This is a genomic window from Streptomyces lavendofoliae, assembly GCF_014649735.1.
Lineage (GTDB): Bacteria > Actinomycetota > Actinomycetes > Streptomycetales > Streptomycetaceae > Streptomyces > Streptomyces lavendofoliae.
The window spans coordinates 339,738-396,919 of the sequence record NZ_BMTP01000006.1 but is presented as its reverse complement, the minus strand read 5'-3'; the positions used below and the strand labels follow the sequence as shown (position 1 = coordinate 396,919).

At 75.0% G+C, this 57,182-nt stretch carries 49 protein-coding genes (2 of these 49 cut by a window edge); 26 read left to right on the top strand and 23 right to left on the bottom strand.

Annotated elements, in window-relative coordinates:
- A protein-coding gene (locus tag IE109_RS14615) for a class I SAM-dependent methyltransferase (protein WP_189551268.1) crosses the window boundary here: on the top strand, positions 1-436 show its 3' portion. It extends 290 nt beyond the left edge of the window; the window shows 436 of its 726 coding nt (coding positions 291-726); its start codon lies off the left edge, out of view; its stop codon occupies positions 434-436.
- On the opposite strand, the gene IE109_RS14610 is transcribed toward IE109_RS14615, so the two are convergent.
- The 4 genes from IE109_RS14610 to IE109_RS14595 all read right to left on the bottom strand — a co-directional run bounded on the left by IE109_RS14610 (position 409) and on the right by IE109_RS14595 (position 6,320).
- On the bottom strand, positions 409-2,640 hold the full coding sequence (locus IE109_RS14610) for an MMPL family transporter (RefSeq protein ID WP_189551267.1): 2,232 nt from the start codon (positions 2,638-2,640) through the stop codon (positions 409-411). The two genes, IE109_RS14615 and IE109_RS14610, sit on opposite strands and share 28 nt — an antisense overlap.
- Positions 2,641-2,775: 135 nt before the next feature.
- Entirely contained in the window at positions 2,776-4,314 is a 1,539-nt protein-coding gene (locus IE109_RS14605; protein WP_189551266.1) for a glycosyltransferase family 2 protein, read from the bottom strand.
- 1 nt (position 4,315) lies between these two features.
- Positions 4,316-5,137 (bottom strand): glycosyltransferase family 2 protein, encoded by an 822-nt coding sequence (locus IE109_RS14600; protein WP_229891030.1) that lies wholly within the window; start codon positions 5,135-5,137, stop codon positions 4,316-4,318.
- 40 nt (positions 5,138-5,177) lie between these two features.
- Positions 5,178-6,320 (bottom strand): glycosyltransferase family 2 protein, encoded by a 1,143-nt coding sequence (locus IE109_RS14595; RefSeq protein WP_189551265.1) that lies wholly within the window; start codon positions 6,318-6,320, stop codon positions 5,178-5,180.
- 403 nt (positions 6,321-6,723) lie between these two features.
- On the opposite strand from IE109_RS14595, the gene IE109_RS14590 reads away from it, so the two are divergent.
- From IE109_RS14590 to IE109_RS14575, 4 genes are all read left to right on the top strand, one after another.
- On the top strand, positions 6,724-7,335 hold the full coding sequence (locus IE109_RS14590; protein WP_229891028.1) for an ATP-binding cassette domain-containing protein: 612 nt from the start codon (positions 6,724-6,726) through the stop codon (positions 7,333-7,335).
- The gene (locus IE109_RS14585; protein WP_229891026.1) at positions 7,332-8,021 is read left to right on the top strand and encodes a hypothetical protein; all 690 of its coding nucleotides are present in this window, start codon (positions 7,332-7,334) and stop codon (positions 8,019-8,021) included. The genes IE109_RS14590 and IE109_RS14585 overlap by 4 nt, the downstream gene beginning before the upstream one ends.
- A gap of 251 nt (positions 8,022-8,272) precedes the next feature.
- A complete protein-coding gene (locus IE109_RS14580; protein ID WP_189551263.1) occupies positions 8,273-9,085 on the top strand; it encodes a beta/alpha barrel domain-containing protein in 813 nt (270 codons plus the stop codon).
- Complete coding sequence (locus tag IE109_RS14575) at positions 9,082-9,942, top strand: class 1 isoprenoid biosynthesis enzyme (RefSeq protein ID WP_229891049.1); 861 nt, start codon at positions 9,082-9,084, stop codon at positions 9,940-9,942. The genes IE109_RS14580 and IE109_RS14575 overlap by 4 nt, the downstream gene beginning before the upstream one ends.
- A gap of 157 nt (positions 9,943-10,099) precedes the next feature.
- On the opposite strand, the gene IE109_RS14570 is transcribed toward IE109_RS14575, so the two are convergent.
- From IE109_RS14570 to IE109_RS14540, 7 genes are read right to left on the bottom strand one after another with little or no spacing between them, the layout of a single operon-like run.
- Positions 10,100-11,686: a carbamoyltransferase C-terminal domain-containing protein gene (locus IE109_RS14570; protein WP_189551262.1), complete on the bottom strand. Its 1,587-nt coding sequence runs from the start codon at positions 11,684-11,686 to the stop codon at positions 10,100-10,102.
- Complete coding sequence (locus IE109_RS14565; protein WP_229891024.1) at positions 11,683-12,915, bottom strand: glycosyltransferase family protein; 1,233 nt, start codon at positions 12,913-12,915, stop codon at positions 11,683-11,685. Before IE109_RS14565 ends, IE109_RS14570 begins: the two co-directional genes overlap by 4 nt.
- On the bottom strand, positions 12,905-14,437 hold the full coding sequence (locus tag IE109_RS14560; RefSeq protein ID WP_189551261.1) for a B12-binding domain-containing radical SAM protein: 1,533 nt from the start codon (positions 14,435-14,437) through the stop codon (positions 12,905-12,907). The genes IE109_RS14565 and IE109_RS14560 overlap by 11 nt, the downstream gene beginning before the upstream one ends.
- A gap of 34 nt (positions 14,438-14,471) precedes the next feature.
- The gene (locus IE109_RS14555) at positions 14,472-15,989 is read right to left on the bottom strand and encodes an asparagine synthase-related protein (protein WP_189551260.1); all 1,518 of its coding nucleotides are present in this window, start codon (positions 15,987-15,989) and stop codon (positions 14,472-14,474) included.
- Positions 15,986-17,203, bottom strand: a complete 1,218-nt coding sequence (locus IE109_RS14550; protein WP_189551259.1) for a glycosyltransferase family protein — start codon at positions 17,201-17,203, stop codon at positions 15,986-15,988. The genes IE109_RS14555 and IE109_RS14550 overlap by 4 nt, the downstream gene beginning before the upstream one ends.
- Positions 17,193-19,142, bottom strand: a complete 1,950-nt coding sequence (gene asnB / locus IE109_RS14545) for an asparagine synthase (glutamine-hydrolyzing) (RefSeq protein ID WP_229891022.1) — start codon at positions 19,140-19,142, stop codon at positions 17,193-17,195. The genes IE109_RS14550 and asnB overlap by 11 nt, the downstream gene beginning before the upstream one ends.
- Positions 19,143-19,158: 16 nt before the next feature.
- Entirely contained in the window at positions 19,159-20,244 is a 1,086-nt protein-coding gene (locus IE109_RS14540) for an NAD-dependent epimerase/dehydratase family protein (protein ID WP_189551257.1), read from the bottom strand.
- Positions 20,245-20,533: 289 nt separating this feature from the next.
- Here IE109_RS14540 and IE109_RS14535 point away from each other — a divergent pair, with 289 nt between their 5' ends.
- Entirely contained in the window at positions 20,534-22,297 is a 1,764-nt protein-coding gene (locus IE109_RS14535) for an ABC transporter ATP-binding protein (protein ID WP_189551256.1), read from the top strand.
- Positions 22,297-24,087, top strand: coding sequence for an ATP-binding cassette domain-containing protein (locus IE109_RS14530; RefSeq protein ID WP_189551255.1), 1,791 nt, complete (start codon positions 22,297-22,299; stop codon positions 24,085-24,087). The genes IE109_RS14535 and IE109_RS14530 overlap by 1 nt, the downstream gene beginning before the upstream one ends.
- A 200-nt stretch (positions 24,088-24,287) precedes the next feature.
- Here the strand turns inward: IE109_RS14530 and hemA are convergent, their stop codons facing one another.
- A complete protein-coding gene (gene hemA, locus IE109_RS14525; protein ID WP_189551254.1) occupies positions 24,288-25,502 on the bottom strand; it encodes a 5-aminolevulinate synthase in 1,215 nt (404 codons plus the stop codon).
- 247 nt (positions 25,503-25,749) lie between these two features.
- Between hemA and IE109_RS14520 the strand changes: the two genes are divergently transcribed.
- The 3 genes from IE109_RS14520 to IE109_RS14510 all read left to right on the top strand — a co-directional run bounded on the left by IE109_RS14520 (position 25,750) and on the right by IE109_RS14510 (position 29,589).
- A complete protein-coding gene (locus IE109_RS14520) occupies positions 25,750-27,309 on the top strand; it encodes a long-chain-fatty-acid--CoA ligase (protein WP_189551253.1) in 1,560 nt (519 codons plus the stop codon).
- 253 nt (positions 27,310-27,562) lie between these two features.
- Entirely contained in the window at positions 27,563-28,339 is a 777-nt protein-coding gene (locus IE109_RS14515; RefSeq protein ID WP_189551252.1) for an alpha/beta fold hydrolase, read from the top strand.
- A complete protein-coding gene (locus IE109_RS14510; protein WP_189551251.1) occupies positions 28,336-29,589 on the top strand; it encodes a cytochrome P450 in 1,254 nt (417 codons plus the stop codon). The genes IE109_RS14515 and IE109_RS14510 overlap by 4 nt, the downstream gene beginning before the upstream one ends.
- Here the strand turns inward: IE109_RS14510 and IE109_RS14505 are convergent.
- The 5 genes from IE109_RS14505 to IE109_RS33150 all read right to left on the bottom strand — a co-directional run bounded on the left by IE109_RS14505 (position 29,563) and on the right by IE109_RS33150 (position 35,499).
- Entirely contained in the window at positions 29,563-30,306 is a 744-nt protein-coding gene (locus IE109_RS14505) for a class E sortase (RefSeq protein ID WP_189551250.1), read from the bottom strand. The two genes, IE109_RS14510 and IE109_RS14505, sit on opposite strands and share 27 nt — an antisense overlap.
- 375 nt (positions 30,307-30,681) lie before the next feature.
- Positions 30,682-30,942, bottom strand: a complete 261-nt coding sequence (locus IE109_RS14500) for a WhiB family transcriptional regulator (RefSeq protein ID WP_189551249.1) — start codon at positions 30,940-30,942, stop codon at positions 30,682-30,684.
- An 84-nt stretch (positions 30,943-31,026) separates the two neighbouring features.
- Complete coding sequence (locus IE109_RS14495) at positions 31,027-32,199, bottom strand: anhydro-N-acetylmuramic acid kinase (protein ID WP_189551248.1); 1,173 nt, start codon at positions 32,197-32,199, stop codon at positions 31,027-31,029.
- A 14-nt stretch (positions 32,200-32,213) separates the two neighbouring features.
- Entirely contained in the window at positions 32,214-33,578 is a 1,365-nt protein-coding gene (locus tag IE109_RS14490; protein WP_189551247.1) for an MFS transporter, read from the bottom strand.
- Between the two features lie 325 nt (positions 33,579-33,903).
- Positions 33,904-35,499: a hypothetical protein gene (locus tag IE109_RS33150; RefSeq protein WP_229891019.1), complete on the bottom strand. Its 1,596-nt coding sequence runs from the start codon at positions 35,497-35,499 to the stop codon at positions 33,904-33,906.
- Between the two features lie 277 nt (positions 35,500-35,776).
- Between IE109_RS33150 and IE109_RS14480 the strand changes: the two genes are divergently transcribed.
- The 7 genes from IE109_RS14480 to IE109_RS14450 all read left to right on the top strand — a co-directional run bounded on the left by IE109_RS14480 (position 35,777) and on the right by IE109_RS14450 (position 40,886).
- Positions 35,777-35,965, top strand: a complete 189-nt coding sequence (locus IE109_RS14480; protein ID WP_189551246.1) for a hypothetical protein — start codon at positions 35,777-35,779, stop codon at positions 35,963-35,965.
- Between the two features lie 278 nt (positions 35,966-36,243).
- Positions 36,244-36,432 (top strand): hypothetical protein, encoded by a 189-nt coding sequence (locus IE109_RS14475; RefSeq protein ID WP_189551245.1) that lies wholly within the window; start codon positions 36,244-36,246, stop codon positions 36,430-36,432.
- Between the two features lie 12 nt (positions 36,433-36,444).
- On the top strand, positions 36,445-37,197 hold the full coding sequence (locus IE109_RS14470; RefSeq protein ID WP_189551244.1) for a hypothetical protein: 753 nt from the start codon (positions 36,445-36,447) through the stop codon (positions 37,195-37,197).
- The gene (locus tag IE109_RS14465; RefSeq protein ID WP_189551243.1) at positions 37,194-38,156 is read left to right on the top strand and encodes a DUF6895 family protein; all 963 of its coding nucleotides are present in this window, start codon (positions 37,194-37,196) and stop codon (positions 38,154-38,156) included. The genes IE109_RS14470 and IE109_RS14465 overlap by 4 nt, the downstream gene beginning before the upstream one ends.
- Positions 38,153-39,082, top strand: coding sequence for a DUF6895 family protein (locus tag IE109_RS14460; RefSeq protein WP_189551242.1), 930 nt, complete (start codon positions 38,153-38,155; stop codon positions 39,080-39,082). The genes IE109_RS14465 and IE109_RS14460 overlap by 4 nt, the downstream gene beginning before the upstream one ends.
- Positions 39,079-40,095: a serine hydrolase domain-containing protein gene (locus IE109_RS14455; RefSeq protein WP_189551241.1), complete on the top strand. Its 1,017-nt coding sequence runs from the start codon at positions 39,079-39,081 to the stop codon at positions 40,093-40,095. The genes IE109_RS14460 and IE109_RS14455 overlap by 4 nt, the downstream gene beginning before the upstream one ends.
- A complete protein-coding gene (locus IE109_RS14450; protein WP_189551240.1) occupies positions 40,089-40,886 on the top strand; it encodes a VOC family protein in 798 nt (265 codons plus the stop codon). The genes IE109_RS14455 and IE109_RS14450 overlap by 7 nt, the downstream gene beginning before the upstream one ends.
- Positions 40,887-41,013: 127 nt before the next feature.
- On the opposite strand, the gene IE109_RS14445 is transcribed toward IE109_RS14450, so the two are convergent.
- Positions 41,014-42,081 (bottom strand): MGDG synthase family glycosyltransferase, encoded by a 1,068-nt coding sequence (locus tag IE109_RS14445; protein WP_189551239.1) that lies wholly within the window; start codon positions 42,079-42,081, stop codon positions 41,014-41,016.
- Positions 42,082-42,265: 184 nt separating this feature from the next.
- Between IE109_RS14445 and IE109_RS14440 the strand changes: the two genes are divergently transcribed.
- From IE109_RS14440 to IE109_RS14425, 4 genes are read left to right on the top strand one after another with little or no spacing between them, the layout of a single operon-like run.
- Complete coding sequence (locus tag IE109_RS14440) at positions 42,266-43,093, top strand: SDR family NAD(P)-dependent oxidoreductase (protein ID WP_189551238.1); 828 nt, start codon at positions 42,266-42,268, stop codon at positions 43,091-43,093.
- A gap of 4 nt (positions 43,094-43,097) precedes the next feature.
- Positions 43,098-43,976 carry a DMT family transporter gene (locus IE109_RS14435; RefSeq protein WP_189551237.1) on the top strand — a complete coding sequence of 293 codons (879 nt, stop codon included), beginning with the start codon at positions 43,098-43,100 and terminating at the stop codon, positions 43,974-43,976.
- A complete protein-coding gene (locus IE109_RS14430; protein ID WP_189551236.1) occupies positions 43,973-44,686 on the top strand; it encodes a polysaccharide deacetylase family protein in 714 nt (237 codons plus the stop codon). The genes IE109_RS14435 and IE109_RS14430 overlap by 4 nt, the downstream gene beginning before the upstream one ends.
- 33 nt (positions 44,687-44,719) lie before the next feature.
- Positions 44,720-45,346 carry an alpha-ketoglutarate-dependent dioxygenase AlkB family protein gene (locus tag IE109_RS14425; protein ID WP_189551235.1) on the top strand — a complete coding sequence of 209 codons (627 nt, stop codon included), beginning with the start codon at positions 44,720-44,722 and terminating at the stop codon, positions 45,344-45,346.
- A 271-nt stretch (positions 45,347-45,617) separates the two neighbouring features.
- On the opposite strand, the gene IE109_RS14420 is transcribed toward IE109_RS14425, so the two are convergent.
- Positions 45,618-46,361: a carbonic anhydrase gene (locus tag IE109_RS14420; protein ID WP_189551315.1), complete on the bottom strand. Its 744-nt coding sequence runs from the start codon at positions 46,359-46,361 to the stop codon at positions 45,618-45,620.
- A 324-nt stretch (positions 46,362-46,685) separates the two neighbouring features.
- Here IE109_RS14420 and IE109_RS14415 point away from each other — a divergent pair, with 324 nt between their 5' ends.
- The 3 genes from IE109_RS14415 (at position 46,686) to IE109_RS14405 (ending at position 51,923) form a co-directional block, all read left to right on the top strand.
- The gene (locus tag IE109_RS14415; protein WP_373297705.1) at positions 46,686-49,358 is read left to right on the top strand and encodes a SpoIIE family protein phosphatase; all 2,673 of its coding nucleotides are present in this window, start codon (positions 46,686-46,688) and stop codon (positions 49,356-49,358) included.
- A 158-nt stretch (positions 49,359-49,516) separates the two neighbouring features.
- Positions 49,517-50,248: a class I SAM-dependent methyltransferase gene (locus IE109_RS14410; RefSeq protein WP_189551233.1), complete on the top strand. Its 732-nt coding sequence runs from the start codon at positions 49,517-49,519 to the stop codon at positions 50,246-50,248.
- 163 nt (positions 50,249-50,411) lie between these two features.
- Positions 50,412-51,923, top strand: a complete 1,512-nt coding sequence (locus tag IE109_RS14405) for a DUF6056 family protein (RefSeq protein WP_189551232.1) — start codon at positions 50,412-50,414, stop codon at positions 51,921-51,923.
- Here IE109_RS14405 and IE109_RS14400 read toward each other — a convergent pair.
- From IE109_RS14400 to IE109_RS14390, 3 genes are all read right to left on the bottom strand, one after another.
- The gene (locus IE109_RS14400; protein WP_189551231.1) at positions 51,898-52,365 is read right to left on the bottom strand and encodes a GtrA family protein; all 468 of its coding nucleotides are present in this window, start codon (positions 52,363-52,365) and stop codon (positions 51,898-51,900) included. The two genes, IE109_RS14405 and IE109_RS14400, sit on opposite strands and share 26 nt — an antisense overlap.
- Positions 52,362-53,381: a glycosyltransferase family 2 protein gene (locus tag IE109_RS14395; RefSeq protein WP_189551230.1), complete on the bottom strand. Its 1,020-nt coding sequence runs from the start codon at positions 53,379-53,381 to the stop codon at positions 52,362-52,364. Before IE109_RS14395 ends, IE109_RS14400 begins: the two co-directional genes overlap by 4 nt.
- A 290-nt stretch (positions 53,382-53,671) precedes the next feature.
- On the bottom strand, positions 53,672-53,863 hold the full coding sequence (locus IE109_RS14390; RefSeq protein WP_189551229.1) for a DUF2795 domain-containing protein: 192 nt from the start codon (positions 53,861-53,863) through the stop codon (positions 53,672-53,674).
- A gap of 282 nt (positions 53,864-54,145) precedes the next feature.
- On the opposite strand from IE109_RS14390, the gene IE109_RS14385 reads away from it, so the two are divergent.
- Positions 54,146-54,445 (top strand): DUF5133 domain-containing protein, encoded by a 300-nt coding sequence (locus tag IE109_RS14385; protein WP_373297704.1) that lies wholly within the window; start codon positions 54,146-54,148, stop codon positions 54,443-54,445.
- A gap of 280 nt (positions 54,446-54,725) precedes the next feature.
- Here the strand turns inward: IE109_RS14385 and IE109_RS14380 are convergent, their stop codons facing one another.
- A complete protein-coding gene (locus tag IE109_RS14380) occupies positions 54,726-55,658 on the bottom strand; it encodes a MurR/RpiR family transcriptional regulator (RefSeq protein ID WP_189551227.1) in 933 nt (310 codons plus the stop codon).
- Between the two features lie 194 nt (positions 55,659-55,852).
- On the opposite strand from IE109_RS14380, the gene IE109_RS14375 reads away from it, so the two are divergent.
- On the top strand, positions 55,853-57,182 hold the 5' portion of the coding sequence (locus tag IE109_RS14375; protein ID WP_189551226.1) for a SpoIIE family protein phosphatase. 1,271 nt of this gene lie beyond the right edge of the window; the window shows 1,330 of its 2,601 coding nt (coding positions 1-1,330); the start codon lies at positions 55,853-55,855; its stop codon lies off the right edge, out of view.

The window sequence follows — 57,182 nt, the reverse complement described above, 5'->3', positions numbered from 1 at the left end:
GATGCTGGACGTCGCCCGCCGGCGCGTCGAGCGGTCCGGCTGGGACAACGTGGAGACCGTCCTCGCGAGCGCCACCGACTACCGGCCCCGGGACGGACGGGCCGACGTCGTGGTGTTCTCCTACGCGCTGACGATGATGCCCGACTGGTTCGCCGCGGTCGACCACGCCCGCGCCCTCCTGCGGCCCGGCGGCACGATCGCCGTGTGCGACTTCTACGTCTCCCGCAAGCACCCCGCACGCGGCGCGCGGCACGCCGCGTGGCGCCGCCACCTGTGGCCCGCCTGGTTCAGCCACAACGACGTCTTCCTGTCCCCGGACCACCTGCCCTACCTGCGCGCCCGGTTCACCGCCGCGCGGGTGCGCGAGAGCCTCTCGCCGGTGCCGTACCTGCCGGCCCGCGTGCCGTACTACCTCTTCATCGGCACCAGGGACTGAGGGGCGGGGCGCACGGCCGGTACCCACCAGTTGGCCCGGCCGAGCAGCGCCATCAGGGCGGGCGCCAGCAGTAGCCGGATCACCGTGGCGTCCACGAACACCGCCACCGCCAGGCCCACCCCCACCACCTTCAGCAGCAGCAGCCCCGACGCCGCCAGCGCGACCATCACGACGATCACCACCAGCGCGGACGCCGTGAACAGCCCCGCCGTCCGCTGCACGGCACGCGCCACCGCCTGCCGCGTCGACGCGCCCGCCTCGTGCTCCTCCACCGTCCGGGACAGCAACAGCACCTCGTAGTCCATCGACAGCCCGAAGGCGACGCACAGCACCAGGACGGGTACGACGGTGTCGGTCACCCCCGTCACCGTGAAGCCGCCCAGCCACTCGCTCAGATGCCCCTCCTGGAACACCAGCACCATCACCCCGAACGTGGCGCTCAGGCTCAGCACGTTGAGGACCAGTGCCTTCAACGGCAGGACCACACTGCGCGTGCACCACCCCAGCAACAGCAGTGTCACCACGGCGATCAGCGACAGCGCCGGCACCGTCCCGGCCCGGATGGTGTCGCCCAGATCGGCCAGCCACGCCTGCGTACCGCCCACCAGCGCCGGGACGGGCGCCGAGACCGCCCGGACCGCCCGCGCCACCTCCGCGCCCTCCGAAGTCTCCGGACCGACGTCGGTCACGACCGCCGCCCACACACCCGCCGGGGACGCGTAACCGGACCCGGGCACCGGCGGTCCCACCCGCCGGCCCTCCCGGTACGTGCCCGTCGCCGTCTCCACCCGCGCCACGTGCTCCAGCCGGGCCAGCCGCCGCGCGTAGCCGTCCAGCGCGGCCCCGCCCGCCCGGGCGTCCAGGCCCGGCAGCGCCACCTGCACGGGATGCAGGGCGTGGTGGTCGAAGTCCCGGCGCACCGTGTCCGTGGCCTGCCGCGTCGCCGAACCGGCCGGCAGCGCCCGGTCGTCGAACGTCCCGAACCGGGCGCCCGTGAACGGCAGCACCAGCGCGGTCAGCAGCGCGCCCAGCACCAGCACCACCGGCACCGGGCGGCGCATCACCCCGTACGCGAGCCGGTACCAGCGGCCGCCGTCCCGTACGACCCACGCGCTGCGGCGACGCACCGACAGCGCGTCGACGCGCGAACCCAGCAGGAGCAGCGTGGCGGGCAGGGCGGTCACCGCGAGCAGCGCGCTCAGCGCCACCACCGCGATCCCGCCGTACGCCACGGACCGCAGCATGCCCAGCGGGAACACCAGCAGCGCGGCGAGGCTGCCGATCACCGTCAGCGCCGAGCACACCACCGTACGGCCGGTGCTGCACACCGTGGCGACCAGCGCCTGGTGCGCGGCCTCGCCCGGATCCCGCTCGTCGCGGTACCGCGCCCGCTCCTCCCGGTAGCGGGCCAGCATGAACAGGCCGAAGTCGACCGCCACCGCGAACCCCAGCGCCGTGGTCAGGTTCAGCGCGATCACCGACACCGTCGTCACATGGGACAGCCCGCTCAGGAACGCGACGGCGCCCACCACCGCGCACACCCCGACGAGCAGCGCCAGCGCCGCCGCGACGACGCCCCCGAAGACGACGACGAGCACGGCCGCCGTCAGCGGCGCGGCCAGCAGCTCCGTACGGTGCAGGTCAAGCCGGCTCTGCCGCTCGATGGCCAGGCCCACCGGTGTGGGGCCGGTGGCGGCCACCGACAGCGGACCGTGGCGGCCCGTCAGCTCCCGCAGCAGCGGCTCGACGTCCCGGTGGGCCGTCGCCTCACCGCTCGCCACCCGCAGCAGCACCAGCGCCGACCGCCCGTCACCACCGCGCAGCGCGCCGGGCCGGCCCGTCCAGTACGAGCGCACCCCCACCACCTTCGGCAGCGACCGCGCCCGCTCCGCCAGCCGCGTCCCGGCGCGCACCGCCGCCGGATCGTCCACCGACCCGCCCGCGTCCGCCGTGGCCACCAGGGTCACGGTCGGGCTCCCGCTCCGGAACGCCGTGGACAGGGTGTGTTCGGCCCGCGCCCACTCCGACCCCGGGGGCGTCGTACCGCCGTGGTGCAGCTTCCCGGTCACGCCCACCGCCGCCACCGCCGCGACCAGCAGCGCGCAGCCGGTCAGCAGCAGCGTACGGACGGGGAAGCGCAGGACCAGTTCGGCGAGGGCGCCCAGCGGGTCACCGGACAGGGGACCCGGGCGCCGCCGTTTCACGCTCCCGGACCGCACATGTGTCTCCTGACGCCCTCGCCCCGGAGCCGTGACCGGGTTCGGAATCGGACTGTCCAGCCTTCCACACGGGCCGGCGGCGCGGTCGGCGCGACCCGGCGGGTGCACCCGGACGGCCGATCAGGGGTAGAGCACGCCCTGCCGCACGCTGCCCGCGAGGAACCCCGCCAGCCGCGCCGCGTACCGGACCCAGCGCCGCCGCAGCGCCCGGGAGCGCACCAGGTCCGGCAGGCGGACCAGGAGCACCAGCCAGTTCACCGCCGCGACGGACAGGCGGCGGCGTTCGAAGCCGGCGTGCCGGTAGCGGGCGTACAGCCGGGCGCCGGACAGCCCGTAGTTCCACTTCTGGCGGGCCAGGGACGCCAGGCCGTCGCGCAGCCGGTAGTGCATCAGGGCGTCGGGGGCGTACACGAGCCGGAAACCGCACAACTGCGCCCGCCAGGACAGGTCCATGTCCTCGCCGCCGCCCCGGTACGACTCGTCCCAGCCGCCGACGGCCACCAGGACGTCCTTCCACGCGGCACAGTTGGCGCCGCGCGCGAAGGGCAGGAAGTCGCCCTGCTCGGTCAGCGGTACCGGCTGCTCGTCGGCGTACGCGGGGGAGAGCAGCCCGACGTCCAGGGCACCGCCGACGAGGTCCGCCCCGCCGGCCGCCGCCTCGACCAGGCCCGCGAGCCAGCCCGGGGCGGCCACGTCGTCGGCGTCGCAGAAGGCCACGAAGTCCCCGCGGGCGGCGGCGATCCCGGTGTTGCGGGCGTAGCCCTCGCCCGGCCGGTCGCCCGCGTCCAGCACCCGCAGTCCCGGGACCAGCGCGCGCGCCGCCGAGGCCACCTCGCGGGTACGGTCCGTCGAGCCGTTGTCGACCACCAGCACCTCCACCGCGCCGGTGTACGTCTGCTCCGCCAGGGCCCGCAGCTGCGCGGGCAGCGTCGGGGCGCCGTCGCGGACCGGGAGGACCACCGACACCAGCGCGGGGCGGGCGGGGCGGCGCCCGGACGCCGGGGGGCCGGCCGGGGACACCGCCGAAGGCCGGGCGGTCGGTCGGGGCGCGGGCCGTGCGGCGGGCGCGGGCCCGCCGCACGGCGCGTACCGCCGCACCAGCAGCCGGGGCACGGCCACGCACCGGGCCGGCCCCCGGCCGGTCACCGCCAGCAGGTCCCGCCGCACCGCGCAGGGGGCGCCGTCGCCGCCGTCCTCGCGCCCCCACCCGGCTCGGGAGCGGCCGGCGGCGAACAGCGCGCCGTCCCAGGGGGCGCCCCCGGCGGGTCCGTCCGGCTCGGGCAGCACCACACCGCCGACCACCCCGTCGGGCCGGATCCGTACGGCGCCGTACCGCACCACCCCGACCCGCCCGGTGGTCCCCGGCGCCCGGCACGCCTCCACCAGCGCCTCCAGCCAGCCCGGCAGCGCCTCGTCCCGGCCGCCCAGGCAGGCCACGAAGTCGGCCGGCGTCCGCAGCGCCTCCCGGCGGCACACCGCGGCGGCGGCGGACGGCAGGCAGTGGGCCACCCGCACCCGCGGATCCCGCCGCGGCCCGCCCGGCACCCAGGTGACCACCGTGATGGCGGCCGGCCGCACGCGCTGCGCCAGCAGGCTGCCCACCGCCGCGTCCCACTCGCCGTCCGGGGACACCACCACGACGCCCATCGACACCGCCATGTCAGGCCGGGTCGACCGGTTCGAGGCCGAAGTCGACGTCGTTCGGCGGCGCGATCAGCAGCGGCAGCAGCTCGGCCCGGGACCCGGCCCGGCGCCTGGCCTCCTCCCGCCGCCGCAGGGACTCGGTGTAGGCCCGGCGCGCCTCGGAGCCGAACCCGGTCTCCGGCGCCTGGGTCAGTGACCGGGGCCAGACGCGGTACCGGTAAAGCACCCGGCCGACGTTCCGCAGCCGGTAGAGCCGGGCCGCCCTGAGGTGGAAGTCGGTGTCGGCGCCCAGCCGGGCCGTCCCGTCGAATCCGCCGAGCCGCTGGAGCGCCTCGCGCCGCACCACCGTCGACGGGTGCAGCGCGACCGTCGACCGGCCCAGCCGCATCCACAGGTTGCCGTACCGGGGCATCCGGCGGCGCCCCGTGACCCGGCCGGAGGCGTCGATGCACTCGTAACCGCAGCCCACGAGGTCGGCGCGGCCCCGGTCGAGCAGGGCCACCTGCCGCCGGAACCGGCCGGGCAGGCTGATGTCGTCCGCGTCCTGGAAGCCGATGTACGGACCGCGTACGCCTTCCAGCACGGCGTTCTTGATGCGCAGGTGGCCCACGTTGCGGGTGGTGCGCAGCACCACCAGCCGGGGATCGTCCGCGAAGGGGCGCAGGGCGGCCCGCCAGTCGTCGCCGGGGGAGCGGTCGTCGACCACCACCAGGGTCAGGTCGCGGAAGTCCTGGCCGAGGACGGACCCGGCGGCGGCACCCAGGTAGGCCGCGCAGTCGTAGTGCGGAAGGATGACGGTCAGGGCGGTCGCCCTGGTGTTCTCAGCCGGTGGCCACACCGCGGCTCCCCTTCTCGGTCGTGAGTGGAGGCCCGGAGCGTCAGGCCCGGGCCGGTCGTACCGTGTCCGGCCTGCGGAAGCCGCCCTCGTCGCCCCACGCCACCGACCGCAGCGGACGGTGCGTCAGCCCCCGAGCCACCAGACCGGCCGCGACGGCGCAGAACCAGCCGAAGTGCACCGCCTTGACGGTCCACCGCAACGCCCCCCGCAGCGGGCCGCGGCTGCCGTCCCACGGGGCCAGTGGCCACAGGCCGTGGAACAGGACGTCCCGGAAGTACCGGCGCGCCGTCGCCCGCGGGTAGTCGGCCATGCACGTCACATGGCTGTAGAGGGAGCGGCGCAGCCGGCGCCGTGTGTCACGGGCGCCCCCGACCCGGTAGGTGCGGCAGTACGCGCCGGGCAGCACCTCCAGGTCGTGCAGCGGGTCACGGGCCGCCGGGTCGAGCAGCTCGAACAGCACGAAGCCGTCGTCGGCCAGCCGGCGGGGCGGGATCCCGCCGGCGATCACCTTCGTCTCCACCAGCATGCAGCCCGCCACCGGGCAGGCACCCGGCGGCACGGTGCACCCGGAGACCCGGTCCATGACCTGTGACGCCGGCGTCGACCTCGGCAGCGCCACCAGCCGCGCGCCGACCGCCCCGGTGCAGCCGCGCTCCCGGAACCGGGTCAGCAGCCGGGCGAGGCAGCGCGGGCCGAGCTCCACGTCGTCGTCGATCCACAGCCAGCCCGCGTAGTCCCGGTCCCGGCCGGCGCGCACCGCCGCGTTCACGGTGCGCAGCTTGCCGGGCCCCGGCAGCGCCAGCCCGGCGAACGCGAGGGCGTCCGGGCCGGCGCCCCGCCGTGCCACCGCGGCCGTCGCGCGCAGCCGGCGCAGCGCCTCCTCGTACTCGCCCGGCCCGTACTGCATCCCGACCCAGACGGTCAGCGGCACGTCCGGGTGCGCGGCGTGCGCCTCCGCCAGCGCGTCGCGCACATGGGCGACCATGGTGGCGTGGTCCCGCGCGTCGCACCGCCCCACGTACGTCGGCAGCAGGACGCCCAGTCCGCCACGGGGCAGCCGGTCCGGCCGCTCGCCGGGCGGCAGGACGAGGGTGACCGGCGGCCGGACCTCCGGCCCCGGGTCGAACCCCCGCGCCACGGCGCGCTGGAGCCGGGTACGTCCGTCGTGGCTGCCCGCGCGCATCCATGCCTCCGCCCGGCCGTTCGGTGCCCCGGAATCGCCGGGAACCGTGAAGAAATCGCAGAACAAATGGGTGGCGCCGGTCGGGGAGGCTAGCCAATTCCGCGGAATGATCACAAGACGGCCTTCGTGGACTTCCCCGGGAATGGCCGGAATTGACGTCCCGGCGTCCTTGCGCCGTTATGGCGGAAAGACGTGGCGCCGGCCGGAGGGCGTGGTAAAAAGGCGACCGTTCCACAGGTGCCGCACGGCAAGATCACCGAATGCAGAGCGCCCCACCCCCGTGACCGTCCGGCGGACCGCAGACCGACACCACCGACCGAGGGGTGACGCACCCATGGTGTATCCCGCGAGCACGCGACCGACCGAAGGGCTGGGGGAGAGCCCCGGCGACGAAGGAGCGCCCGTGCTGCTCCACGCACGGGGAATCGTCAAGAGCTACCGCCGCCGGCGCGTCCTGCACGGCGTCGACCTCGCCGTACGCGCCGGCGAGGTCGCGGCGATCGTCGGCAGCAACGGCGCCGGAAAGTCCACCCTGCTGAAGATCTGCGCCGGACTCGTGACGCCCGACGGCGGCCGGGTGACCGTCCGGGGACGCCTCGGCTACTGCCCGCAGAACGCCGGTGTCATGGGCTTCCTGACGCCCGGCGAGCACTTCACCCTCTTCGGCGCCGGCCGCGGCATGCGCCGGGGCGCCGCCGCCCGGCGCGGACGCGAACTGGCCCGCGCCCTGGACTGGACGGTGAACCGGCGCACCCTCGCCAAGGACCTCTCCGGCGGCACCCGGCAGAAGCTCAACGTGGTCCTGGCCGCGCTCGGCGACCCCGACGTCCTGCTCCTGGACGAGCCGTACCAGGGCTTCGACCGGGGCTCCTACCTCGACTTCTGGCGACACGTGTGGGACTGGCGCGAGGAGGGCAAGGCGGTCGTCGTCGTCACCCACATGCTGAACCGCCTCGACCGGGTGGACCAGGTCCTCGACCTCAGCCCCCGCACGGCGACGGGGACGACCCTGTGAATCCGACGTTCCGCACCCTGCGCATGGCGCAGATGACCCTGCTCGAACTCACCCGCAGGCGTGGCGTCCTCGGCCTGCTGCTCCTGGTGCCGCTCGTGTTCTACCTCGGCCGGCACGACGAGCCGGGCCAGGCCATCCGGTTCGCCAGCCTGGGCCTCGGCTTCGCGGTCAGCGCCGCCGCCCTCTTCTCCTCGGTCGGCGGGCGCGAGATCGAGCCACGTCTCGCCCTGGGCGGCTTCCGGCCCCGCCACCTCCACCTCGGCCGCGTCCTCGCCCTGGTCACCGCGGGCCTGGTCGTCTCCGCGCTCTACGCGCTGCTGATCGCCGTCGACCAGGACGTGCGCGACCTCGCGGCCGTGGCCCTGGAACTGGCCCTGACCACACTCGTCGCCGTGCCCCTCGGCCTGCTCCTGGGGCTGGCCGTGCCACGTGACATGGAAGGCACCCTGCTGCTCATCTCCGTCATCGGGGCGCAGATGGTCATGGACCCGGCCAAGGACTCCGCGCGCGCCCTGCCGTTCTGGTCCACCAGGGAGATCATCACCTACGCGGTCGACGGTCCGGGCGCCGCGTCCCTCGCCCCGGGCGTCACGCACGCGCTCGTGACGGCCGTGCTCCTGACGGCGGTGAGCAGCGCCGTCCAGTCGGTACGGCTGCGCCGCCGGGCGCACATGCAATTCGGCTGACGCGCCGACGTGCCGGCCCGTGTATTCGCTCCGCTGAATTTCACCCCTACCTCGGTCGAATGAACGACTGTAGAGTGAACTCCGCGTGCTCGGGGGTCGATAAAAGCTGCCGGTCGTCCGGAATGACGAATGCGATCCGCGGACGAACCGGAATTCCTGATTTCCGGTCGCTCACCGCTGCCGGAACGGCCCGCCCCAACGGTTTCCGGGCGCCCCGCCGCACGCCCATCGAGACGAGAGGGGAGCGCTCCATGGAACCGTCGCCCGACCTCGCACTTCCGTCACGGCACGTACTGGCCGGCCTCCGTGACCTGCGGCCCGGCCCGGTGCACATCATCGACCCCTTCAAGGTGCCGCCGGCCGAGGCGGTGGAGAAGGCGGTGGCCCTGGACGAACTGGGCTTCCCCTTCGTCATCCTCGCCAGCACCGACTACGAGTCGTTCGAGACGCGCATGGAACCCTACGTGGCCCGCATCAAGGCGGCCACGTCCTTACCGGTCCTGCTGCACTTCCCGCCGCGCAAGGGCGTCGGCTTCCCCCTGGTCGCCGGGGCCGACGCGGTGATCCTGCCCGCCCTCCTCGGCTCCCAGGACGACTACTTCGTCTGGAAGAGCTTCCTGGAGACCCTGCTCACCATGCCCGGCCGGATGAACCGCGAGCAGTGGCCCGAACTCCTGCTCACCGTCGCCCTCACCTTCGGCGAGGACCGCAGGACCGGCGACCTCCTCGGCACCGTTCCGGTGGGGACGGGCACCGCCCAGCTCGACCGGCACATCGACGTGGCGCTCAACTTCGGCTTCCACATGGTGTACCTCTACTCCCGCCACGCCCACGTCCCGCCCGGCGTGGTCCGCCACTTCAGGAACCGGCTGCGCCCCGACCAGATCCTCTTCGTCAGCGGCAACGTCCGCTCCCGGGACCGCGTCACCGCGTACCTCGACGCGGGCGCCGACTACGTGGGCTTCGCCGGGGCCCTGGAGCACGACGACTGGCGCACGACGCTCAGCGGCCTCGCCCCGGCCCGTCCCGGACTCGTCCCCCACATACGGGGGGCCCGGCGGTGAACGACGCCCACAGAGCCCCGCTCACCGAGGAGTACACCGCCGCCATGCTCGCCACCGAGGCGGCCAACCGTGACCGGGTGACGGCCCTCGTCGCCGCCGGCGGCGGCTCCGGCGACCTTGTCGCCCATGTCGCCGCACTCCGCCTCTACCTGCGCGTACCGCACTTCCTCACCGAGTGGATCACCGACCGGCCGGTGCGCGCCGACGTGGCCTCCGCGCTCGCCCTCGACATCGTCGCCATGAAGCTCGTCGACGACCTCATGGACGACGACAGCGGCCTGGACCGCGTCGAACTCGCCTGCCTCGCCCTCCACCTGCACCTCACCGCCCTGCGCGAACTGTGCCGCCTCAGCCACGACGCCCAGGCCGTCGCCGACCTGCTGCAACGCGACTTCACCACCATCTGCGCCGGGCAGATACGCACCAAGCGGCACCGCGCCCGCACCCTCGACGAATGGCGCGCCCACGCCCGGACGTACGGCGCGACGTTCCTCGGCTGCTACGGCTCCCTCGCCGCGCTCGCCGGCCGGCTGCCCCGCGCCCTGGCACCCGCCCGCGCCTTCGCCGAGGCGTTCGGCACCGTCATCACCATCGCCGACGACCTCACCGACTACGCCCGCGACGGCGAACGCGACGGCAACCTCGGCCACCTGCTGCGCACCCGGGCCGTCACCCCGGCACAGGTCGTCAGCCTGCTGGAACGGCTGCGCGCCCGGGCCCACGCGGCGATACGGGAACAGCCGGCCTCGCGGGCCCTCGCCCCCGTCGTCGACCTCTACACCGACGACGTCCTCGACCGGCTCGTCCCCCCGCACGTACCCCGCCCGCCCGGACCCCCACCGCCGCGGCGGCCCTAGGTCGTGTCTTCGGATCTCGCCGGGCTCGTGTGCCCCGGCACGCGCGTCCGCGGCGTTGCCGTCGGTCACCAACGCTCCGCAGTGGCTCCCTCCTCCGCCTCGCATCCGCACGCACCGGACCCCGCTCCCCGATCCGGTCTGATCCGAAAGACCCGCCCTAGCCGCGCCGCCGCGCCATCAGGTCGTCGAAGACGAACAGGTCCACCCCGCTGCCGGCGAAGTCGTCCAGCACGTCGCCGGCCGTGTGGGCGATCGCCCGGCCCGGCCCGTTGAGGGAGGTGTTGATCAGCGCGGGGACACCGCTCAGCGCCTCGAACTCGGCCAGCAGCGCGTGCAGCCGGGCCTCTCCCGGACCGAGGGTCTGCACGCGGCACGTGCCGTTCACATGGCGGGCCTCCGGAGCGACGCCCTCCGGGACGTCGTACTCGAACAGCATGTACGGCGAGCCGTACTGCCCCGGGTACAGCCGGGCGAACCGCTCCTCGCGCATCACCGCGCCCAGCGGCCGGTACCACTCGCGCTGCTTCAGCTCCTCGCTCATCCGCTTGCGCATCCCCGGCACCGCCGGACTGCCCAGCAACGAGCGGTGCCCCAGCGCCCGCGGGCCCAGCTCCGCGGCGCCCTCCAGCAGCGCGACGACCCCACCGCCGGCGAGCGTGCCCGCGACCACGCCCCGGTCGTACGGGACCGGCTCCAGCCCCGCCCCGGCCAGCGCCCGCAGCACCGCCTCCCGGGACTCGCCGCCCCCGTTCGCGTACACGCTCAGCGGCGCCACGTCCTGGCCCGCCAGGTACCGCAGGGCGTAGATCCCGGCCCCGGCCAGGTGCCCGGCGTCACCGCACGCCGGCGGCACCGCGACGTCCCGGCCGAAGCGGCGGCGCAGCACCGAGTTGGCGACGATGTTCAGCGCACAGCCGCCGCCGAGGGCGACCGGGCCGAAACCCGTTTCCGTCCGCGCCACATGACGGCTCAACAGCTCGTGGACCGTCTCGGTGAACAGCTCCTGGAACGACGCCACCACCCGCGCCATCGTCCCGAAGTCCCGGCCGAACTCGGGCCGCGCCGACAACTCCTCGCGCACCCGCTCGGCCAGCGCCAGGTCGTCCATCACCCGCCGGTCCACCGCCAGCAGCATCTCCCGCACCCGGGCGCTCGGTTCCCCGTACCCGCCCAGCGCCATCACCTTCCCCGCGACGCTCGGGCTCTTCCCGAAGCCCAGCAGGTGCCCGATCGCGGTCCACCCGAAGCCGTTGCCGTACCAGGGCAGCGGATCCTTCTCCACCCACTCCAGGCGCCCGCCCGCCACCCGGAACAGCGAGCTGCGGCTCACCTGGCCGCGCCCCTCGTTGACCAGCACCACCGTGCCGTCCTCGTGTCCCGCGTAGTGCGCCGCCAGCGCCGCGTGCGACACCTCGTGCGTGACGACCACGCAGTCGACGGTCCGCCCCAGCAGCTCGCACGTCGTCCGGTGGTGCGTCGCGCCCGCGGTGACGCGCTCCATCGCCACGTCCAGGTCCGGTATGCGCAGCAGCGCGCCGCGCACCGGGGTGGACACTGCCACCAGGTCGATCCCGCCGGCGTCCACGCCCTCCCGCTCCAGTACGTGCCGCAGCGCGACGTCCGCCCGGTGGTCGTGCTTGACGCGCGTGAGCCGCTCGGTCTCCACGGCGAACCGCAGCCGGCCGTCCTCGAAGTAGCCGACCCCCGTGTCGTGTCCGGCGGAGTGGAGTGACAGGACCTTCATCGGCTCTCCTCGAATGCGGGTGACGGGTTGCGGACGGCCGAATAGGGGGCCCACCGGACCTCGCGCAGCGGGCGGCGCAGCAACCCGCGCACGTACAGCTCCGCGCCCACCCCGCAGAACCAGCAGAAGTACAGCCACTTGATCGCGGCCACGGCGGCACCGTGGCGCACGCCCCGTGCGCGGTCGAAACCGGTCAGCGGCCACATGCCGCCGAACAGGACGTGACGGAAGTAGTAGCGGGCGACCGGCAGCGGCCAGTCGGCCAGGTCGATGAGGTGGTTGAGCAGCAGCCGGCGGATCCGGCGGCGGGTCTCGCCGGCCGGACCGGCCACCACGTAGTGGCAGCGGGCCTCCGGCACCAGCCGCAGGTACCGCAGCGGATCGGGCAGCCCCGGGTCCAGCAGCCGGAAGCACACGTAACCGTCGTCCGACACATACCGGTCCGGCATGCCGCCGGCCACCACGTCGGTGGCCACCAGGACGCAGCAGCCGTGCGGGTAGCAGGTGGCGGGCGCGGCCACCGCCTTGGCCCGCGCGAGGGCTCGGGAGGTGGCGTACGCGGCCGTGTGCGGGACCTTCGTCGCGCCCACCGCGCCCCGGCAGCCGTCCGTCACGAAGGCCCGCACCAGGTGCGCCAGGCAGCCGGGCTCCAGCGTCACGTCGTCGTCCAGCCACCCGACCCCGGCGCAGCCCAGCGTCCGTGCCACCGCGAAGGCCGCGTTGAGGGTCCTGGGCTTGCCCGGACCCCGCAGTGACAGGCCGCACGCGCGGACGCCCGGCGCCCGGGCCGCCGCCCTCCGCACCAGTGCCGCCAGCCGCCGCAGCGCCTCCTTCTCCTCCGCCGCGTCCCGCCACTGCATGCCCACGAACAGCAGGACGCCGACGTCCGGGTGCGCGTCCGCCGCCTCCACGACCCGCTCCAGCAGGGCGTCCAGCCGCTCCTCCTGCTCGGCGAGGGTGCCCCGTCCCACGTACGTCGGCGCGACCAGCGCCACGGCCGTCCCGGTGGCCGGGGCCGGGCGCAGCGCGTCGGCCGCCTCCCGCGCGCCGCGCGGCTCGGGCCGGCCGTCCAGCACGTACCGGACCGGTGTCGACCAGGTCGTGCCGGGGCGGTATCCGCGCGAGACGGTGGCGCGCAGGTGCCCGAGCGGGAACGGCTCCCGGACGGGCGGGCGCCCGGGGCGCACCGGCTCGTTCAGCCGCACCGGCCCCGCCCCGTCAGAAGTCACGGTCGGTGTTGGACGTGGACCGGGCCAGGCTGCGCAGACCGTCCAGCGTGTTGCGCCACTGCCCGGTCTGGGCCATGTGCGTCAGCAGCGGCCTGGCCATCTCGCGGCGCAGGAAGAACTTCCGGTACGCGATCTGGGCGCGCTGTTGCGCGTCCGGCACCAGATAGCCGATCCGCTGGTCGAACTCGCCCCGCACGAACCGGTCCCAGTAGTCGGCCGGGACGCGCCCGGCGGCCACCGACTCGGTGTGCAGCGGGGTGCCGGGCAGCGGCGTCGCGGTGTAGAAGCTCGCGTAGTCCAGCGGGATCCGGCAGGCCAGGTCCAGGGTCCGGCGGAACTGCTCGCGCGTCTCGTCCAGCCAGCCCACGATGAAGTACCCGAAGCCCTTGATGCCGGCCTCGTGCGCGTCGGTGACGGCCCGTTCGATCTTCTCGATGTCGCTCTCCTTGCGCATCCGCCTCAGGATCTCCGGATCGCCGTGCTCGATGCCGAACCGCAGCCGTACGCATCCGGCGCCGGCCATCGCCTCCAGCAGCTTCACCGGCACCAGGTCCACCCGGGTGGGCGCCTCCCAGCGGAGCTTCAGGCCGGTGGAGCCGATGAGTTCGCAGATCTCCCGCACCCGGCCCCGGTGCAGGGTGAACACGTCGTCGTAGAACATGATCTCCTTGACGCCGTAGCGCTTCTGGAGCTCCGCCATCTCACCGACGACGTCCTCCGGCGTGCGGTACATCGACTTCTTGTCCACCGCCTGCTTGAAGCAGAAGCTGCACTTGAAGGGGCAGCCGCGACTGGAGATCATGGTGGCGAACGGCCGGGGCGCCATGATCGAGAAGTAGTTGCGCATGGGCAGCCCCTCACGCTCCGGCCAGCCCACGTCCTCCAGGTTCACCATGGGCGCGGCCCCGCCGTCCCAGTCGCGGCTCACCAGGCCCCGGATCCCGGTGGGTTCCTCGCCCTGCTCCAGGGCCTCCGCCAGCTCGGGCATGATCGTGACGCCCTCGCCCACCCCGACGTAGTCGATGCTCTCGTGGAAGAGGTTCTCCCGGGCGTACACCTCGGTGTGCGGGCCGCCGAGGATCACCTTCGCGCCGGTGCTCTTGGCCGCCCGGCACGCCTCGACGGCGCCCGGCAGTCCGGGCGTGGTGGTGCTCACGCCCACCAGGTCCGGGCGGAAGTCGGCGAGCAGCGCGCGCAGCCCCTCGCTGTCCAGGCCGAGGGCGGGCGTGTCGATCTGGACGACGTCGTGGAACCCGGCCGTCTTCAGCGCCGTGTGGATGTAGCCGAGCCCCAGGTGGGGCAGCACCCCGGCACGCTTCTGCACCTGGGTGATCTGCCGGGTGTTCAGGCACAGGTCGTGGTGGCGCACGAGCGCGATCCGCAGCTTCCGCTTCCGCCAGCGCGGCAGGGCGGGGCGGGCGCCCGCCGCGGCGGGCGCGCCGGCGGGCGCGGCGGACGAGCAGCCGCCCCCGCCGCCCCCCGGCGGCTCGCCCGTGCTGATCAGGGGCAGTGACTTGCGCATGGTTCCCCCTCGATTGGTGGGTGTGGGACCGGAGTCACCGCGGCCCGGCGGTGTCCCGCCGTCCGGTCAGCGCCTCCAGCTGGAGCAGATAGACCGCGATCGGCAGCAGGCGGCTGACCCGCCGCCCGGCGCCCTCGCCCCGGGTGGCCGCCAGCAGACGCCCCAGCACCCCGTCCCCACCCCGCCGCCAGTCCCGCTCGGCCCACGCCGCGTGGCCCAGCAGGCGCAGCAGGTAGCCCAGCCGGTGCCGCACCAGGACCGGCGTGGGCGGTGGCGGGGCGGCGCTGGCGAACCCCAGCCCGGCGTGCTCGGGGTACGCCCGGCGCAGCGCCTCGTCGTGGAACGTCCCGTCGATCAGCAGGCTTTCGGGCACCGAGGAGAGGTGGTCGAACAGCGCGTGGTCCACGTACGGGGCGTGCAGTACCGGGCCGTCGCGCAGCAGACCGTAGGGCGTCATCGCGATGGCCCGCCGGGTGCGGTTCCAGAAGTAGAACGAGGCATGGGGGAACGCCGCCCCGGTGTGCCGTTCCAGCTCGGCGACGAGGCGCCCGAGCGCCCGCTCCCGGCTCCACAGCCCGGCCAGCCGGGGGCTGAGCAGGTGCTCCACGTGCGGGCCGGTCCGCCCCGCAAGCAGCATCCGGTCGGCGACGCCCGGCAGGTCCGACGCGTCGAAGGGGTTGGCGCGGATGAGCTCCATGCTCGGGTTCTGGGCCAGCTCGCCGCCCCCGATGCCGTCGAAGGACACCGGGGTGCGGGCGCGCAGGTACGCCAGGACGGGCAGCGCCCACGCCCCCTCCACGGTGCACATGCTCTGCGCGGGGTTCGCCGCCAGTTCGGCCCGGAACTGCGAACGGCGCGGGCGCAGGACCCGGTGCTCGACGCCCAGCCGGGCGGCCAGCACCGCGGCGACCTTCGCGTCCGCGCCCGGGTCGGGCGGGAACTTGGCGCCGCTGACGCACAACCGGGGCGGGGCGCCCTGCCGGTGCAGCTCCAGCAGGATGTGCCGGGAGTCCCGGCCGCCGCTGAGCGGCAGGACGTACGGCTCGTCCGGCAGGCGGCGGGCGACGGCGTCGCGGAACAGCTCGACGAACCCGTCGACGGCCGCCCTCCGGGTCGTCGCCGCGGGTCCGGCGGGCGCCACGCGGGCGGAGGCGAGCCGCAGCCGCCCGGCCGACCAGGTGAGCGTCGCGGCCGGCGGCAGCGCCCGTACCCCGGCGAACGGCGTGTCCTCGGCGAGGAAGAACCCCAGCCGCAGGAACACGGCCAGCGCGTCGTGGTCCGGCTCGGCCGGGCCGCCCAGCTCCAGCAGGACCCGCACGTCCGGCGACACCGTGAGGGCGGCCCCCTCCTGCCGGTAGAACAGCGGCCACATGCCGTACCGGTCGTTGCGCACCAGCAGCCGCTCCCCGTCCCACCGCCACCGGGCGAACACCCCCTGCCCGTCGGCCGATTCGTGGCCGAAGGCGGCCTCGGCGCGGCCCCGGACGCGCACCCCTGCGGACCGCTGCTCCAGGCGCAGGTACGGCGCCGCCGTGCCGTGGTCCGCGCTCACCGGGCCTCCAGCACGGTCCGTACCGCCTCGCCGATGCGGCGGGCCACGGCCTCCTGGTCGAGCACGGTACGGGCGAAGACCCGCACATCCCGTTTGTGCCGTTCGATCGTGGCCGGGTCCGCCAGCCAGTCGTCCAGGACGCGGGTCAGCTCCGCCGGGGTGTCGCACGCCCGGCCCAGGCCGTGCCCGGCGATCAGGCCCGGCACCCACGCCTCCATCGGCAGCCCCGACTCCAGCATGAGCACCGGGATACCGAAGTAGGCGGCCTCCAGGGTGGTGTTGGGCCCCGCCTTGGAGACCAGCAGGCCGTAGGGGGACTTCGCCGCCTGGTCGATGTAGTCGAAGTACTCGGCCTGGGTCAGCCGGCTGTGGAACCGCCAGTGCGTGACGCGCGACGCGGCCGCGGACGCCGCGGCCCGGCGGGCCAGCTCGGCGTCGTCGTACCCGACGAACACCAGGTCGATGTGCGGGTGCCGCTCGGCGAGGTGCTCCAGCAGCCGCAGGTAGGTGTCGCCGCCCCGGTTGCAGAACACGATCAGCCGGGGCACCGCGCGGTCACCGCCCCAGGGGCCGGACGCGGCCGGCGCGCCCCCGCGCCCGCCCGTCATGAAGTCGCGCAGGTCGTGCTGGGCGACCAGCGGCCCCACCACCCGTATGCGGTCCGGGTCCCCGCCCTCCTCGGCGAGCAGCCGCTCCTTGGCGCGCTCCAGGCCCACCAGCGTCAGGTCGGGGTGCCGGCTGCGGTGCAGGGGCAAATCCATCAGACCCGGGTTCGTCACATGGCTCACCACCCGGGTCCGCAGCCCCGCCAGCCGCACCGCCGCCACGCACAGCCGGGCCACGAACCCCTTGGTGCCCACGACGACGTCCGGCGTCGTCTCCCGCAGGTGCTTCACCAGCCCCGACAGGGCCTCCGCCTGCCGCAGTCCCGGGTCCACCTCGAACCCGGCCGGGAAACGCTCCTGGAGCCGGGACATCAGCGCCATGTACCGCTCGGTGCGGGTCACCGCGTCCGGGCTCTCCAGCGAGATCGCGCGGATCTCCGCCCCGGCGTCACCGAGCCACGGCACGATCGGCTCGGCCTCCAGCAGCGTCACCTCCGCGTCGACCGCCCCGCGCAGCACCCGCGAGAAACTGGTCGCCGCCAGGTAGTTGCCGAACTCCCCCCACGTACGGGGGGACAGCACCTGGATACGGCTGTGGTCAGACGGCACGGCGCATCTCCTCGGTCAGGGCCACGGGGGCGGGCGGGGCGGGGGCACGGCAGGCGGCGGGCAGTCCGTCGGACCAGAGCTGGTAGCACAGCAGCGCCCACAGCCCCCGCGACGTGTCCCGCCGACCGCTCAGGTGGTCGTCCAGCAGGACCCGCACCGCACGGGGGTCGAACAGGCCGCCGCGGTCCAGCGCGGCCGGTGCGAGGGTGTCCCGCAGCAGCGTCCGCAGCTCCCCCCGCAGCAACGCCGCCACCGGGGCGCGGAAGCCCAGCTTCGTACGCCGGACGGTGTCGCGCGGCAGCCACGGGGCGGCGGCCCGGCGCAGCAGGTACTTGCCGGTGAAGCCGCGCAGCTTCAGCCCCGGCGGCAGCGCGTCGACGTACTCCACCAGGTCCACGTCGAGGAACGGCGACCGCAGCTCCAGCGCGCTGCGCATACCGCCCCGGTCGGTCTTGGTGAGGATCACGTCCCGCAGGAAGTGGCAGACGACGGCGAGCCGGCTGCGCTCCAGGGGCGACAGACCGGCGCGGCCCTCCAGCAGCCGCGCCACCTCGGCGAACGGGTCGTGGTCCGTCAGCGCCCCGGCCGCCTCCGGGCGGAACAGCGCGGGCAGCCGGGCCGGTGCGAACGGCGCCGTGGCCAGGTAGAAGCGGTGCTCGGGCGCGGCCCGCACCCCCCGGGCCAACTGGGCGAGCGCGGCCCGCGCCGGCAGGTTCCCCGACCGCTGCGGAAGTCTCCGCGCGACGGCGCCCGCCAGGGCCTCCACCCGGTCCGCCGGCATGACCCGCAACAGCGCCTCCAGCGCCCGCTCGGCCTGGAAGAACCGGTACCCCAGCAGCAGTTCGTCCGCCCCGTCGCCGGTCAGCACCCCGCGCACGCGCCGCCGCGCCGCCCGGCACACGATCCGGGTCGGCAGCAGCGACGGATCGGCGAGCGGCTCGTCGGCCCGCCCGTACTCCGACTCGACCACCTCCGCCAGGTCCCGCCCGCCGATCCGCACCACATGGTGCTCGGTGCCCAGGTGCCGGGCCACCAGCAGCGCGTGGGCCGACTCGTCGAAGTCCGTGTCGGAGAACCCGGCGCTGAACGTGGGCACCGGCCCGTGCGGCGACACGTCCTGTGCGACGGCCGCCACCGCGCTGGAGTCCAGCCCCCCGCTCAGCAGCACGCCCAGCGGCCGTCCGGTGCTCAGCACCCGGCGCTCCACGGCCGACCGGAACAGCGCCGTGAACCGCGCCTCGGCCTCCCGGACCCCGGTGCGCGCCGCCACGCCCGGCGACGCCGGACGCCAGTGCTCCACCTCGGTCAGCACACCGTCCTCGTGGCGCACGAAGCACCCCGGGCGCACCTTGCGCACCCCGGAGACGGCGGAACCCGGCGCGGGGAAGGCCCGGAGGACCAGGTAGTCGGCGACGGCCCGCGGGTCGGGCGTCCGGGGGACGTCCGGGTGGTGCAGCAGTGCCGCCAGTTCGGAGGCGAAGGCCACCCCCCGCGGGACGCGCGCGTAGTACAGCGGCTTCTTGCCCATCGGGTCGCGGGCCAGCACCGTCGTGCCGGTGCGGGCGTCGTGCAGCGCGAAGGCGTACATGCCGCGCAACCGCCCCAGCATCCGCATGCCGTGCCGCTCGTACAGCTCCACCAGCACCTCGGTGTCGCTCTCCGTGCGCAGCGCGGCGCCCGAGGCGCGCAACTCCCGCCGCAGCGCGGCATGGTTGTAGATCTCGCCGTTGAACACCACGGAGACGTGGCCCGATCCGGACAGGAACGGCTGCCGGGCGCGGTCCGGGTCGACGAACGTCAGCGCGCAGTGCGCCAGGGTGATGCCCCGGTGGTGGCACCAGCCGGAGCCGTCCGTGCCCCGGTGCGCCACGGCGGCCAGCATCCGTCCGGCGGTGGCGCGCGAGGCGTCGCCGCCCCCGTCGGGGTCGCTGAAGCCCACGAAGCCGCACACGCCGTTACGCCCGCCGGCCCGTCGCCGTGCCGCCGAGCGCCCGATCGGGCCGGTGGGCGGGGTCCAGCCGCCGTCGGGTCCACTCGATCTGGGCGGCCAGGCCGGTGCGCAGGTCCGTGGCGGGGCGGAAGCCGAGCCGTTCGCGCGTCCGACCCGGGTCGGCGGTGGTCGCGCCCACGTCGCCGACGCGGGTGGGGCCGTAGCGGGCGTCCGGCCGGAGCCCGGTCAGCTCGGCGGTCAGCTCCAGGAGCCGGTTCAGCGACACGGAGGAGCCGGTGCCCACGTTCAGCACCTCGGCCCGGTCGTCGTCGGCGGGATCGCCCACGGCTTGGTCGCCCACGGTGCGGTGGTCCGTGGCGCTGTCGCCCCGTGGCCGGCCGGGCGCCGCGGCCAGCAGCAGGGCGCGGACGACGTCCTCGACGTACACGAAGTCCCTGATCTGCGTGCCGTCCCCGTACACCTCGACGGGCCGGCCGAGCAGCACCGCCCTGATCATCCGGGAGATGAACATGTCCGGCCGCTGACCGGGCCCGTAGACGGTGAAGAAGCGCAGCGCGGCCACCGACAGCGCGGTGTCCCGGCGGGCGGCGAACGCCAGGGCCAGCCGCTCGGCGGCCAGTTTCGTCACCCCGTACGGCGAGCTGGGGCGCGGGAGCATCTCCTCGTGCATGGCGCCCTCGGCACCGCCGTACACGCTCGACGAGGACGCCATCACCACCCGCCCGACGCCCGCCTGCACACAGGCGTCCAGCAGCCGCTGGGTGGCCAGCACGTTGCAGTGCAGGTACTCGGGGAATTCCGTCCAGGAAGGCCGTACGCCGGGTAAGGCGGCCAGGTGGAACACCAGGTCCACGCCTTTCAGGCAGGAACCGAGATCCATGGTCGCGAGATCACCGGTCCGCGCCTGGAAGGCCCCTTCGCCCGGCGCCGGTCCCGATTCGGTGTGGACGCTCATGTCCCGGCGGTCCACCCCCGTGACGTTCCGGCCGCTGTGGCGCAATGCCGACACCAGGTGCGACCCGATGAAACCCGCTGCACCGGTCACCACGACATCACCGGCGATGGCCGGAAGGTATGCGTCGCTTGGCATGAAGTCCCCCTTGTTCCGTTGCGCGTACGGCTGTTCAAGGCGGTGCGACGTGCTGGTATTCGGCCCCGGACAGGCGGACAAAGGGACCTGAAAAGACGCGCCGGAGTCTAACAGCGCGTTCTTTCCGCGAGCAATGGGCCCGGGAGTGACGGGCGAAAACAGGAAACGCGAATAAGCGGACGGCGGGAAGGATTCCGCAACCGGCGAATACCGGCCAGCCCATTCCCAACCGCATGACGCCTCTTTATGCTGTCGGGTCCCGGCGTTGTGACGGACGGAGGGGGCCGCGTTGGCTGACAGCCCATGGCGCCGGCTGCGCGGACTCGGCCGGCACCTGAGCGGCGAGCGCGGACCGCTGGCCCTCCTCGCGCTGGTCGTTCCCCTGGGCGTCGGACTCCAGCTGGTCGCGCCCGAGATGCTGCGCCGGTTCGTCGACGGCGCGCTGTCCGGCTCGCCCGACGGCCTGCTGCTCACCGTCGCCGCCTGGTACTGCGCGGCGGCGCTCGGCCAGACGGCCCTCTCCACCGGCGGCGACCACCTCGCGGCCCGCCTCGCCTGGCGCACCACCAACCGGCTGCGCGCCGAGCTGGTGGACCACTGCCTGCGCCGCCCGGCGCCGTTCTACCAGCGCCACCCGCCCGGTGAGCTCGTCGACCGCGTCGACGGCGACGTGACCCGCCTGGCCGGCGTGATGTCCTCCCTCCTGCTCGAAGTGGCCGCGCAGGCCCTGCTCGTCGTCGGGATCCTCGTCGCGCTGTTCCGGCTCGACCAGGTGCTGGCCCTCGTCTTCGCCCCGTTCACCGTGTGCACCCTGCTGCTCCTGCGGCGCCTGGTCGGCCGGGCGGTCCCGTTCGTCACCGCCCGGCAGACCTCGGTGGCCGACCTCCTGGGCTTCCTGGAGGAGCGGCTCGCCTGCGCCGAGGACCTCACGGCCAACGGGGCGGCGCCCGCCACCATGCGGGCACTGGAGGACCGGCTCGGCACGCTGTACGAACGGGCCCGGCGCGCGGCGCGGGTGTCCGTGCGGTGGCCGGCCACCGTGCAGGGCCTGTCGGCGGCGAGCGTGGTGCTCGCCCTGGTGGTGAGCGTCTGGCTGCACGCCCGCGGGCAGCTCACCACCGGTACGGCGTTCGCCGCGCTGTCGTACGCGATGCTGCTGCGCCGCCCGCTGCTCGCCCTCACCGCCCGCTTCCAGGAGCTGGAGAGCGCCGTCGTCAGCGTCGGCCGCCTGGCCGAACTGCTGCGCGAGCACGACGGGCACCCGCCCGGCCCGGCGGCCGGTGGGCCCCGGCCCGCCGCCGGCCCGCCCCTGCCCGCCGGACCGCTCGACGTGCGCTTCGACGCCGTCTGCTTCCACTACGAGCCCGGCGAGCCCGTCCTCACCGATGTCTCCTTCCGTCTCCGGCCCGGCGAGCGGCTCGGCGTCGTCGGCCGCACCGGGAGCGGCAAGTCCACCGTCGTACGGCTGCTGTTCGGGCTGCACCGGCCGGCCGCCGGCTCGGTCGTCCTGGGCGGCCGGGAGATCCGCACCATGGACGTCCGGGCCCTGCGCGCCAAAGTCGCCCTGATCACCCAGGAGGTCCACGTCTTCCACGCCACCCTCCGCGACAACCTCGCCTTCTTCGACCGCTCGGTCGACGACCGCCGCCTCCTCGACGCCCTCGAACAGGCCGGGCTCACCGGCTGGCTGAGGGACCTGCCGGACGGTCTCGACACGGTCCTCGGCGCCGGCGCGCGCGGCATGTCCGCGGGGGAGGAGCAACTCGTCGCCCTCGCCAGGGCGTTCCTCCGCGACCCGGCCCTCGTCCTCATGGACGAACCCACCGCGCGCCTCGACCCGCACACCGAGGAGCTCCTGGTCCCCGCCATGGAGCGCCTCCTGCACGGCCGGACCGCCGTCGTGGTCCAGCACCGGCCGCACGCGCTGCGGCACGTCGACCGGATACTGGTGCTCGACCGCGGCCGGGTGGTCGAGCACGGGGAGCGGACCGCTCTCGCCGCCGATCCGGCCTCCCGTTTCCACGGTCTCCTGCACACCGGCCGGGCGGCGTGATGGGAGCGACCCTCTCCCGCCTGCGGGCGGTGCTGCGCGGATCGTCCGGGGCCTACTGGACGCTGACCGGGCTGTGGGTGCTGCTGAGGGCCGGGACGCTGGCGGTGGGCCTGCTCTTCCAGCGGCTCTTCGACGGGATCGGGGGCGGGACGGCAGCCGGCGGGGCCGGAGCCGAAGGCGGGGCCGGGACCGGAGCCGGTGCGGGGACGGGCGGGCTGATCGCGCTGATCGCCTGGGTGGCCGCCATAGAGGGGGCCCGGCTGGTGCTCCAGTTCGGCGTGATGCTCAGCCGCCTGGAGCCCCGCCTCCAGTACGGCGCCACGGCCGGCCTGCGCCGGTCCCTGCTGGGCACGGCCCTGCGACGGCCCGACGTCACCGCCCGCGTCCCGCCGGGGGAGGCGCTCCGCGCGGTGGGCGAGGACGTGGAGGAGGTCGGCTTCTTCCTCGCGTGGGCGCCCACCAACCTCGCGCACTGGCTGTTCGTCACCGCGTCCGTCGGCATCATGCTCACCGTCGACGTCCTCGTCACCGTCGCGCTCCTCGGCCTGCTCCTGGCCGTCACCCTGGTCACGGCCCTCGTCCACGGCCGGTTCCTCGTCCACCGGCGGGCCACCCGCACCGCCTCCGCCCACGTGGCGGGGGCCCTCGGCGAAGCCGTGGGCGCGGTCAAGGCCGTGCAGGCCGCCGCCGCCGAGGACCATGTCACCGCGCACATCGGACGGCTCGACGAGGCGCGGGGCAGGGCGGCCGTACGAGAGGCGCTCTTCGCCGGCGTGCAGCGCAACGTCATCGGCAACGCCGCCCCGCTCGGTGTCGGCCTCGTCCTGCTGCTGACCGCCGGGCGGGCGCGCGACTCCTTCGGTGTCGGCGACCTGGCACTGTTCACCTTCTACCTCCAGATACTCGCCGAGGCCCTCGCCTCCATCGGCATCCTCTCCATCCGCCTGCAGCGGGTGTCGGTGGCCCTGGAGCGCGTCACCGCGTTCCGGGGCGCGGCCGCCGACACCGCCGCGCCGCCCGGGAAGCCCGCCGGGCACCGCACACCGCCACCGCGCCGTGACGTCCCCCGGCTGCTGGAGGTCCGCCACCTGACGGCCCACCACCCGGGGACCCGAAGGGGCGTCGAGGACGCCGGGCTCTCGGTGGCCGACGGCACCCTCACCGTCGTCACGGGGGGCGTGGGCGCCGGCAAGACCACGCTCCTGCGCGCCGTGCTGGGCCTCCTGCCCGCGCGGGCGGGCGGCGAGGTCCTGTGGAACGGCGAGCCGGCCGACCGGGCGGGCTTCCTCGTACCGCCGCGCTGCGGCTACGTCCCACAGGCGCCCCGGCTGTTCAGCGGCTCGGTGCGGGAGAACGTGCTGCTGGGCCGGGACGACGACCGGGCGCTCGCCGCGGCCCTGCGCACGGCCGTGCTCGAACCCGATGTCGCCGCGATGCGGGACGGGGTCGACACCGTGGTCGGCCCGCGCGGACTGCGGCTGTCCGGTGGCCAGATCCAGCGCCTGGCCATCGCCCGGATGCTGGTGCGGCGGCCGCGCCTCATGGTGGTGGACGACATCTCCAGCGCGCTCGACCCGGAGACCGAGCGCATCCTGTGGGGCCGCCTGCTCGACGGCTCCTCCGCCGTGCTCGCCGTCTCCCACCGGCCGGCCGTGCTGCGGGCGGCGGCGCAGGTGGTGGTGGTGACGGACGGACGGGTGGAGGCCACCGGAACGCTCGACGAGGTGCTCGCCGCCTCCGCCGGGATGCGCGGGCTGTGGGCCACCGCCACGGCGTCCCCCAGGGACTGACACGCACTGACACGCACGTGGACGCGGACGGACGCCGACCGGCCCGGACGGACGCCGACCGACCCGGACGGTCACCGGCTGAATCGCGCTGACACGGACGGCGCGGCCCGGCCCCGCGCGGGCGGACCGGCGCGGACCGCACGCCGGTGTCGGACCGCACGCTCGGGCGGGCCCGCCCGCTCCGTCGCGCGCGGCGCCGTTCAGGCTTGGCCGGAGCCGCCGCCCCGCGGGACGTCCAGCGCGGTCCAGATGCCGTCCAGCGCGTCCACGAAGCCCCGCACGTCGGCGGGGGAGTGCACGGCGCCCGGAGCGACCCGGAGTATCTCCTCGCCCACCCGCACGCTCGGCGCGTTGATCGCCTGGACGTACATCCCGTGCCGTTCCAGCAGCAGCGCGGAGATCCGCTTGCACAGCCCGTCCTCGCCCACCCGCACGGACACGATGTGCGACTGGTCGGACAGGAAGGGGATCCGCCGCTCCGTCAGCAGCCGGTGCATCGTCCGCGCGTTGCGCCTCAGCCGCTCCCGCTCCGCCTCCGAGCCCCGCAGATGCCGGACCGCCGCCAGTCCGCCGGCCGCGACGGACGGCGGCAGGGCGGTGGTGAAGATGAACGAGCGGGAGAACGCCCGCACCGCGTCGACGATCACCGAAGGCCCGGCGACATAACCGCCCGTGGTCCCGAACGCCTTCGCCAGCGTTCCCATGACCAGGTCGAACTCGCCCGCCAGCCCCCGCTCGGCGGCGATCCCCGCGCCCTGCGGGCCGTACATCCCCACGGCGTGCACCTCGTCGAGGAAGGTCAGCATCCCGTACCGCTTCGCGACGTCGGCGATCTCCGCGAGGGGCGCCACGTCGCCGCCCATCGAGTGGACCGACTCCGTCACCAGCAGCTTGGGACGGCGCGGATCGACGGCCGCCACCAACTCCTCCAGATGCTCCGGATCGTTGTGGCGGAAAATGCGCTTCTCCGCCCCGCTGTGCCGTAAGCCGTCGATGATGGAGGCGTGGTTCAGCTCGTCGGAGAACGCGACACAGCCGTCCATGCGGCCCGCCAGCACCGACAGCGCGCCCTCGTTGGCCGAGTAGCCGGAGGTGAAGACCAGGGCGTCCTCCTTTCCGTGCAGTTCCGCCAGCTCACGCTCCAGCAGCACGTGATAGTGGTTCGTGCCGCCGATGTTCCGCGAGCCACCGGAACCCGCCCCGTATTCGTCGATCGCCGTTTTCATCGCCCGCAGGACGAGCGGGTGTTGCCCCATACCGAGATAGTCATTGCTGCACCAGACGCTGATTTCGCCATCCTGTCGTGTGGTGGCGGCGGGGAAACGTCCGGCGATCCTGCCGATCTCCAGGAACTCCCGCTTCCGGCTCGCGGATTCCTCCGCGAGATGTGAGAAGAAATCCATGTACTGGGTCATGGTTTCCGGCTCGCTCTCTTGTCGCCTCGCGCGTGATGGAGCGGTTCATCCTAGGAGCGGCCAGGCGTCCGGAACAGTACGCGATTACCCTCTGCCGAAAGGCGGTCGGTATGCCATGCTGAGAAGCCCTCGCCGTCCCGGTACGCACCGCCGCCGTATGCCGACCGCTCCCGTGGAACCGTGAAACCGGAGTCCCGATGCCCGGATCCGATCCTTCCGTACCCGAGTCACCGGCCTGCCCCACCGCATGACCGGCGACGCGACCCCCGGCGCGGCGTGGCTCCTCGCCGACACCGCGGCACGCCGCCCCGCCCACCCGGCCCTCGTCACCGCGGCCGGCCCCGTGACCTACGGCGACCTGTGGGAGCGGGCCCGGCGGTACGCGGCCGTCCTGCGCGGGCACGGGGTGCGATCCGGTGACCGCGTGGCGCTGCTGCTCACCAACACCCCGCACTTCCCGGCCGCCTACTTCGGCGCGCTGGCGCTCGGGGCGACCGTGGTGCCGGTCAACGCCCTGCTGAAGGCCGGTGAGGCGGCCCACGTCCTCGGTGACTCCGGGGCCCGGGCGCTGGTCTGCGCCGTCCCGCTCGCCGCCGTCGGCACCGCCGCCGCGCGGGAGGCGGGCGTCGACACCGTCCTGACCGTCCAGGGGGACGGACCCGCCGGCGCCCCGGACCTCGACGCGCTCGCCACGCGGACCGCGCCGGTCGACACGTACGTCCCACGGGCCCCGGACGACCTGGCCCTGATCCTGTACACCTCGGGCACCACCGGCCGGCCCAAGGGCGCGATGATCACGCACCACAACCTGGTCATGAACGTCACCACCACCGTGGTGTCCCCCTTCGCGCTGCGCGGCGACGACGTCCTGCTCGGCTGCCTGCCGCTGTTCCACACCTTCGGCCAGGTCTGCGGCATGGCGACCTGCTTCCGGGCCGGGGCGACGATGGTGCTGATGCCCCGCTTCGAAGCGGCCGAGGCGCTGCGGCTGATGACGGCCGAGCGCTGCACCGTCTTCATGGGCGTACCGACGATGTACCTGGGGCTGCTGGAGGCGGCCCGGCTCGATCCCGGCCGCCCGCCCCTCCAGCGGGCGTACAGCGGCGGGGCGGCGCTGCCGGTGGCGGTGCTGGAGGAGTTCCGCTCCACCTTCGGCTGCGAGGTGTACGAGGGGTACGGCCTGACCGAGACGTCCCCCGTCGTGGCCTACAACCGCCCCGGCCGGCCCTGCCGCCCCGGCACTGTGGGCACGCCCGTCGAGGGCGTCCGGGTCGCGATCGCCCGGGCCGACGTGGAGAGCCGGGTGGAGCCGCTGCCGCCGGGGGAGACCGGCGAGATCGTCGTCAGCGGGCACAACGTGATGGCCGGCTACCTCGGCCGGCCCGAGGCCACCGCGGAGGTCCTGGTCGACGGCTGGTTCCGGACGGGCGACCTGGGGGTCCAGGACGAGGAGGGCCGGCTGACCGTCGTCGACCGCAAGAAGGACATGGTCGTCCGCGCCGGGTACAACGTCTACCCGCGCGAGGTGGAGGAACTCCTCGCCCGTCACCCCGCCGTGGCCGCCGTCGCGGTCATCGGCCTGCCGGACGACGTCTGCGGCGAGGAGGTGTGCGCCGTGGTCCGGCCACGCCCCGGCGCCGTCGCGGACGAGGCTCTGGCGGCCGGGATCATCGCCTGGAGCAGGGCGCGCATCGCCGCCTACAAGTACCCCCGCCGGGTGGAGTTCACGGACTCCTTCCCCCTCGGCCCGAGCGGCAAGGTCCTCAAGCGCGAGCTGGTGACCCGGTACGCCCACCGCCCCCGGTAGCCCACACCGCCCCCGGTGGCCGACAGCGCTCCCGGTAGCCCACACCGCTCCCCGCGCCGGCCGGCTCCCCCGCCCGCCCGCCCGCCTGCCGCGCCCTGCCGCTCACCACCCCGGACCCCGGCGGGGCGTGAGCGCCGGCGCCCGCGCCCACGGGGTGCGCCGGCACACCGCCCACGGGGCGGGCGGTCTTGTGGCCCGGCCGACGGCGGGCCAAGGTGAACGCGACCGGCCGTCCCTCCCGAACGGAGCGCCCGTGGCACCCTTCCTCCTGCCCCACCAGCGGATCGGCGACGGTCCCCACCACGTCTTCGCCGTCCACGGCTGGTTCGCCGATCGCACCGCCTACGCGCCCGTCCTCGCCGACCTCGACGGCGACGCCCTCGGCTACGCCGTCGTGGACCTGCGCGGCTACGGCGAGGCGAAGGGCGCTCCCGGTCCGTACACCACCACCCGGGCGGCCGAGGACCTGCTCGCCCTCGCCGACCGGCTCGGCTGGGAGCGGTTCTCCGTCGTCGGGCACTCCATGGGCGGCAGCGTCGCCCAGCGCGTCCTGGCCGCCGCGCCGGACCGGGTCCGCAGGCTCGTCGGGATCTCGCCGGTCCCGGCGGGCGGGCTGCTCATGCCGCCCGAGCAGTGGGACCTGTTCGCCGGGGCCGCCGGGGAACCCGGCAACCGCCGCGCCATCCTCGACTTCACCACCGGCGGGATCCGGCCGGACGCCTGGCTCGACCGCATGGTCCGCCGCTCCCTGGACCGCAGCGACGCCACGGCGTTCCGCGCCTGGCTCGACTCCTGGGCGCGCGAGGACTTCCACGCCGAGGTCGCCGGCCGCGACGTACCCGCCCTCGCGGTGGTCGGGGCGCTCGATCCGGCGCTCGGCGCCGAGCTGATGCGCCGCACCTGGCTGCGCTGCTACCCCGCGGGCCGGGTCACCGAGCTGCCGCGCGCCGGCCACTACGCGATGGACGAGACGCCCCTGGAACTCGTCCGGGTCGTCGAGGACTTCCTGCGCGAAGACGGTCCCCGGTGACCGACCCGCGGCCACCGGTGCCGGACGTCTTCGACCCCCGGCTGTACGCGCGCGGCATCCCGCACGACGCCTACCGCGAGCTGCGCGACCGGCACCCGGTGGCCTGGCAGGAGGAGTACGAGGTCCTGGGCTGGCCCGCCGGGCCCGGGTTCTGGGCGGTCTCCCGGCACAGCGACGTGGTCCGGGTCCTCAAGGACGCCCGCCGGTACTCCTCCTTCCTCGGCGCCACGCAGATCCGCGACCCCGACCCGGCCGACCTGCCGTTCATCCGGCGGATGATGCTCAACCAGGACCCGCCCGCCCACGGCAGGCTCCGGCGGCTGGTCGGCCGCGCGTTCACCCCGGCGCGGACCGACCGCTTCGCGGGCGCCGCCGAGGGGCGGGCCCGGGAGCTGCTCACCGCCGCCCGCGCCGCCGCCCGCGACGGGGACGGCACCGTCGACGCCGTCCGCGCGGTCACCGACGAGTACGCCCTGCTCAACCTCACCGACCTGCTGGGCGTGCCGCGGAGCGACCGGCATCTGCTGCTCGCCTGGACCGAGCGCGTCATCGCGTACCAGGACCCGGACGAGCCGCCGGTGCTCGGCCCCGACGGCACGCCCGTCAACCCGCGCTCGCCCGCCATGCTCCAGGAGATGTTCGGCTACGCGCGGGACCTCGCCGCGCACAAACGCGACCACCCCGGCGACGACGTCATCACCTCCCTCGCGCACGCGGACCTCGCCGACGGGGAGCTGGAGATGTTCTTCTTCCTGCTGACGGTCGCCGGGAACGACACCGTCCGCAGCGCCGCCCCCGGCGGGCTCCACGTGCTCGCCACCCACCCCGAGGAGCAGCGGGCGCTGCGCGCCGGCCGGTACGGCCCCGCCGGCGCCGTGGAGGAACTGCTGCGGGTCCACCCGCCGGTGCTGCACTTCCGCCGCACGGCCGCCGAGGACCACGTGCTGCGCGGACAGCGGGTGCGCCGGGGCGACAAGGTGGTCGTCCTGCACGCCTCGGCCAACCACGACGAGCGGGTGTTCACCGACCCCCACCGCCTGGACCTGGGCCGTTCGCCCAATCCGCACGTGTCGTTCGGCGACGGCCCGCACGTCTGCCTGGGCGCGCACTTCGCCCGGCTCCAGCTGCGGATCCTGCACGAGGAGGTGCTGCGCGTCTGGCCGCCCTACGAACCCGCCGCCCCGCCCCGGCGGCTGGTGTCCCATTTCATCAACGGCCTGAAGTCACTGCCCTTGCGCTTTCCGGGATGACACCAGTACGCCGATCTTGTCGATGCGGTGCTCGGGATTGCCGTTGGCGTCCCGCCAGAAGTTCCCGGCCGCGTCGTCCTCGGGCGTCGCGCAGGTGGACACCGTGATCATCGCCTTCACCGGCCGCTCGCCGGGCCTGCCCGGCACCGCGGCGCGCTGTGCGGCGAGCGAGTCCGCGGAGCGGAACGACGTCGTGCGGGTCGCGGTGATCCGGTACTGGTGCACCGTGCCGCCCGAGGTCACGAAGACCGAGTCGCCCACGTCGAGCGCCGGCAGGTCGCGCAGCGGGCCGCCGGAGGACAGGCGGTGCGCCGTCACCAGGTAGTTGCCGGTCTCGCCGGGCCCCACGCCGCCCTTCGGGCCGTACGGACTGGCCGCCACGCCGCGGTTCTGGATGAGGGTGCCCGGCCGGTCGTCCGTCGTCCCCTGGTACGGGACCACCCGCAGGTCCTCGACGCCGATCGACGGGATGGCCAGCACGGCCGCCCGGGTGTGGGCCGTCTCACCGGGCGTGGCCGTGTCCGGTGACGTGGGCCGAGGGGAGGGCGCCGGGGGAGCCGCGGGCGCGGGGCCGGCCACCACCGGCGCGGTGGACGCGCGCGGGGCCGTGGGGGCCGCGGGCCGCTCGGCGGCGCCGCTGCCCGTCGTGGCACAGCCGACCAGGGCGACGACGAGCGCGCCGGTGAGCGCGGCGGAGACGGTACGGGGGCTGGGCATGGGGCTCCGGATCGGCTGGCCGGGACGGGACGGTCATACCAACGTAGACCGGACACCTGTGCCATGGGTAGACCTGTCGACGCACCGCGACCGTTCCGCCGCGCACGGTCACGACCGCGCCCCGGCCGGGTGGTGGGTCCAGGGTCACTGCCGCGCCCCGGCCGGGTGGTGGGTCCAGGGTCACTGCCGCGCCCCGGCCGGGTGGTGGGGTCCCCGGTCCGCTCGCGGCGGCGGTCAGCGCCCGGGCCGGGCCGGACAGCGGAGTGGGCCGTACGCGGTCGGCGTACGGCCCACTCCGGGGACGCCCGTGCCGGGAGGCTCCCGGCCGGGCCCGAGGCACGCGGCGGCGCGGCTCCGCCGAGCGGCGTTTCCCGCTCAGCCGGTGCCCCGCGCGGCCCGGCGGGCGGCGCGGCGGCGCTTCAGGGCGCGCCGCTCGTCCTCGGTGGTGGCGCCCCAGACGCCCGCCTCCTGGCTGGATTCCAGCGCCCACTCCAGGCACGGCTCCCGGACAGGGCAGCGGCGGCACACGGTCTTGGCTTCCTCGGCCTGGAGGACCGCCGGACCCGTGTTCCCGATCGGGAAGAACAGGTCGGGGTCCTCGTCGCGGCAGAACGCCTGCTGGCGCCAGTCACTCATGGAACTCTCCCAATCCGTCGAACGGTTCGTCCTCTCCGGGTCGCCCCAAGTGGAGGGGTCGAAACTATTCGGCATGAATTGGCGTCAATCGGTGGTCAGTCGGAGTCGTACGGGCGCCGTCGTGGCCGGCTCCGGCAGGCGCAGCCCGCGCCGGCCGGGTGTGATCGAGCCGAGGACGCTCGGGTGCCGGGCACCGGTGCACGCGGGGAGCGTCCCGGCGAGCCCGTGGACGGTGAGGAACCCGAGCACCGCGAAGGCGTACGCCTCCTTGGCGGCCGACGGCAGGCCCAGCTCGTCGGAACGGCGCAGCGGGACGCCGCCAAGTTCCGTACGCAGCATGGCCATCAGCACCGGGTTGCGGGTGCCGCCGCCCGAGGCGAACACCTCGGTCGCCCGCACCGACCGGGCGGCGTCCGCGACCGTACGCGCCGTCAGCCGGGTGAGGGTGGCCACGACGTCCTCGGCGGGCAGCGTCTCGTGACCGGCCAGAGCGGCCCGCAGGTAGGGCAGGTGGAACCGCTCCTTGCCGGTGCTCTTCGGCGGCGGCTGCGCGTAGTACGGATCGTCCAGCAGCCGCCGCAGCAGCGCCTCGTCGGTCCGGCCGCGACCGGCCAGGGCGCCGTCCTCGTCGTACCCGCGCCGCCCGCCGGTGAGGTCGCTCACGGCCGCGTCGGTCAGGGCGTTCGCCGGCCCGGTGTCGAACGCCGCCGGGGACCCGGGTCCGGCGGCCACCGTGAGATTCGCGATGCCGCCGAGGTTCAGGGCCACCGGCACGCCCGCGCGCCCGCGCAGCCACAGCACGTCCACGAGGCTGACCAGCGGCGCGCCCTGCCCGCCGGCGGCGACGTCACGGGTGCGGAACCCCGACACGACGGGACGCCCGGTCGCCTCGGCGATCCAGGCCGGCTCGCCGAGCTGGAGGGTGCCGTGCACGGTGCCGCCCTCGGCCCAGTGGTGGACGGTCTGCCCGTGCGAGGCCACCAGGTCGGCGCGCCCGCCGCACAGCTCCGCGTCGGCCCGTACGGCGAGGGACGCGAACGCCCTGCCCAGGCGGGTGTCCAGCCGGCACACCTCCTCCATGGTGGTGGCCGCCGGCGGCAGCGCCGCGGCCAGGGCGGCGCGCAGCTCACCGGGCCAGGGCTCGCTGACCAGGCCGAGGGGCGCCAGGACGAGCGTGTCCCCGTCCAGCGACAGGTCGGCCGCCGCGGCGTCCGCGGCGTCGTACGACGTCCCCGACATCAGCCCGATGACCCGCACGGCCCCTCCCCGCCTCAGTCGCGCAGCGCGCGGCGGTGGTCGTCGCCCCGCGGGCCGGCCAGGGCGAGGGCGCTGACCGCGCAGGTGGCGGCCACGTAGTACGCGGGGACGTCCGCGTTCCCGGTCCGTTCGACGGCCGCGGTGACGATCAGGCCCGCGCAGCCGGAGAACACCGCGTTGGAGAGCGCGTACGCCAGACCGAGACCGGTGTACCGGACCCGCGTGGGGAACATCTCCGCGAGCATCGCCGGCCCCGGCCCCGCCAGCAGCCCCACGATCGCGCCGGCGGCGCACACGGCGAGGCCCTTGGCGGCCGTCGGCGCCCCCGGGTCCCGCAGCAGGTACAGCAGCGGGAACGCCGCGAGCGCGGCCACCACCGCGCCGGAGACCATCACCGCGCGCCGCCCCACCCGGTCGCTCAGCGCGCCCGCCGGGAGGATCGCCGCCGCGAAGCCCGCGTTGGCGAGAACGGTGGCGGTCAGCGCCTGCCGGAAGGAGGCGTCCAGGACGCTCTGCAGGTACGACGGCAGCACGACCAGGAAGGTGTAGCCGGCCGCCGACCAGCCCATCAGCCGGCCCACACCCAGCGCGATCGCCCGCACCGTCTCCCGCGCGTCCGCGCGCGCCGCCCCGGCCCCCGCCCGCGCCCCCGGCTCCGCCGGGTCGCCGGCCGCGCCGGGACGGCGGCGGAACGACGGGGACTCCTCCAGCCGGAGCCGCAGCCACAGCGCGCCCAGTCCCATGGGCAGCGTCAGCAGGAACGGCACCCGCCACCCCCACGCCCCGAGCTGCGCCTCGCTCAGTACGGTCGCGAGCCCCGCCGCCACCCCCGCCCCGCCGAGCAGGCCCAGGGCCACGGTGAAGGACTGCCACGCCCCGTAGAGCCCGCGCCTGCCGGGCGGGGCGAACTCCGTCATCAGGGACACGGCACCGCCGAACTCCCCGCCGGCCGACAGGCCCTGCACGATCCGCAGCAGCGTCAGCAGCCAGGGCGCCGCGGGGCCGATCGTGGCGTACGACGGCAGCAATCCGATGAGCGTGGTCGCGGCCGTCATCAGCAGCACCACCAGGATCAGGGTGGGACGCCGCCCGGCGCGGTCGCCGAGGCGGCCGAAGAGCGCAGCGCCGACCGGCCGGAAGAAGAAGGCGAGCGCGAACGACGCATAGGTCCTGACCAGGGCCTCCGCCTCACTTCCGCCCGCCGGGGTGAAGAACGTGGCGGCCATGACGGTGGCGAAGCAGCCGTAGACGCCGAACTCGTACCACTCGATGAAGTTGCCCACCGAACCCGCGACGAGCGCCCTGCGCGAGCGCGGCGGCCCGGTGGGCGGGGAGGACCCGGCGGCCTCCTCCTCGGGGCCGTGCACGGAGGTCGTCATGCGGTGCCCTTCCGGGGTGGTCGGCTACGTCATGGCTTCCCTTCCCGGCCCGCCGGGGAAACGGCCCGGCGGAGCGCCGGGACCGGTCGTGGGCAGGCCGGCGCGACCTGCTCGGGGCCATGGGCTGCCGCTCCGCGGTCCTCCACCGGGGCGCGGCCCCGCAGCGACAGCGGCCACGGCGTTGGTGACGGCGCGGGCGATGGCCGCCACGCCGGTGCGGGACGACCGGGTCGAGGCGTACGGCGGTCAAGGCGGTGACCGCGGCGACGGGAGCCGCTCGTGGAGCGGCTCCCGTGCGACGGCGGCCCGCTGAGGGCGGTGCCCGTCATGCTCCGTCGGTCGCGTCGGGCTGTCTCTGCCTGCGCAGCAGCGCCGAGCCCGCCAGCAGCGCCGTGACCATCGCACACGTCACCGCCGCGGCGCCGGACCACGCCCACGACCGTCCCAGGCTGCTGTTCAGCAACGCGAACCCGCTGCTTCCCGCCATCCCGTGGAGGGCCACCACTCCGACGGACGCCGCCGCCGCGAAGCCCCACACGCGGGGCGAGTCCCGGACGATCAGCCATTCGCCGAGCACCACGCAGAGCACGGTGACCACAAGGGCCAGGGCGTCCACGTAGCCGCCGGCCCGCAGACCGGCGAAATCCGTGGGCAGGTGGATGATGCCGCAGGCGAACAGGCCCGCCGCGGCGGGCCAGCGCAGCCCGGACCGTGAGGACGGGGCGGTGTCGCCGGCGGCCGGCTCGCGGTCGAGGACCTTGGTCTCCTTCACCGGTGCCGCAGCGCCCGCGAGGGACCGGGGCGGGCGGACGTGCGGGTTCTCGGGAACCGACGGCAGGGGTGCGGACACGGGCGACCCGGCCGTCGTGCCGGGCGTGGCGCCCGGTGCCACCGGCGGTTGCGTGCCGTCGGCGGAGCCGAGGATGCTGACCAGCTGCACGACGTCCTCGATGGGCCTGCCGACGGCCGCGGCACGCAGTGTGGTGTCGCTGTCGTCGAGCGTGTGGCCGGCCGCGTTGAGCATCGCGACCAGCTGCCGCACCTCATCCAGGGGCCGGGCGACCGCGGCGGCGCGCAGCGCCTCGTCGGCGGGGCTGTCCACGGCGTTGGTGTTCTTCAGCTGGGTCACCAGTGCGGCGACCTCCTCCAGCGGGCGGTAGGTGGCCGCCGTCCAGATGAGGGTCCGTATGCGCTCGTCGCCGTCCTCGTCGTCGGCTCCGGTACCCGCCGCCTCCCCGAGTACGGCGTCCACCAGCGCGGCGTCGACCGCGACGGCGGAGGCGGTGTCGGGGGGCGCCGCGTCGGAGGCCGCCGGGTCACCTGGCGTCGCGTCACCGACCGCACCGTCGGCGGCGGCCGTACCGTCGTCGGAGGCCGCGTCGGCGGGCGTGGCGTGGTCGGGCGCGGCGTCGTCGCCGGCGGTTCCGGCGGGGCGCTCCGGGAGCGGCGCTTCGCGGTACACGGGTTCGCGGTACACGGCGTCACCCGGTGCGGTACCGGGGACGCCGGGCGCGCCGTACGCGGCGGTGCCGTCGGTGGCCACCGCGCCGCTGGTCGCGGGCGGCGGGGCGGGCGCGTGCGCCCCGTTCGCGGGCGTGCTCGTCGCGTAAGTCCCGTCGGTGGGCGCGCCGTTGGCGGGCGCCGCGGGCGCCGCGGACGGTGCCACGTGCGTGTACGTGCCGTTCGCGTACGTCGTCCCCGCGGGTGGCGCGGGCGGCGCGGGTGACGCCGCTCCCAGGCGTACGGCCTCGGCGTGCGCGACGTCGACGGGCACCGTGCCGAACGGCGGCGCCTCGGTGTGCGCCGCGTCGACGGGCACGCCGGCGGTGCCGGACCGGTCGGGCCGGTCGGGCGGGTGGGGCGGCTGTGCCCGGTCAGGGGCCGCTGCCGCGGGGCGAGTTGTGGGGTCATCGGTTGTCATGGCGTGGCTCCGTTCGCCGGACTCCGGTGAGGCACACACCGTGTCGGTCGTCGAGCGCCGACTGGGCGCGCGGTTTGCACCATCTAATGGGCAATCCTGGCGGTTGCGCCATCCGGGATGGGCAGACGGGCGACCTGCGGGCCATGCGCCCGCAACCGAGAACCGGAAGTGGATGTTTGTACCACAAATCGTTGGTTTCGCCATTTGCGCCGGACGGTGGACTGCGTTCCACTGGAAGCGGAAGAAAGCATTCCTTTCCGCATGAAGGGATGACGGCATGACGTCCATCGAGCGTGAACTCCGGGACCGCACCAAGGTGTCGGTGAGCGAGATCGAAGCAGCCCTCAACCCGGGCGAAGCCGAAGGTTTCTACCGCGACACCCGCGAGTGCGGGATTCTGGCCCTTCAGGCCGGAGCCGGTCAGGTGCTGCTGGCGCCCCCGACGCCGCGGCCCAAGAAGGGTTGAACGGACAACATCTGTACACGGTCACACACCGTCACCTCCCGGTCCGTGGGCGGGCGGCGTGGGCCCACGACAAGGCCTCCGTCCTTCGGGGCGGGGGCCGTTCCCTTTACGCGGAGCGACGGCCGTCACCCGGTCCGCGCCCCGTTCCCCGGGCGAATAGGCGCTTCGCGACGCGAGGTTCGTCCGAAGGAGCGCCTGCGCCGTTTGCGTACTCGCCCGGATGGGGTTCCACTGGAAGTGGAAGCAAGCATTCCTTTCCGCATGAGGGGATTGATGGCATGACGTCGCACGAGTACGAGCTCCGGAACCGGACGCAGGTCTCGGACACCGACATCGAAGCAGCCCTCAACCCGGGCGAAGCCCAGGGTTTCTACCGCGACACCCGTGAATGTGCGGCGCTCGCCTTGCAGGCCGGGGCGGGTCAGGTGCTTCTGGCGCCTCCGGCACCGCGCCCGAAGAAGGGCTGAGGGGCCGACTGAATGGAACAGCCCGGCACGACGCCCCCTCTGACGGGCGCGGTGCGGGAACTCGCAACCCAGGTGGTCTCCACTCTCACGAGTGGGGGCCACTCCCCGGTGTCGGCGTACCCGCCGGTCACCACCGGGGACGACGAGCTCGGCCTCGCGGCCGTACGCGTCCTGGGCGCGGACGTCCTGCTGCCCGCCGTCCTGCACCGCACCCTCCCGGCCCCGGCCGACCTCGCCGTGTGCGAGAAGGCCGTGCTCGCCTACCCGCCGGGCCCGGACGCCTCGCCCACGTCCCTGTGGAGTCACCGCGCCATGGTCCGCACCCTGGCCGCCCTCGGTGCTCCCGCCGCCGGAGCGACCCTCGCCGGCCCCGAGCCGGACGCCGCCTGGCTGGAGGACCTCCCGTGGCAGGCCCTGACGCACCAGCTGGCCCTGCTGGCCGCGCTCGCGGTACCCCCCACCGGCACCACCTCGGGCGACGCCGCCGCCCCCGGTGCCCTCGCCCCCAGTGCCGTCGCCGACGTCGCGCAGCGGCGCACGGTCGACATCGCCCGGGGCTTCGTACGTGCCGTCCGGCGGCGCGGCTGGCTCCAGGCGGCCGCCGCCGGCCGCTGGCTCGCCCACCTCGACGGCGTACCCCGCACACTGGGCCTTGACGCCGGGCTGGAGTTCGTCGGTCTCATGGGCGGCGACGACCCGCGCGTGGCCCTGCACCTGCACGCCGCGCGTCCGGTGCGCGCCGGCGCCCCCGCGGGGCCGCGATGACCGGGGACACCACCCCGGACCTGCTCCGGACGGCGCAGAAGGCCCTGGACTGGCTGTCCGGCCACCGCGACGACTTCCGGCTCGGGGACGGCGCGCTGGAGCCGGACGCCGACGTCAACAAGTCCTGGAAACCACTGGGCGAACTCGCCCAGATGTGCGCGTGCATCCGCCGCCACACACCGGCGGGCACCCTCCTGCACGACACGGCGTCCGACCTGCTCCACCACGCCTGGAACGAGACGGACGACGGGAAGCTTCTCCTGACCCTGCACCGGCTCGAACCGCACGCCACCTACCCGCTCGAGGTGTACGCGGCCTTCGCCTCGGGAGGGCTTCGCCACCCCGCGTACGAGGACTTCACCGCCCGTCTCGTCCGCAGCCGCAGCTGGCGCACGGCGGAACTCCTGCCCAACCGGGTGCTCAGCATCCTCAACTCCGAGCGCCGCTGCGGCCTCACCCCCCACGAGGACGCCTCCGCCGTCCTGCGCCGCACCTGGCTGGGCGGCCTTCCCGAACCGTGGGCCTTCGAGCGGTTCGCCGGATACACGCTCACCCACGTCGTGTACCACCTCACGGACTGGGGCCGCGACCCGGCCGCCGTACCGGCCGACATCGCCGACTACCTGGCCACCTGGCTACCCGCCTGGCTCGACACCTGCGTGGAGAGCCGGCACTGGGACCTCTGCGGAGAGTTGCTCGCCGTCGCGGCGAGCCTGCCCGAGCCCCCGCCGCCGGACGCCACCGAGAGCGCCTGGAGGGCCCTGGCACAGGCGCAGGACCCCACCGGAGCGGTACCCGAGGTGGGGCACGGGCCGCACGGCGAGGACATCCCGCGGGTCTTCGTCAACTGCTACCACTCCACGACCGTCACGGCGTTCGCCGCCACCCTGACCGCCGCCCGGCGGGCCGGGGCCGACGGCCGCGACAGCGACGGCACCAGCCGAGGAGCGTCCGCATGACAGCCGCCGACACCCGCCTCCTCCACACGGTCGGCGTGGGCGCCCTCGAATGGCTCCACGCGCACCGCCACGGGTTCCGGCTGGAACCGGACGCCGCCCCCGAGGCCGGGTTCCTCGAACGCTTCAAGCCGGTCGGTGAACTGGCGGTCATCTGCAAGGTCCTCTTCCGTGAGGGCGTGGCCGGATCCCGCCAGGCGGACCTCGCCCGCCGGCTGCTCGACCACGCCTGGCGGGAGGTCCTGGACGGCGGCCGGATGCTGGTGCGCGGCCAGCGCACCGAACCCCTCTCCCCGATCCCGTTCGAGGTCTACCTGCCGTTCCGCGAACTCGGCCACAGCCAGCCGGAACTGGAACGCGCGATCCGGCTGAACCACCGCCTCGGCTCCTGGGCGGGCCTGGAGGTCCTGCCCGTGCGCCGGCTCGGCCTCAGCGCGTTCGAACGCCGCTACGGGCTGCCGCCGAGCCTCCCGGAGGACGAGGCGTTCGGGCGTACGTGGCTGGCCCGCGCCCCGGAGCCGTGGACCGTGGACACCCGCGTCGGCTACGACATCACCCACACCGTCTTCCACCTCACCGACTGGGGCGAGAACACCGCCGGACTGCCGCCCGCCGTCGCCGAGCACCTCGAACTGTGGCTGCCGGTCTGGCTGGACGACTGGCTGGACCTGGAACGCTGGGACCTGCTCGGCGAGTTGCTCGTCGTCGACGCCTGCATGCCCCGCCCCACGCTCGACGCGGCCGCCTGGGAGGGCTTCGCCGCCGCCCAGCGGCCCGACGGCGCCATGCCCGCCCTCGGCCCGATGCCCCAGGGCGACCCCGACGACGTCTTCGACATCGTGTACCACTCCACCCTCGTCGCCGCCTTCGCCTCCGTCCTGGCCACCTCCCGCGCCCTCGCGCGCCTCACCGCCGAGACACCCGCGTGAGCCCGCCCGACGCGCAACTCCTCGACGAGGCCGTACGGGCCGTGGGCGCGCCCGACGTCGTGTTCGCCCTCTCCAGGGACGGCCGGCGGACCGTCCGCGCCGGCGGCACCGCGCCTCCCGCGCCCGTACCGCGCGAGCGGCTGCGGTACGAGATCGGGTCGGCGTCCAAGACCTTCACCGGCCTGCTGCTGGCCGACCTCATCGCCTCCGGCACGCTGTCCGGCAACGACCCGGCCGCCTCCCTCCTCGACCCCGCGAGACCCCCCGGCCGGCACCCCGTCACCCTGACGCACCTGATCACCCACACCTCCGGACTGCCCCCGCTGCCCGCCGACTTCTACCCGCAGGCGCTGCCGCGCTGGTCCACCAACCCCTACGCCCACTACCCGCCCGAACGCGTCGTCCGCGCCTTCCTCCGCGCCCGCCTGCGGTATCGTCCCGGCACCCGGTGGCGCTACTCCAACTTCGCGGTCGCCGCCCTCGGGCACACCCTCGCCGCCGCCACCGGCACCCCCTGGGAACGGCTCCTGACCCATCGCGTACTGCGGCCCCTCGGGCTCCGCGACACCGTCCTGCACCCCTCCGGACCCGACACCGACGCCACCGGCCACCACGAGGACGGCACCCCCACCCCGCCGCTGCTCATCGGCGGCTTCCAGGCGGCCGGCGCCGTCCGGGCCACCCCGCGCGACCTGCTCACCTTCCTCGAGGCCCACCTGCGCCCCGACGCCTCGCCGCTGACCGCCGCCCTGCGCGAGGTGCGCCGTCCCCTGCTGCGCCGCGGATTCGGTCACGCGCACACGCACACCCTGACCTGGTTCCACCACCCCGCCGAGGGCGGAAGCATGTACTTCCACATCGGGGCCACCAGCGGACAGACCGCCTTTCTCGGTTTCCGTCCCGACAGCGGCACCGCGCTCGTCGCCCTCTCCACCCGCCGCTACAGCCGCCGGGACACCTTGGTCCCGACCGCCTACGCGCTGCTCGACTCACTGGAGGCCGACCCGTGCTGACGACCGACTTCGTACCCGGAACCCCCAACTGGATCGACCTGGGCGCCTCCGACACCGACGCCGCCGTGGCGTTCTACTCCGCCGTGTTCGGCTGGACGTTCCGGTCGGCCGGCCCGGACGCGGGCGGCTACGGCTTCTTCCAGCGCGACGGCGGTACCGTCGCCGCCCTCGGCCCGCTCACCGAGGAGGGCGCGAGTCCCGCCTGGACGCCCTACTTCCACACCAGCGACGCCGACGCCACGAGCAGGGCGGTGGAACAGGCGGGCGGTACGGTCCGCGTACCGCCCATGGACGTCTTCACCGCCGGGCGGATGGCCGCCTTCACCGACCCGACCGGCGCCCACTTCGCCGTGTGGCAGCCGGGCGACACGAAGGGCGTCGACACGGTCATGGAGCCCGCCACCCTGTGCTGGACCGAACTGCGGACCACCGACGTGCCGGCCGCGAAGGACTTCTACGCCGCGGTCCTGTCCTGGGAGTACCGGGACATGGACATGGGCGGCGGCATGGTCTACTCCGTCGTCTCGGCGCCCGGCGGCCCGGCCGGCGACCCCGGTCACGGCGGCATCATGCCGCGACCCGAGGAGGGCCCCGCCGCGGCGCCCGGCTCCGCGTGGTACCCGTACTTCGGCGCGGCGGACTGCGACACCACCTTCGCCACCGCCACCGCACACGGCGCCACACCCCTGGTCCCGCCGACAGACGTGACGGGGGTCGGACGCCTCGCCCTGCTGAAGGACCCCGCCGGCGCCACCTTCGCCCTCATCAAGGGCGACCCCACCACACCCTGATCCCGGGACCCGCCGCCCACGTCCGTGACCGCGTCCACCGCCCCGCGCGGCCGGCCGCAGCCGCTGCCGCACCGTGTCCGGCCGGCGGCCCCGGCCGCGCCGGCACCCGCCGCGCCGGCCGCACCGGTCAGGCTCCGAGGTCCGCGACCAGCCGCGCCGCGTCCGCCCGGAACACCGCCGATCCGGCCGCCGTCCGCCGGTCCCGCGCCGCCCCCGGCCGGGCGAGCTCGCCGACGGCGGCGAGCAGCGCCGGCAGGCCGGCGGCGTACGCGGTAAGACCCTCCGCGGCCATCTGCCGCACCCCCGCGGCGCCGTGCCCCGCGATGGGCCGGTAGCCGACGACCGGCAGCCCCGCCGCGAGGGCCTGCACCGCCGTCTGGCCCGCCGCGTTGTCCACCAGGACCCGCGCGGACGCCATCAGGCCCGGCATGTCGTCCGTCCAGCCGAGCGCCCGGACCCCCGGCACCCGCTCGGCCCGCCGGCGCAGCCGCTCGTCCCGCCCGCACAGCAGCACCGGCAGGAACCCGTGCCGGGCGAGAGCGCCGGCCGTCCGCAGCAGCCCCGGCCCCACTCCCCACGCGCCGCCCGAGAGGAGCACCACCGGCGGCCCGCCGGCCTCCCGGACCCGCTCCCCGGCCTTGTGGAACTCCGGCGGCACGACCGGACCGGCGGCGACCGCCACCCGCCCCGTGCCGTCGCGGGCCGCCCGGGCGGCCGGCCCGCTGACGCACAGGTACAGGTCGTTGCCCGGGTCGAGCCAGGCGCGGTGCACCGCGAAGTCGGTGACGAACACCGCGCACGGCACCCGCAGCACGCCCCGGCCGCGCATCCGGCCGGTGACCTGCCCCGCGAGGTGGAAGGTGGAGACGATCACGTCGGGCCGCCACGCCGCCACCAGCGCGCCCAGCCGCCGCTCGGCGAGCGCCGCCATCGGCGCCACGTCCGGCCCCCGGCCGACCCCCGGCCGGGGAGCCAGGAACAGCGCGTGGATCGCCGCGTACACGGGGGGCAGCCGCCGCACCACGAACCGGTAGAAGCCGCGCACCGCCGCTCCCACGCCCGGCGGGAGCAGCGTCAGCACGTCCCGGACCAGGACGTCGTGGCCGTCGGCGCGCAGCCGGCGGGCCAGCTCGCCGGCCACCGCGTCGTGGCCCGCGCCCATGCTCGCGCTCACGACCAGGCATCGCCGCCCCATGTGGCGCCCTCCGTTCCGTGCCGTTCCATCGTGTGCCGTCCCGCTCCCGGGCGCGGCCCGGCACGCGGCCGAATCGGACTGTTCGGGTGGATCGTCGGGCACGGTGGCGGATGCCGGGAGGCGAACCGGCGGGAAACCGGGAGGCTGGAAGGGCACGGTCGACGACAGTCCGGAGGATCCCGCCATGCCCCCTACGCCGCGTCCCGAGGCCACACCCCGTCCCGAGGCCCGGCCGGGCAGGACGCGGCCCGCCGGGCGGCCGGTCGCCCGCCCGGTGGTGCTCGTCACCGGCGCTTCTTCCGGGATCGGTGAGGCGGTCGCCGACCGGTTCGCCGCCGACGGCCGGTGGCGGCTGCTGCTCGGCGGCCGGGACGAGGAGCGGCTCGCGACCGTGGCGGGCCGCACGGGCGGCGGGGCGCTGCGGGCGGACCTGGCGGAACGCGCCGGGGTGGAGCGGCTGGCCGCCGAGGCCCTGGAGCGGGAGGGGCGGGTGGACACGCTGGTGGCGGCGGCCGGCATCGGCTGGGCGGGGCCGTTCACCCGGATGCCGGCCGACGCCGTCGACCGGCTCATCACGCTGAACGTCACCTCCGTGGTGCACCTGGTGCGGCTGCTGCTGCCCCAGATGGCGGAGCGGGGCGTGGGGCGGGTGGTGATGATCGGGTCCATGGCCGGGCGGGTGGGCGTGCGCAACGAGGCGGTGTACGCCGCCACCAAGGGCGCCCTGCTGGCCTTCGCCGACAGCCTGCGCTACGAGCTGGCCGGCACCCGGGTGGGGGTGTCCGTGGTCCTGCCGGGCGCGGTGGACACCCCGTTCTTCACCCGGCGGGGCGTCCCCTACCACCGCCGGCACCCGCGCCCGGTGTCACCCGAACGGGTGGCCGACGTGGTGTGGGACGCCGTCGTACGGGGCCGCGACGACGTGTTCGTACCGTCCTGGCTCGGCATGCCCGCCCGGCTGCACGGGGCGGTGCCGGGCTTCTTCCGGGCCATGGCCAAGCGGTTCGGCTGACGCGGTGCTGGCACTCTCGATCTGCCTGGCGCTGCTCGCCGCACTCGGCAACGCCGGGGCGTCCGTGCTCCAGCGGCAGGGCGCCGCCGCCGCGGCGCCGGACCCGGGCTCGACGCGGCGGGGCTCCTGGATGGCCGGGCTGGTGCACCGGCGGGTGTGGGTGTGGGGCGCGGCGCTGCTCGCCGTCTCCGGCATCCTCCAGGCGCTCGCGCTGGCCACGGGCCCGCTGTCGGTGGTGCAGCCGGTGATGAGCACGGAACTGATGTTCACGCTGGTCGTCGGCGGGGTCGTCTTCCGGCGCCGGCCCGACACCCGGACCCGGTGGGCGTTCGCCGCCATGGCCGTCGGTCTCGCGCTGTTCCTCGCGATGGCGGACCCCACGGGCGGACGCACCACGGTGCCCCTGCCCGACTGGGGGTGGACCGCGCTGGGCACGGGCCTGTTCGTGGCGCTGATGGGCCTGGTGTCGCTGCGCCTGTCACCCGCGCCGCGGGCCGCGGTGCTGGGCACGGCGACGGCGACCGGCTTCGCCTGCACGGCCGCGCTGCTCAAGGACGCGCTGGGGCGGCTGCCGGACGGCGTCGGGGCGGTGCTCGGTACGTGGCAGCCGTACGCCGCCGTCGCCGTGGGGCTGGCGAGCTTCCTGCTGCTCCAGGTGACGCTGCGGGCGGGCAGCCTGGTGGCCTCGCAGCCCGCGCTGACCCTGGGGGACGCCCTGCTGAGCGTGGTGCTGGGCGTCGCGCTGTTCGCGGAGCGGGTGCACCTGGGCTGGCGGGTGGTGTTCGAGGTCCTGGCGCTCGCGCTGCTGGTGGCCGGGTGCGTGCAGCTCGCCAGGTCGCCCCTGGTCACGGACGACCCCGAACACCCGGAGGACCAGTGGTGATCGCCCTTCCGGCAGGGGTGCTGGGCGCGGTGGCCGCCTGGCACATCGGGCCCGCCGCCACCTGGCTGCCCGGCGCGCGCGCCGCGCTGTGGCCAGGGCTCGACGGGCGCGGCGACCCGTCGCACGTGGCGCTCACCTTCGACGACGGCCCCGATCCGGTGACCACCCCGCGGTTCCTCCGCGCGCTGGACGCCCTGTCCGTCCGGGCCACGTTCTTCGTGCTCGGCGACCGGCTGGAGCGCCACCCCGGCCTCGGGCGGCTGATCGCGGCGGAGGGCCACGAACTGGCCGTCCACGGCTGGCGGCACGACCGGCCCTGGTGGCCGCACCCGCTGCGCGACGCGCGGGACCTGGCGCGTACGGCGGACCTGGTCGCCGAGGCCGCCGGACGGCGCCCGCTGTGGTACCGGCCCGCGTACGGCATCCTCACCGGCGGCCGGTGGGCCGCCGCCCGCTCCGCCGGGCTGCGCACGGTGCTCTGGTCGGCGTGGGGGCGCGACTGGACGGCCTCGGCGACGGCGCGGAGCGTGTGCGCCGAGATCACCCGGACGCTGGACGGCGGCGGGACGGTGCTGCTGCACGACTCCGACGTGGTGAGCGCGCCGGGGGCGTGGCGGGCGGCGCTGGGCGCGGTGCCCGAGCTGGTCGCGGAGTGCCGGGCGAGGGGTCTTGAGGTGGGCCCGCTGGCCGAGCACGGCCTGATCGAATAGCTCAAAGGTTCGAATTGCTCGTACGCTGGGGGCATGACCGCGCATATCCAGGGCTCGCTGTTCGACCAGGGCGACGAGATCCGCCTCGGACCGCTGGCCGGCGTCCGGCGGACCGTGCTCGGCGACGGCGCGTGGATCGACCTGCTGCCCGGCTGGCTGCACGGGGCGGACGCCCTGTTCGAGGAGCTCGCCGGAAACGTCCCGTGGCGGGCGGAGCGGCGCACGATGTACGACCACGAGGTCGACGTACCGCGCCTGCTGGCCCACTACCGCGAGCGGGACCCCTTGCCCCACCCGGTGCTCGACGAGGCCCGCGACGCCCTGTCCGCGCACTACGCGGCCGAACTGGGCGAGCCGTTCACCACAGCCGGACTCTGCTACTACCGGGACGGGCGGGACAGCGTCGCCTGGCACGGCGACCGCGTCGGGCGCGGCTCGCGCGAGGACACCATGGTCGCGATCCTGTCCGTCGGCGAACCGCGCGACCTCGCCCTGCGTCCCCGCCTCGGCGGCCCCGGGACCCGCGTCCCGCTCGGGCACGGCGACCTCGTGGTGATGGGCGGCTCCTGCCAGCGGACCTGGGAGCACGCCGTCCCCAAGACCGCCAAGGGCGTCGGCCCCCGCATCAGCGTCCAGTTCCGCCCCCGGGGGGTGCGCTGACCCGCACGGCCGGCCGGGGCCCGCACGCGGGCGTGCCGGGAACGACGACGCCGACACGCGCGCCGACGGAACGCGGAACCACTCCGCGGGGCGGCACCAGTCGGCGCCCCACGACCGGCCGGGGGGCCGAGCGGCCCGGCCGCGGCCGGCGCCACGGACCGGCGCAACCGCCATGGCACCCGTCCCGCACCCGAACGGCACCCGTACGTCCCCGACGTCCCCGTTTCGCCCCTCCCGCGTCCCCGGCTGACGCAGGGCCGGACGCGGGCCCTCAGGCGACCCGGCGCACCCGCTGGCTGCCCAGCTCGTACCGCGCCCCCACGATGGCCAGCCGGCCCGCCGCCACCCGGGCGGCGAGGTCCGGTTCGGCGGCCAGCAGGCCGCGCACATGACGGACGTTCGCCGTGATCGTCGCGTCGATCCGCGCCGCCCCCGTCGAGCCGTGGTCGATCGCGGGACGTATCCGCTGGGCGATGTAGTCGATGTGGGCCGGTGGCCGCTCACCGCTCTCCTCCGCGCGCACCGCCGCCGCGACGGCCCCGCACGACTGGTGGCCCAGCACCATGACGAGCGGTATCCCCAGTTCGAGGACCCCGTACGCGACGCTTCCGAGGACCGCCTCGTCCAGCACCTCGCCCGCCGAGCGGACCGTCATCAGGTCGCCGAGGCCCTGGTCGAATATCAGCTCCGGCGGGACGCGGGAGTCGATGCAGCCCAGGATCAGGGCGAACGGATGCTGCCCCGACACCGCGGCCACCCGGGCCGTCGCCGTCTCGTGCGGATGGGCCTGGTGCTCCGCCCGCCACCGCCCGTTGCCGTGCGCCAGCTCGCGCAGCGCCGCCTCCGGGGTGGCGGGCCGGGACCGGTCCGGCCGGGGCCTGTCGGGCGCGGGAGCCGCGTTGGTCGGCGCCGGGGCGAGGCCCAGCCCGGCACCGAGCGCGGCGGTGCCGCCGAGCGCCGCCCGCAGCAGCGCGCGACGGCCGCGCGGAGCGGGCGGGGGAGGAGGAACGGACATCGTCGAGGTCACCGGACCGTCACCGGGAAGCGTCGTCACGAGGGCCGAACCTACGCCCCGGCCCTCCGGCGACCGACCGGATTTGATCACTGTTGGCCCACCTATGGCCGACCCATGGACGAGGCATGGGCGAACGATGGGTTCCTCGCCCGCGCCTCCCCGCCCCGCCCGGACCACCGCTCGCGGCGCGTGATCGCCCGGCGACCGGAGGTCACTCTTCGTCGCCGGCGGCCGTACGGTGTTAGAAAGGGGAGCGTGGTCCACTTCTTCGACCGATTCCGTGGTGCCTCGGTTCGGTCACTGGCCGGGAGGCTCCCACGGAGCGTGGCAGGACAGGTCTTCGTCCTGCAGGTGGCGCTCGTCCTGCTGCTGGTGCTGGGAGCGGTGCTGGCACTGCTCCTCCAGTCGCGCGGCGACAGCGACAGGGAGGCCCGCAACCGCTCCGTCGCCGTCGCCGAGTCCTTCGCGCACGCCCCCGGCCTGGAGGACGTGCTGGAGACCGACCCGGACCCGTCGAGCGTCCTCCAGCCCCGGACCGAAGCGGCCCGCAAGGCGGCCGGGGTGGACTTCATCGTCGTGATGGACACCAGGGGGATCCGCTACACCCACCCCCAGCCGGAACGCATCGGCCGGCGGTTCGTCGGCACCATCGAGCCGTCCCTCTCCGGCCGCGTCCACACCGAGAGCGTCGACGGCCCCCTCGGCGAGGAGGTCCAGGCCATCGTCCCGGTCCGGGGCTCGGACGGGAAGGTCATCGGCCTGGTCTCCGCCGGCCTGGAGGTCCGCAGCGTGACCGGCGTCGTCAACCGCCAGCTGCCCGTCATCCTCGCCACCAGCGCCGCGGGCCTCGCCGTCGCCACCGCCGGCACCGCCCTGGTGGCCCGCCGGCTGCGCCGCCAGACCCACGGCCTCGGCCCCACCGAGATGACCCGCGTCTACGAACACCACGACGCCGTCCTGCACGCCGTGCGTGAGGGCGTCGTCATCGTCGGCGGCGACGGCCGGCTCCTGCTCGCCAACGACGAGGCCGTGCGGCTGCTGCGCCTGCCCCCCGACGCGGAGGGGCGCGGCGTCAAGGACCTGCCCGGCCTCGAACCCAAAGTGGCCGAGCTGCTCTGCTCCGGGCGCGTGGCCACCGACGAGGTCGTCCCCGCCGCCGACCGGCTGCTCGCCGTCAACCAGCGCCACACCGACCGGCACGGCGGCCCCGCCGGCACGGTCGCCACCATCCGCGACACCACCGAGCTGCGCTCGCTCACCGGACGCGCCGAGGGTGCCCGCAGGCGGCTCAACCTGCTGTACGACGCCGGCGTCGGCATCGGCACCACCCTCGACGTCGTCCGCACCGCCGAGGAACTCGCCGAGGTGACCGTCCAGCGCTTCGCCGACTTCGTCACCGTCGACCTCGCCGACCCCGTGCTGCGCGGCGAGGAACCCTCCGGGACGGCCGCCGACATGCGCCGTACCGCCGTCGCCGGCATCCGGGACGACCACCCGCTCTACCCACGCGGCAAGATGATCGGCTTCGTCCCCTCCACGCCCCAGGCACGCGGCTTCGGCAGCGGCCGCGCGGAACTCGTGCCCGACCTGTCCCTCGCCCCCGGGTGGCAGGCCCAGGACCCCGAGCGGGCGGGCCGGATCGTCGCGTACGGCATCCACTCGCTGATCGCCGTCCCCCTCAAGGCCCGCGGCGTCGTCCTCGGCGTCGCCAACTTCTGGCGCTCGGAGAAGCCCGAACCCTTCGAGGAGGAGGACCTCGAACTCGCCGAGGAGCTGGTGGCCCGCGCCGCCGTGAGCATCGACAACGCCCGCCGCTACACCCGCGAGCACGCCATGGCCGTCACCCTCCAGCGGAGCCTGCTGCCCCGCGCCCTGCCCGAACAGAGCGCCCTGGAGGTGGCCCACCGCTACCTGCCCGCCCAGTCCGGCGTCGGCGGCGACTGGTTCGACGTCATCCCGCTGCCCGGCAGCCGGGTCGCCCTCGTCGTCGGCGACGTCGTCGGGCACGGTCTGCACGCCGCCGCCACCATGGGCCGGCTGCGTACCGCGGTGCACAACTTCTCCACCCTCGACCTGCCGCCCGACGAGCTCCTCGGTCGCCTCGACGACCTGGTCGGCCGTATCGACCAGGACGAGGACGACGCCGGCGGCGGCGCCGGAATGACCGGCGCGACCTGCCTGTACGCGGTGTACGACCCGGTCTCCCGGCGCTGCTCCATGGCCCGCGCCGGGCACCCGCTGCCCGCCCTGGTCCACCCGGAGGGGAACGTCGAGTTCCCCGACCTGCCGGCCGGACCGCCGCTCGGCCTGGGCGGCATACCCTTCGAGACCCGCGAACTGGAACTCGCCGAGGGCAGCCAGATCGTCTTCTACACCGACGGCCTGATCGAGGACCGCACCCGCGACATCGACGTCGGCATCGAGCTGCTCCGCGACGCCCTCGGCCGGCCCGCCGCCACCCCCGACGAACGCTGCCGGGTGGTGCTCGACGCCCTGCTGCCCGCCCACCCCAAGGACGACGTGGCCCTGCTCGTCGCCCGCACCCGAGCCCTCGGCTGCGACCGCGTCGCCGACTGGGACGTGCCCTTCCACCCCGGCGCCGTCGGAGGCATCCGCTCCGCCGCGGTGCGCCGGCTCGCCGAATGGGGCCTGGACGACCTGTCCTTCGCCGCCGAACTGATCCTCAGCGAACTCATCACCAACGCCATCCGCTACGGAGCGCCGCCCGTGCGCGTCCGCCTGCTGTACGACCGGGGCCTGACCTGCGAGGTGGCCGACCACAACAGCACGTCGCCCCACCTGCGGTACGCCGCCACCACCGACGAGGGCGGGCGCGGTCTCTTCCTCGTCGCCCAGCTGGCCGAACGCTGGGGCACCAGGTACACCGCCCAGGGCAAGGTCATCTGGGCCGAGCTCCCGCTCCCCGGAGCCGGCACCACACCCGGGGACGGCACCGGGACCCTGCCGTTCGACGTCTTCAACGCCGGTCTGATCTGATACGCCGGGCGGTCCGGTACGCCGGTCCGATACGCCGGTCCGATCCGACAGCGCCCACCCGGTCCGACAACCCGCCCGGTCCGATCCGACAGCGCCCACCCGGTCCGGTCCGACAACGCGCGCACGGCCGACGAACCGGCCCGATCCGAGAGGGGACCATGTTCAGCCCGCACGGCCCGACACTCCGCGAGCTCGCCACCCAGGCGCTCTCCTCCACCCAGGCCGGCTACGACCTGCTGGCGCCGAAGTTCGACCACACCCCCTACCGCACCTCCGACCGGGTCCTCGGCGCCGTCACCGACGCCCTGCGCCCCTACGGACCCTTCCGCTCGGGCCTCGACGTGTGCTGCGGCACCGGAGCCGGGGTCGGCGTCCTGCGCGAGCTGTGCCACGAGCGCGTCACCGGCGCCGACTTCAGCGCCGGCATGCTCGACCGGGCCCGCGCCGCCCACGCGGACGCCCCGGCCGGCGCCCCCGAAGTCCACTGGGTACGCGCCGACGCCCGCGCCCTGCCGTTCGGCCCCGCCTTCGACCTGGCCGTGAGCTTCGGGGCGTTCGGGCACTTCCTCCCGTCCGAACGCCCCGGCCTGTTCGCCGGCGTGCACCGGGCGCTGCGGCCCGGCGGCCGGTTCGTCTTCCCCCTCCCCGCCCCGCCCCCGGTCGGGTCCCGGACCTACTGGGAACTGTGGGCGTTCGACGCCGCCATGCGGGTGCGCAACCTGGTGTGGCGCCCGCCGTTCACCATGTACTACCGCACCTTCCGTCTCACCGACGTCGTCGGGGACCTCACCCGGGCCGGGTTCCGGGTCGAGCTGTCCGCGCTGGAGGAGTTCGGCCGCCGGCCCGACGGGGCGCCCCGGTGCCGCCTGGTGACCGGCGTACGCGCCTGAGCCGTCCGGACGACGGCGGGTTGCGGGGACCGCCGCCGACCGGTCGAGTGGGAGACCCGGTCCGCACTCCGCCGAATCCGGCCCGGCGCGCGGACAACGGCACCGCCCCGAATCACCTCTTCGGTGTCGTCCCAGTGGTTTCCCGAAAGGCAGTGGAGAAGACATGGCCGTCGGCGCATCGAGTGTCACCGTCCCCCCGGACCCGGGCGAAGGACCCGGGGCCGGGCGAGAGGACGGCGGCGACCCGCGCGGGTCCCGGGGGAGGGCCTGGACGGCAGGTCTCACCCTGCTGCCGCTGGGCCTGCTCGCGGCCGCCGCGTACCTCGGCCGGTACGTCCGGCCCAGCGCCGACGAATGGTGCTTCCTGCCGCTGGTGCGCGACGAGGGCGTCTCCGGCCTGGTCGGCAGGTTCTACTTCACCGACAACGGGCGCCTCGGCAACGGACTGCTCGTCGGGCTCTACGCGAAGTTCCCGGTCGCCGGACACCAGTGGTACGGCCTGGTCAGCGGCGTCCTCATGCTCGGCCTGCTGTGGGCGCTCACCGTGGCGCTGCTGCGCCGGGCCGGGCAGGACGTGCCGCGCGGAGTGCCATTGCTCGTCGCGTCCATGATCACGGCGGTGTTCCTGTTCGCCACCCCGAACACGTACAAGACCTTCTACTGGCCCGCCGCGTCCGTCTCGCACACCCTCGCCCCGGTCCTCGCCTGCGCGGCCGCCATCCCGCTGCTGCGGGCCCGCGACCGGCGCGGCCGGGTCACCGCGCTCGCCGTCGTCCTGCTCGCCGGGGTGTTCATGGGGACCCTCTCCGAGGAGGCGTCCGTGGTGGCCCTGGTGGTGCTCTCGGGCGTCGTGCTGTTCGCCGGACGGCTGTTCACCGAACGGGTCAGGGCGTACGCCCGCGGCTGGTCCCTCGCCGGTATGGCCGGTGTCGCCGTCGGCACCCTCCTGTTGGTGACGTCCCCCGGCTCGCGCAACCGGCGCGAGCGGTTCGGAGCGGAGACCACCTCCATGCTCGCGCCCGAATCGCTGACCGCCTCGCTGCGGGCGTACGTCCGCATCCTGGAGACGGTTCTGACGACCTGGCAGTACGCCGGGGCCGTCGCGGCCGGAGTGCTGCTGGGCCTGCTGGCCTCCCGCCGCCCCGGCGCGCCCGCGCGGCGGTTCCTGCTGCCGTGCCGCCCGCTGCTGCTCACCGGCCTCGGCGCGGCGGCCTTCCTGGTGTCCGGCTACCTGTGCACGGTCATCACCTACCCGGTGTTCGGCCCCCGGGTGGTGACCGCCGAACGCACCTGGAACGACTACCTCCTGCTGTACGTGCTGCTGCTGGTGGCCGCGGGAGCGTTCCTGGGCCGGGCGCTGCGGCTGCGTGGCGGCGGCACGGGCGCCGCCACCGTCCTCGCCGCCGCCCTGTGCGCGGTGACGGTCCTCGGACTGGCCGCCCCGCTGTACGAGCTGGGCCATGACATGCGGGTGCGGGCGCAGAAGTGGGACCGCCAGGACCGGTGGCTGCGGGAGCGGGCGGCCGAGGGCGCGAAGGTGCTGCCGTACAAGCCGGTGTCGGTCAGCGGGATGCTGGAGCCGTTCAGTGCGAACGGCACCCGGCCCTGGCCGGCGCGGTGCGTCGCCGACTACTACCACCTGGACAAGGTCACTCGCGGGACGCGCCTTCCCTGACCCGGTCGTCCCCGGGCGGCCGTCGCGACGCGGAACGGCGGGTGGCGGCCGCCCCGGAGGTGATGGCCCAGCGGGCCAGTACGAAGGACAGCGGGGTGACGAGGAGACCGGCGGCGATCGCCGCCACATTCTCGTCCATCCCCAGCCGGCTGACGGCGAGGTGGAGCAGGATCCCGCTGCCCACCACGTTGGCCGCGCCCGACAGCGGATAGCGGGCGAAGGCCCGCCAGGTGGGCCGGGTGCGCACGGTGACGTACGAGTTGAGCAGGAACGAGCCGACGACGCTGACCGCGTACCCGATGACATGGGCGGCGAGGTAGGGCAGCCAGACGTTGAGCGAGGCGTACACGGCGTAGTAGACGGCCGTGTTGGCCAGGCCGATGAGGGCGAAGGAGAGGAACTGGCGGACCGCGGGCGTCCGCAGGGCGGCGAAGGGTCTCACGGCTTGGGCCGGGTCCGTCCCGCGGGCTCCAGCGCGGCGCCGTGCGCCGCCTCGCCCCGGCCGCCCGGGTCGCCGGGGTCGCGGTGGAGGCCGGCGGTCCGGTCCGTCTCCCGCACCACGTAGTGGGGTCGGCGCTTCACCTCGTGGTAGATCCGGCCCACGTACTCGCCGATGACGCCGAGCGTGGCGAGCTGGATGCCGCTGAGCCCGACGATGGCGGTGATGAGGGTCGCGTACCCCGGGGTGTCCACCCCGTCGAGGAGCGCGTTGGCGATGATCCACAGCGCGTAGACGAAGGCGGACAGGAACAGCCACAGCCCCGTGTGGATGGCCAGGCGCAGCGGTCGGCTGTTGAACGACAGCAGCCCGTCGATGCCGTAGTCGAGCAGCCGCCTGCCGCCCCACTTCGACCGGCCGGCGGCCCGCTCCACGTTCTCGTAGGTGAAGCTCACGGTGTCGAACCCGATCCAGGAGAACAGGCCCTTGGAGAAGCGGTTGCTCTCCGGAAGCGACAGGAGGGAGTCGACCGCCCGGCGCGACAGCAGCCGGAAGTCGCCGGCCCCGTCGACGATCTCGACGTCCATGAAGCGGCGCACCAGGCGGTAGTACGCGCGGCTGAGCACGGTGCGCGTCGCTCCCTCGCCCGTGCGGTCGCGCCGGGCGATCACCTGGTCGTAGCCGTGCCGGCGCAGTTCCAGCATGCGGGGGAGGAGCGCGGGCGGGTGCTGGAGGTCGGCGTCCATGAGGACGACCACCTCGCCCCGGGCCATGCGCATGCCGGCCAGCAGCGCGGACTCCTTGCCGAAGTTCCGGCTGAAGGAGGTGTAACGCACCCGGCCGTCGGTCGCCGCGAGGTACCGCAGCCTGTCCACGGTCCGGTCGCCGCTGCCGTCGTCGACGTAGGCGACCTCGAAGGTGGTACCGGTCGGTTCGAGGGCGGCGACCAGGGCCGTGTGGAAGGTGTCGATCACCTCGCTCTCGTCGAAACAGGGGACGACGACCGACAGGTGGACCATGGGCTGCTCTCTCCGTGCACGGGCGTGCGGGGCGGGGACCGGGAGTTCGGGCCCCGCACAGGGAGGATGACCACGGGGGCACCGGGGTTGCCTGCGCGCAGCGACGGACTTCGTCCCGTCCAGCCAGTGGACCGCGACGGCCGCGGGTCCACCGCTCCACGCCGTCCACTCGGGTGAGGCGGCGCGGGCGTGCGGGCACGCGTCCGCCCCGTCACCCGGACCGCGGGGACGGGGCGGAGGGAGCGGGGGGAGTGGAGCGGGGTGTGGGGACGGCGGGGCGGGAACCGGTGTCAGTCGCCCTTGCCGACCTCCTTGTTGACCGACGCGGGCGAGTCGTACTCCTTGTCGGGCAGGGAGTCCAGGGCCTTCATGACCTCCTGGCCCGCCTTGTGCCTGGACGCCTGATCGACGATCTCCTTCTTGGACGCCGGGTAGTTGACGCCGCCGAGGGCCTTCTGCATTTCGATGGGGTTCACAGCCATGGTGCGAGGCGTACCCCCGCGCCGGATGGGGGTACCGGGGGCGCGATCCATGTCACGACAATGGAGCACAGGTACCTTTCTTCCCACGCAGCGCGGATCCGTCACGGTTGCATCACAATGTCGTGTGAGGACCGGAGAGCGCGGGCACATCCATGTGCGGGAGGGCGACCCGGTCCGGGGACCGGCGCATCGCCCGGTCCCGGGGAGGCCGGCCCGGAGAAGGCATCGGCGTCCCCTCTCTCCTTGCTTCGTGGCGTGGGAAAGGCAGGTACGTTCATGCTGTTGGCGCATCCCGCAGTGCTTCGTGAGCTGGTGGCCCGTTACGAATCCCTGTGCACCGCCTCAAAGGAGCTGGCCCTCGCGCCCGACCTGAAACGACGGCTCGACGATGTCACGTACACGCTCTGCGTGACCACCGGAACGCGGCGGCTGGACCACGCGCTGGCCGCCGCGCGCGCCAGGCTGGCCGCCACGCCGGCGGGATCGACCGCCACGGTGTCGACGACCGCCGTGTCCACGACCGCCGTGTCCACGACCGCGGTGTCGACGACCGCGGTGGCTTCGACGGTCACCGCCACCTGACGGGTGGATTTCGGCGGCCCCGGCCCAGGGGTTGACCGGGGCCGCCACGGGTGTCCGCGGGGAGTGCGGAGCGCCCGGTCGGAACACCGGGGGCGGCGCGAGGAGGGAGCGCCGTCCCACGGGTGTTCTGCTCGTTCCCCCGGCTCGTCACCGGGGTGTCCGAGCAGTAAATATATTTACCGTCGAGTAAGCAAGCGTATGAAACTTTTCATGCGCTCGGCAGGCATGAATATGTCGGAAAAAGCCCTTGTGGGACGGCTGGAAGCCCACCTCGTGTGACTCAGTCGTCGAGGAAGAACTGGTGCTGATCGGCGGCCTGCTCGTACCCCTCCAGCCGCAGCTGCGTCCGCTCCGGGTTGGCGTCCGCCATCGCCTGGAGCACGGACGCCGCCAGGACGCCCGGCGCCGCGTACGAGTCGAAGACCAGCCGCGACCCGGTCCCGGCCGTCAGCGTCACATCCGCCTCCTCCACCAGCGGCCCCAGCGTCAGATCGGTGATCAGCGCGATGCGCAGCCCCGCCCGGCGGGCCGCCCGGATCGCGGAGAGCGTCTCGTGGGCGTGCCTCGGCATGGCGAAGGCCAGCACCCACGTCCCGCCCGCCTCCCGCGACTGCAGCAGCGCGTCGTAGGCGACGCTGCCGCCCCGGGTGACCAGGCGCACGTCGGGATGGATGCGCCGGGCCGCGTACGCGAAGTACTCCGCCAGCGACACCGAGATCCGCAGACCGAGGATCGTCAAGGGCACGGAAGTGGCCAACTGGCTGCCGACGTCCAGAATCCGGCCCGGATCGGCGACCAGCCGGCGCAGGTGCTCCAGGTTCGCGATCTCGGCGTCGATGGCGGCCTGCAGCTCGTTGCGGCGGATCTCCTCGCGGGTCCCGGGCGCGCGGGCCACCGCGCTCAGCGCGATCGGCTGCAACGCCTCCCGCAGCGCGGGGAATCCGCTGTACCCCAGTGAGGTGGCGAACCGCGTCACCGAGGGCTGGCTGACGCCCACCCGCTCCGCGAGCTCCGTGATCGACAGGAACGCCGCCTCCGTCAGGTGGTCGATCATGTACTGGGCGATACGGCGCTGGGCGGGCGACAGCCGGTGGCCGCCGAACAGCGCCATGACCCGGTCCATGGGAACGGCGGGGGCCGACTCGTCCGCGGAGGACGGCCTGCCCGGCGTGATCGCAGCCGCCTGCGCGCGTGCCCGCTGCCCTGATGGCACCCGTGTGCCTCCTTCTCGTCCCGATTTCCGCCCAACATAGCTCAACCGGCCCCGCCGCCCGCGGGAGCACCGATGTGCGCGACGCCGCCGCTCGGGAGCATGCTGGCTGTGTGCCCCGGCGCGGCGCCCGACCCCTCCGGCGCCACCGGACCCTCCCGCCGGACGAGGCCGGGACAGGTGAATGAGGCTGGAACATGCCAGGCAGACCGCACACCAACGGCACCGGGAACGCCGCGGGCCAGCCGGATCCGCTGATCCTGGAACTGGCCGCCGCCACGGTGGAGGCCGTCGAGGCCACCGGTGGCTTCGCGGGCGGCGTCTACCTGCGCCCCGGCCCCCCGGGCCTGCTGCGGCTGGCCGCGCTCGCCGGACTGCCCGCCCGGCTCTTCCGCCCCTGGTGGCGCATGCACATCAACCGCCCCTTCCCGGTGGCCGAGTCCTTCCGGTCGGGCAACGGCATCCACCTCGCCGACGCCGAGGACGCCATGCGCCGCTTTCCCCAGCTGATGGCCGGCCTGCCCTTCCCCTTCGGGTCGCTGTACGAGCCGGTCACGCACGACCGCGAGGCGTTCGGCGTGCTGGTCGTGCTCCGCGCCGCCACCCCGGGCCGGGCGGTCGACCCCGCGGACCGCCGGCGCATGCGGCGGGCCGCGCTGGCCCTCGGCGAGAGGCTCGCCCTCCTCGCCGGGCGGGGCACTCCGGTGGCCTGGGACGACCCGCCCGTCAACGTCCAGCTCCCCGCCCGCGCCACTCCGCCGATCCGGACCGGTCACCTGCAGTGGGACCCCGGCACCGGCGCGCTGGCCATGGACGGACCGCTCCGCACCATCCTGGGCGCCACCGCCCGGCCACCGGCCCCGCCCCCTGCCCCCGTCGACCCCGCCGCGCGCCCGGCCGACGCCGCTCCCGGCGCGGGCGCAGGCACCGACCGCGATCCCGCTCCCGGCCCCGGGCCTGACGCGGGCGCCGGGCCCGGGAGGCCGGAGCCCGGCGGTGTCGACGCGCTCGCGGCGCTCCTCGCACCGGAGGACGCGTACGGGCTGTGGACCCTCGCGCGCCAGGTCGCCGACCCCGGCCGGCCCCGCAGCCGCCGCATCTGGCTGCGGGCCCTCGACGGCCGACCGTGCCTCCTGGAGGTGACCCGGGGGGAGGCGGGGCTGCACGGGGCCCTGGTCGAGCCGGGCGCCGGGCCCGTCGTCGCCGCGGGCGCCGACCGGCTGCCGGACGGGGTCTGCTCACTGGATCGGCTCGGGCGGATCATGTTCGCCAGCCGCGGCGCCGAGACCCTCCTCGGCCGCGGCCGGCCGGAGCTTGTCGGGCAGGTGCTGTGGGACGCCCTGCCCTGGTTCGGGCGGCCCGCGTACGAGGACCACTTCCGGGCCGCGCTGCTCTCCGCCGCCCCCGTCCACTTCCTGGCCCAGCGCGACCCCGACGGGTGGCTGTCGGTCTCCCTGTACCCCGGGCACGAGGGCGTCACCATGACCCTGGGCGCCGCCGGCCGGCCGGCGTACACACCCGGCTCGG

What these genes read in the sequence shown, in the direction of transcription:
- IE109_RS14605 (WP_189551266.1), bottom strand. Translation starts at nt 4,314, where the DNA reads ATGGCGGTGTCGATGGGCGTCGTGGTGGTGTCCCCGGACGGCGAGTGG.
- IE109_RS14595 (WP_189551265.1), bottom strand. Translation starts at nt 6,320, where the DNA reads ATGCGCGCGGGCAGCCACGACGGACGTACCCGGCTCCAGCGCGCCGTG.
- IE109_RS14580 (WP_189551263.1), top strand. Translation starts at nt 8,273, where the DNA reads ATGGAACCGTCGCCCGACCTCGCACTTCCGTCACGGCACGTACTGGCC.
- IE109_RS14570 (WP_189551262.1), bottom strand. Translation starts at nt 11,686, where the DNA reads ATGAAGGTCCTGTCACTCCACTCCGCCGGACACGACACGGGGGTCGGC.
- IE109_RS14560 (WP_189551261.1), bottom strand. Translation starts at nt 14,437, where the DNA reads ATGCGCAAGTCACTGCCCCTGATCAGCACGGGCGAGCCGCCGGGGGGC.
- IE109_RS14540 (WP_189551257.1), bottom strand. Translation starts at nt 20,244, where the DNA reads ATGCCAAGCGACGCATACCTTCCGGCCATCGCCGGTGATGTCGTGGTG.
- IE109_RS14530 (WP_189551255.1), top strand. Translation starts at nt 22,297, where the DNA reads ATGGGAGCGACCCTCTCCCGCCTGCGGGCGGTGCTGCGCGGATCGTCC.
- hemA (WP_189551254.1), bottom strand. Translation starts at nt 25,502, where the DNA reads ATGACCCAGTACATGGATTTCTTCTCACATCTCGCGGAGGAATCCGCG.
- IE109_RS14520 (WP_189551253.1), top strand. Translation starts at nt 25,750, where the DNA reads ATGACCGGCGACGCGACCCCCGGCGCGGCGTGGCTCCTCGCCGACACC.
- IE109_RS14505 (WP_189551250.1), bottom strand. Translation starts at nt 30,306, where the DNA reads ATGCCCAGCCCCCGTACCGTCTCCGCCGCGCTCACCGGCGCGCTCGTC.
- IE109_RS14500 (WP_189551249.1), bottom strand. Translation starts at nt 30,942, where the DNA reads ATGAGTGACTGGCGCCAGCAGGCGTTCTGCCGCGACGAGGACCCCGAC.
- IE109_RS14490 (WP_189551247.1), bottom strand. Translation starts at nt 33,578, where the DNA reads ATGACGACCTCCGTGCACGGCCCCGAGGAGGAGGCCGCCGGGTCCTCC.
- IE109_RS33150 (WP_229891019.1), bottom strand. Translation starts at nt 35,499, where the DNA reads ATGACAACCGATGACCCCACAACTCGCCCCGCGGCAGCGGCCCCTGAC.
- IE109_RS14480 (WP_189551246.1), top strand. Translation starts at nt 35,777, where the DNA reads ATGACGTCCATCGAGCGTGAACTCCGGGACCGCACCAAGGTGTCGGTG.
- IE109_RS14475 (WP_189551245.1), top strand. Translation starts at nt 36,244, where the DNA reads ATGACGTCGCACGAGTACGAGCTCCGGAACCGGACGCAGGTCTCGGAC.
- IE109_RS14470 (WP_189551244.1), top strand. Translation starts at nt 36,445, where the DNA reads ATGGAACAGCCCGGCACGACGCCCCCTCTGACGGGCGCGGTGCGGGAA.
- IE109_RS14465 (WP_189551243.1), top strand. Translation starts at nt 37,194, where the DNA reads ATGACCGGGGACACCACCCCGGACCTGCTCCGGACGGCGCAGAAGGCC.
- IE109_RS14460 (WP_189551242.1), top strand. Translation starts at nt 38,153, where the DNA reads ATGACAGCCGCCGACACCCGCCTCCTCCACACGGTCGGCGTGGGCGCC.
- IE109_RS14445 (WP_189551239.1), bottom strand. Translation starts at nt 42,081, where the DNA reads ATGGGGCGGCGATGCCTGGTCGTGAGCGCGAGCATGGGCGCGGGCCAC.
- IE109_RS14440 (WP_189551238.1), top strand. Translation starts at nt 42,266, where the DNA reads ATGCCCCCTACGCCGCGTCCCGAGGCCACACCCCGTCCCGAGGCCCGG.
- IE109_RS14425 (WP_189551235.1), top strand. Translation starts at nt 44,720, where the DNA reads ATGACCGCGCATATCCAGGGCTCGCTGTTCGACCAGGGCGACGAGATC.
- IE109_RS14420 (WP_189551315.1), bottom strand. Translation starts at nt 46,361, where the DNA reads ATGTCCGTTCCTCCTCCCCCGCCCGCTCCGCGCGGCCGTCGCGCGCTG.
- IE109_RS14410 (WP_189551233.1), top strand. Translation starts at nt 49,517, where the DNA reads ATGTTCAGCCCGCACGGCCCGACACTCCGCGAGCTCGCCACCCAGGCG.
- IE109_RS14405 (WP_189551232.1), top strand. Translation starts at nt 50,412, where the DNA reads ATGGCCGTCGGCGCATCGAGTGTCACCGTCCCCCCGGACCCGGGCGAA.
- IE109_RS14395 (WP_189551230.1), bottom strand. Translation starts at nt 53,381, where the DNA reads ATGGTCCACCTGTCGGTCGTCGTCCCCTGTTTCGACGAGAGCGAGGTG.
- IE109_RS14390 (WP_189551229.1), bottom strand. Translation starts at nt 53,863, where the DNA reads ATGGCTGTGAACCCCATCGAAATGCAGAAGGCCCTCGGCGGCGTCAAC.